Genomic DNA, 45992 nt, shown 5'->3' with positions numbered 1-45992 from the left:
TGGCACCGCTACCGAACTGGGCGACCCCATCGAAGTCGCATCCCTGACCAAAGCATTCGCCAGCCAGACCAACAAGACCGGCTTCTGTGCCATCGGCTCGGTCAAGACCAATCTGGGCCACCTGGATCGCGCCGCCGGGGTCACCGGGTTGATCAAAACCGTGCTGTCTTTAGAGCATGGCCAGCTTCCGGCCAGCCTGCATTTCCAGTCGCCCAATCCAGAGATCGACTTCGCACATAGTCCATTTTATGTCAACACGGCACTCGCTCCCTGGCCTCGTCAGAGCAGCGCACCTCGCCGCGCCGGAATCAACTCTTTGGGGCTGGGCGGAACGAACGTCCACGTGATCGTGGAGGAGGCGCCGACACGAACGCCTTCCGGCCCTTCGCGTCCCTGGCAACTCCTGCTCCTCTCGGCCCGCACAGCCACAGCTCTCGATACAGCAACAGCTAACCTGAAGCAATACCTGCAAGAACACGAAGACAGCGCGCTGGCAGATATCGCCTACACTTTGCAGGTGGGACGCAGCCGTTTCGAGCAGCGACGCATGCTGCTATGCCGCAGCCGCGAGGAAGCTATTGATCTACTGGAGACCAACAAAAATAATGCGCTGATGAGCCATGTGGAGCAGCGCAGTGACCGTCCGGTGGCCTTCCTGTTCGCGGGAGTAGGCGAGCAATATCCTGGACTGACCCAGGAACTCTACGAACAGGAGCCAGTCTTCCGTGAGAGTGTTGATCGCTGCGCCGCCATCCTCAAACCCTTGCTGGAACTGGATATACGCGAACTGCTTTACCCAAAGCCTGAAGGCCACCAGTCCGAACACCAAAACGGGCATGCCAGCGCAGCAGGAATGGATTTGCGAGTTTTGATGGGACGCAATGGACATGCTCCCAGAAATAACTCGCCTGTTCTCGAGCCGTTCAAACAGACCCGCTATGCGCAGCCACTGATGTTTGTGATCGAGTACGCGCTGGCCCAACTCTTAATGCAATGGGGAGTGCATCCCCAGGCCATGCTTGGCTATAGCCAGGGCGAATACGTTGCCGCCTGCATTGCGGGAGTGCTTTCGCTCCAGGATGCCTTACTGCTGGTAGCTCGCCGCGCGCAGATGATTCAGAACCTGCCCGAAGGAGCGATGCTGGCGGTGGCCCTCTCCGAGCAAGACATCCAGCCCTACCTGGATGAACAGGTCTGCCTGGCCGTCATCAATGCCCCCAACACGTGCGTGCTGGCCGGGCCTGCAGAGGCTCTCACCCAGGTCGAGCAGCGTCTCAACCGGCAGGGCATCGCGGCACGCAGAGTGGAGACGAGCCATGCTTTCCATTCCTCGATGCTGGAACCACTTCAGGAAGAGTTGACCCGGCTGGCACGACAGGCACACCTGCACGAGCCACAGATTCCCTATGTGTCCAACGTCACCGGCACCTGGATCACAGCCGAGCAGGCGACCGATCCCGGCTACTGGAGGCAGCACATGTGCCAGACTGTGCGCTTCTCCGACGGCATCGCACATCTCCTCCAACAGCACGAGCTGGTACTGGTCGAAATTGGCGTGGGGGCGGTGCTCGGTTCCTTTGTCAAGCAGCAGGTGGTTGCCGGCAGCAGCGAGCGTATGCCGGTCGTGGTCTCGACTCTGCCAGCCCTCTACGAGCGCCAATCCGAACAGGCGCTGCTGCTCACCACACTGGGCAAGCTCTGGTTAACAGGTGTCACGATTGATTGGAAAGGCTTCTATGCCGGCGAATCGCGCCATCGGCTGGCCCTGCCCACCTATCCCTTTGAGCGACAACGCTACTGGATCGAGCCGCGCAGGCGTTTAGGACAGGCTCGCAATGAGCATATCGATTCAGACGATCCGCGAGCAATGCTCAGTAATTTGAAAATGGAAGAACTGCAGGACTGGTTCTACCTGCCGGGATGGAAATATGCTCCCCCGCCCGAAAGCGCGGACTTGAGCAAGGAAAACAACTGCTGGTTGCTGTTCCTCGATGACCATGGCGCCGGCAGGCGTATTATGCACCAGCTTCAAGAACACGAGCAGCAAGTCATCACGGTTATACCCGGCGAGGGATTCCGCCGGCTGGACGAGCAGGCATATATGGTACACCCGGCGACAAAAGGCGATTACGAGGCGCTGCTGAAAGCCCTGCGCGCCGAAGGGAAATTACCGCGGCGAATCGTGCATCTATGGACTGTCTTCACAGAGACACAAACCGGAGTACCCTCGCAAAAACAGCAAAAGGAAGATGAGCGATTCGCAACCATCCTGGAGCGCGGCTTCTATAGCCTGCTGGCCCTGGCACAGGCCCTGGGAGAACAGGACATAGAGGGTTGCCAGATCAACGTGATCTCCAATGATATGCAGGATGTGACCGGAAACGAACAACTGTGCGAGGAGAAGGCCACAGTAATCGGCCCTTGCAAGGTCATTCCCCAGGAATACCCGCATATCAGCTGCCGCAGTATCGATATTACACTGCCAGAGCCGGGAAGCTGGCAGGAAGAAGAGTTGCTGCAATTATTGACGACAGAACTGCTGGCCGCGCCAGAACAAACGGTCGTTGCGCTACGTGGCAACCGGCGCTGGATACAGAGCTTCGAGCCCGTGCGACTGGCCGAGCAGCAGATACAACCTGGCAGACTGCGGGAGGCCGGCGTGTACCTCATCACGGGTGGGCTGGGCGGCATCGGGCTTGCAATGGCCGAATACCTGGCGCGTACCGTGCGGGCAAGGCTGATTTTAACGGCGCGCAAAGGGCTGCCGCCGCGCAGCGAATGGGCCAGCATCCTTGAAACACGGGGAGACACAGAGGGAGTTGGGCGACAGATACGCAAGGTGCAGGAACTTGAAGCACTCGGGGCCGAGGTGCTGGTCATGCAGGCTGATGTCACAGACGAGGCGCAGATGCAGGCCGTGATCCGGCAGGCAATCAGCTGCTTCGGTGCCATTCATGGCGTCCTGCATGCCGCCGGAGTACCAGGCGTGGGCCTGATGCAGCTCAAGACGGCAGCACAGGCAGCACAGGTGTTGGCTCCCAAAATACAGGGTACAAGAGTATTGGAGCACGTGCTGCAAGGACTCTCGCTTGATTTCCTGGTGCTGTTCTCTTCGATTACCTCAATCACAGGCGGTGGGCCTGGACAGGTGGATTACTGCGCCGCCAATGCCTTCCTCGATACCTACGCGCATCGTCATTTCGCGTGGCATGGTATGACGGTTGCCATCAACTGGGGCGAGTGGCAATGGAATGCCTGGGAAGCCGGCCTGAGTGGCTATGATCCTGAAGCACAGGCGTTCTTCCGTGAGAATCGCAGGCGCTTCGGCATCGATTTCGAGCGCGGAACCGAGGCATTACGACGTGTGCTATCGCGGCGCTTCCCGCAGGTGATCGTCTCAACGCAGGACTTCCGCGCGCTGGTCGAACTGAGTCGTTCGTATACGGCGGCAACGATGTTGCAGAACACGCGCAGGAGCCAGGAAACCCGAGAACTCCATCCACGACCGGCCCTGGCAAGCGAGTACGCGGCGCCAAGGAACGATCTCGAACGGCGCATCGCCAGCGTCTGGATGGAACTGCTGGGAGTCGCCGAGATCGGCATTGATGATAATTTCTTCGAACTGGGTGGCAACTCGCTGGTGGGTATCGACTTGATCGGACGCCTCAGAAAAGCGCTGCAGATCGAATCGCTGCCGTCCTATGTCCTCTACGAGGCGCCCACCGTCGGCGCGATGGCGCAATACGTGGAGCAGAACAAAACAGGCGAGGTCGTTGAAGAGCGTTACGAGCGCGGGGAACGCCGCCGGGAAAACCTCAAGCAGCGTATGATGACCGGCGCAAGAAGAGCAAGGTAAAGGGGGAGTAGATGAGCATACATGAAATGGATACGACAAACAACACGCCAGCATTCGCGGGTATCGCCATCATCGGCATGTCGGGCCGTTTTCCTGGAGCGCGTGATATCGAGCAATTCTGGCACAATGTGGCTTCCGGCGTGAAGTCCATTCGCTCCTTCTCTGATGACGAGCTGCTGGCAGCCGGTGTAGACCCCGAACTGCTCAAGCTGCCGAACTATGTCAAAGCGGGGGCAGTGCTGGAAGACATTGACCTGTTCGACGCAGCCTTTTTCGGCTACGCGCCGCGCGAGGCACAGATCACCGACCCCCAGCAGCGTTTCTTCCTTGAATGCGCCTGGGAAGCCCTGGAACGCGCCGGATACGACCCTGAACGCTATCGTGGATTGGTGGGGGTATTCGCCGGCTCCGGTTTCAGCACCTACATGTTGAACAACCTGTACGGCAACCCCGAATTATTGGATATCATCGACCCCTTGCAGGTAGCGATTGGCAACGATAGGGACGCGCTGGCCTCGACGGTTTCCTACAAATTCAATCTCAAAGGCCCCAGCATCAGCGTGCAAACGTTCTGTTCTACCTCGCTGGTGGCCGTGCATCTAGCCTGCCAGAGCCTGCTGAATTATGAATGCGATATGGCGCTGGCCGGGGGTGTTGCCATCCAGGTGCCGCATGTCAGCGGCTATATCTATAAGGAAGGCGGCATCGTTTCACCCGACGGCGAGTGTCGCACATTCGATGCGAAGGCGCAGGGCAGCGTGATGGGTAACGGAGCCGGTGTCGTCGTACTCAAACGCCTGGATGAGGCGATAGAGGATGGCGACTACATCTATGCCGTGATTCGCGGTTCGGCGGTCAATAATGATGGCAGCGTGCGCGTCAGTTATACGGCGCCGGGACTTGACGGGCAGACCGAGGTTATCGCGGAAGCAATCGGCAATGCAGGCGTACCGGCAGAAACCATCAGCTACATCGAGGCACACGGGACGGCAACCATGCTGGGCGATGCCGTGGAACTGGCGGCCATGCAGAAAGCCTTCGCGCTGAACACGCAGAAAAAAGGCTTCTGCGCCATCGGCTCCGTCAAACCCAACGTTGGACACCTCGACCGCGCTTCCGGCGTTACCGGACTGATCAAAACCAGCCTGGCCCTGCACCATAAGCAGCTCCCACCCAGCCTGAACTTCGAGCGCACCAGTCCCGATATCGACCTGGCAAACAGCCCGTTTTATGTCAATACGCAGCTCGCGCAATGGCCTGCTCATGGCGCTCCCAGGCGTGCCGGAGTCAGTTCCTTTGGACTTGGTGGCACCAACGCGCACGTGGTGCTGGAAGAGGCTCCGGCCCTCGCGCCGGTCAGCCAGTCGCGACCATGGCAACTGCTGCTGCTCTCCGCAAAAACGGCGCCGGCACTCAAAACGGCCGCTGGCAATCTCCAGCACTACTTAGAGCAGCACCCGGAGGCGAATCTGGCGGATATCGCCTACACGCTACAGGTGGGTCGCAGCGCCTTTAATTACCGGCAGATAGCCGTATGCCAGGATTCCGCCGGGGCGATAAAAGCCCTGCAAAGCACTCAATCAACCTATCAGGCATTCAAAGATCGCGGCGTCATGTTCATGTTCGCGGGGTTAGGCGAGCAATACGCAGGCATGGCACACGAACTCTATTTAAACGAAAAAACCTTTCGTGAAGCGGTGGATCGCTGCTCGGATATTCTTAAGCCCTTGATGGGTATTGATTTGCGAGAGGTGATCTACCCGGCAGGATGGGAAGCAGAGCGATCAAATGGCTCACTAGCGCAAAGACAACACGCACCTGATTTGCGGTCGCTGCTGGGGCGCAACGGGCGGCATACTGGATCGGCATCCTCGCAAGCAATGACGGGTAAGCCCCACCCGGGACGCGAGAGGATTGAAAGTTGGCCTCGCCCAGGTCGCGAACAATCTAGCCCCTACACCTCCTATAGCCGGAAGCAGCGGGCCGAAAATGCTGTTGATGCTTCCGAACGGCTCAAGTCAACGGCCCTGGCGCAACCTGCCATATTCGTGATCGAGTACGCGCTGGCCCAGCTATTGATGCAATGGGGCATCCAACCCAGGGCGATGATCGGTTATAGCCTGGGTGAGTACGTGGCGGCGTGCCTCTCAGGCGTCCTTTCGCTTGAGGATGCGCTGCTGCTAGTAGCGCGGCGGGCACAGCTTATCCAGGAAATGCCGGCTGGGGCGATGCTGGCGGTTGCGATGTCAAAGGAGACGGTGCAACTCTTCCTGGATGAGCAGATCTGCCTGGCCGCCATCAACGCCCCCAATACCTGCGTGCTTGCCGGGCCGCTAGAAGCTATCGAGATGTTAACAGAGCGCCTGGAGGAACAGGAAATCGCTTTCCGCCACGTGGAGACGACGCACGCCTTTCATTCCACAATGCTGCAATCGCTCAAGCAGCCCCTGACAGAGATCGCGCGCAGCATACGACTGCACGCGCCTCAGATTCCGTATATCTCCAATGTGACAGGGACATGGATCACGGACGAGCAGGCAACCAGTCCCTTATACTGGGCCGAGCATATGTGTGGCACCGTCCAGTTTGCAGAGGGCATCGCACACTTACTCGAGGAAACAGAACACGCGCTGCTGGAAATCGGCCCCGGTCAATCGCTGGCTTCGTTTGCCAGGCAGCAATGCAACAACGAACGCATAGCCCTGGTGCATGCCACGCTGCCATCGATTTACGAGCGGCAGTCCGACCAGGCATACTTGCTGCACACGCTCGGCAAGCTCTGGATGGCAGGAGTGAACATCGACTGGACGGGCTATTATGCCGGTGAGCGCCGCCAGCGCCTGTCCCTGCCCACCTATCCTTTCGAACGCCAGCGATACTGGATCGAACCAACTCCCAGGCGCGCCTTCGATGTCATTCTGAGTGAAGCGAAGAATCCCGCGCGCTCATCGCCGATTGATCGGCCCTCCGAGCCTGCAAAAGGCAAAAAGCCCGACATCGCTGACTGGTTCTATAAGCCCTATTGGAAACAGGCGCCCTTGTCCGGAACACACACCGGGGAAATACGCGACCCATGGCTGATATTTCTCGACAATACCCGGCTTGCCGAGGAAATAGCCTGGCGGTTAGAACAAGATGGACACACGGTCGTGCGCGTGCAGGCAGGGATGCAATTCCGGCAGCTTGGTAGCGCCCTCTTCTCAATCCGGCCCCAGCACAAGGCCGACTACATCACCCTCTGCAAAACATTGCAGGCCAGCGGGCGCATGCCGAAAACCGTTTTGCATTGCTGGAGCATCACACGCGAAAATCAGGCGTTGGATACACCGCCGGCCTATGCCCGTTCAGAACAGTTTCAGGCCAGGCAGGAGGAGGGCTTTTATAGCCTGATATATCTTGCGCAAGCCCTTTCTGCGCAGGTCTACGACGAATCAATGCAAATCATCGTCCTCTCCAACCATATGCAATCAGTAACGGGCCAGGAGGCTTTGCAGCCGGAAAAGGCCACCATCCTGGGAGCATGCAAGGTCATCCCACAGGAAAACCTGAATATGCTCTGCCGCAGCATCGACCTGGCAGTTACCGATTACCAGCATTTACTAGACTCACAGCTCGTCGATCAGTTGATGGCCGAATGCGCGGCCCCGGCTACCGATCTCATCGTCGCCTATCGCGATGGCGAACGTTGGGTGCAGGCATTTGAGCCGGTACGCCTGGAAGCCGCTGAAGCAGCGTTCTGTAGGGACAGGGACAGGCCGCTGTCCCTGCGAGTGGGGGGAGCGTATCTGATTACCGGCGGTCTGGGCGGCATTGGATTAGTACTGGCGGAATACCTGGCAAAGCAGGTGCAGGCCAGACTGGTGCTGGTGGGGCGTTCCGATTTCCCGGCAAGAGATACGTGGGACGCATGGTTAGCCGGCCATGCAGCAGAGGATATTACCAGTCGCAAGATCCGGCACCTGCAAGCACTAGAAGCTATGGGAGCTGAAATACTGGTACGGCAGGCAGATGTGGCGGATAGCGCGCAGATGCGGGCAGTCATTGATGCCACAATTACGCGCTTTGGGATGCTGCACGGCGTGATTCATGCCGCCGGTATCTCGGCAGAATCGGCCTTCAAGACGGTTTCCGAGATCAGCTCTACCGAGTGCGAGATGCACTTCCGGCCTAAAGTGCATGGTCTTTTCGCCCTTGAGGAGGCGCTTGACGGCCTGGAACTCGACTTCTGCCTGCTCTTCTCCTCGCTTTCGGCAGTGCTGGGTGGCCTGGGCTTCGTAGCATACACGGCAGCAAACATCTTTATGGATGCATTCGTACACAGGCACAACCGCCTATCGACAACGCCATGGATCAGCATGAACTGGGATACGTGGCAGGTCAAGGAAGACGCGCACGGCATGTTAGGCGCTACAGTCGCGCTCTATGCTATGACACCTGAGGAGGGGGTGGAGGCCTTCACGCGCGTCATTGCAAGCGGCATGAGTCACCTGGTCAACTCCACCGGAGACTTGCAGGAGCGCATCCGGCAATGGATACGCATGGAGGGCCAGCACGATGCAAACCAGGCAGGCAGCGCGGGCAGACCATCAGGGGCGGCCAGGCCGCATCTTTCGACAGAATACGTGCCGCCGAACGACGAATTTGAACAGCAGATTCTCGAGGTCTGGCAGCAGGTACTTGGTATCGAGCAGGTCGGCATCCAGGACAATTTCTTTGAGCTAGGGGGGCACTCGTTGATGGGTACGCAATTGATCTCGCGCCTGCGTTCGGCCTTCCAGGTCGATTTACCGCTGGCAATGCTTTTCGAGTCGCCAACCGTTGCCGAACTGGCCCTCGCCATCAAGCTCAAACTCATAGAAGAAATCGAACAGTTGGATGAAAACGAGGTACAGAGCCTTGTATAGTTTCAGTACCCTCGAATGGGTTGTGAAAGGACAAGCTACCTGTTGCCCGTTGATCCGCCCTATGAATTGCCGCGATAGGAGGCAGGAGCAAATGGCTATAAGAAGATGTATAGTAGTTCACTATTGGAAGGAGGTCTGAAGTTGGATATACGCATCGTAGGTGTGGTGGGAAGCGGGGTGATGGGCGTGGGTGTCGCACAGAACCTGGCCCAGTCCGGTTATAAGGTGATTCTCCTGGATGTTTCGGACGAAATCCTGAAACATGCACGCGATGAAATCACCAAGAATGTGCGCTTCTCGCGGCTCTTCAATAAAGGCGCGGGCCAGGAGAGCATCGATACCATCCTTGAGCGCATCACCTATACTCACGATTACGCGCCGTTCGCCGACGCGGATTTCGTGATCGAGAATGTGACGGAAAAATGGGAGATCAAGCAGCAAGTACACCGGCAACTCGACGCGGTATGCCCGGCTCACTGCGTATTTGCCGCTAACACTTCCGCCATCTCCATCACGCGCATCGCCTCTGTAACGCATCGCCCGTCACAGGTCATTGGCATGCACTTCATGAACCCCGTCCCGATGAAGTCGATGGTCGAAGTCATTCGCGGCTACCACACTTCGGAAGAGACGATTGCGACCGCGCGCAATCTGCTGGCAGGCATGGGCAAAGAGTGCGTAATCGTCAATGATATGCCAGGTTTCGTCTCGAACCGCGTGCTGATGCTCACGGTCAACGAAGCCATTTTCCTCGTACAGGACCAGGTGGCCCCGGCAGAGGACGTGGATAAGATTTTCAAATCGTGTTTCGGCCACAAAATGGGGCCGCTGGAAACAGCAGACCTGATCGGCCTCGACACCATCCTCTACTCCATCGAAGTGCTGTACGAAAGCTACAACGATAGCAAATATCGTCCATGCCCCCTGCTCAAAAAGATGGTAGATGCGGGGCTTTATGGTCGCAAAAGCGGCAAGGGCTTTTACAGCTACTCATAGAAAAGAAAGGCAACACAATGGAAGACATTCGCAGCAAAACAAAGGCATTCCTGGCACGCTTTTTTCAAAACATTGACCTGGGAGATGACCAGGACATCTTCGCGATGGGCTTTGTCAACTCCTTGTTCGCCATGCAACTGGTGCTGTTCGTAGAAAACGAGTTCGGCATCAGCGTTGAAAACGAAGACCTGGATATCGAGAATTTCCGCACCATCAACGCTATCGTACACCTGGTTGAGCGCAAGACGACAACACAAATGACGGTATAAGGCCAAACGATCATGAAAATCGAACTCACACCCGAACAGAAGCAGGCACAGGCGACATTTCGCGCCTTCGTGGAAGAAGAGATCATCCCTATTGCCGATCAAAACGACCGGGAGGAATATACTCCGCCTGGCTTGATTGAGAAGATAGCGCAGAAAGGATTTCTGGGGGCGCTCACTCCACCGGAGTATGGTGGCAGCGGCATGGATATGATTACCTTCGGCCTGCTCAATGAAGAACTGGGGCGCGGGTGTTCTTCCATCCGCAGCCTGCTGACCGTGCATAGCATGGTATCACACGCGATACTGCGCTGGGGCAACAAGCAACAGAAAGCACGCTGGCTACCGGACCTGGCCAGTGGCGTAATGCTTGGAGCTTTTGGCCTGAGCGAGCCCAATGCCGGCAGCGATGCCAAAAGTATCGAGACAACAGCGCGGCTCGACGGCGATTACTATGTTCTCAACGGCACAAAGAAATGGACAACCTATGGGCAAATCGCCGACCTCTTCCTGATTTTCGCGCAATGCGATGGCAGAGTTTCCGCGTTTCTGGTAGATAAGAACGCACCGGGATTCTCAAGAAGGCCTATTAAGGGCATGCTGGGTACAAGGGCGTCGATGCTGGCAGAACTTCGCCTGAATGATTGCCGCATACCGCGTGAGAATCTCCTTGGTGGCAAGGGGTTCGGCCTGGCGTCGGTCGCGACCTCGGCCCTTGATATAGGCAGGTATAGTGTGGCGTGGGGATGCGTCGGAATTGCTCAAGCCTGCCTGGAGGCATCGCTCAAGTACACAAGCACTCGCAGGCAGTTCGATGCCTACCTCAAGGAACACCAGCTCATCCAGCAAATGATTACGGATATGATTACGAATGTGAAAGCTGCCCGCCTGCTGTGCTGTAAGGCCGGGTATCTAAAGGAGAGCGGCGACCCGGAAACCATCATGGAGACGTGGATTGCCAAGTACTTCGCCTCTACCATCGCTGCCAGGGCCGCCAACGACGCGGTACAGATTCATGGCGCCAACGGCTGCAGCGAAGAATACTCCGTGCAGAGATACCTGCGCGACTCGCGGGTCATGGAGATTATCGAGGGCAGTACGCAAATCCAGCAGATCACCATCGCCAGATATGGCTACCAGGAAACAGGCCTCACAGGCAACTCAGTCATGCTCAAATTAAATGCATAGCGACTGATCAACTAAGAAAGGAGCGAGAACGATGGCGGGCAACGCGGTTCAGAACCTTGCCGCGGCAGATTCAATCGAGAGCAGCGAGCAAATGCCGGGCAAGGCTTCTAGCCAGGCAAAGAAACAATCGATCAAGTGCGTGGTATGGGACCTCGATAACACGCTCTGGGATGGGACATTGTTAGAGGATGAACAGGTCTTATTGCGAGACGAGGTCATACATGTCATCAAGACCCTGGACGAACGGGGCATTTTGAACTCCATCGCCAGTAAAAACGAATATGACATAGCTATGTGCAAGCTCGAGGGACTTGGCATCCGCGAGTATTTTCTCTACCCGCAAATCCATTGGAATTCCAAGGCCGATTCGCTCAAATCGATTGCGCAGTCGATTAATATCGGCATCGATACGCTCGCATTTGTTGACGATTCGGATTTCGAACTGGCAGAGATAGCTTTTACGCTGCCCCAGGTATTATGCATCAATGCGCGGGACATTGGTACGATACTGGCTATGCCTGAAATGAATCCGCGCTTTATCACTGAAGACTCGCGCAAGCGGCGGTTGATGTACCTGAGCGATATCGAACGGGACAGGGCCGAAAAAGCCTTCAACGGTCCCAACGAGGCGTTCCTTGCCACGCTGGACATGGTTTTTACTCTCGCCGAAGCACGAGAAGAGGACCTGCGGCGCGCGGAAGAACTGACCGTGCGCACGCACCAGTTGAACACGACCGGCTACACCTACTCCTACGAGGAACTGAACGCCTTCCGGCAATCGGACACGCACAAACTGTTCATAGCCGGCCTCGATGACCGATTCGGCACATATGGCAAGATCGGGCTGGCTCTGCTGGAATGCATGCCGGAGGTATGGACCATCAAATTGTTGCTGATGTCGTGCCGCGTCATGTCGCGTGGCGTCGGAACCATCCTGATCAACTACCTGTTGCACCAGGCAAAGGACGCGGGCGTGCGACTGCGCGCCGAATTCGTACCAACCGACCGCAACCGCATGATGTACATCACCTACAAATTTGGTGGGTTCAAAGAGGTAGAGCAGAACGGCAACCTGGTGATTTTCGAAAATGATCTGAGCCATATCCAGCCATTTCCACCCTACGTGCGGGTGATTGTTGAATAGACAAACATCAGTCCACGCTGTCCAGTCGTGTATGGGCCGATTCATCGGCCAGCCAAGGTAGGGGCCGATTCATCGCGCCCATCGCCGATTGATCGGCCAGCGTTTGAAAAGAGAAGAGAGCAGCTATGAATACAGAGGATACCTTCTTGAAACGACGCGCCGAGCTTTCCGCCGCGAAGCAGGCGCTGCTGGAAAAACGCCTGCGCTATATGCGCGTTCCGGCATCTCCCGCAGGCAGGACAGCAACCCTTGAACCGCCTGAAATCGAGCCATCACAGGAAAAAGAGCGCGGCCCGGCACCATTATCGTTCGCGCAGCAGCGACTCTGGTTCTTACAGCGGTTGGAGCCAGAAAGTTCCGCCTACAATGAGCCAATAGCCGTCTATATGCGCGGCAAGTTGAACGTCGAGGCGCTCACGCAGACCGCAAGAGAGATCACGCGCCGGCACGAAATCCTGCGCAGCACCTTTCCGATGATCGATGGGCAGGCCGTGCAGGTCATCGATCCCACCTTTCACCTGAATCTGACATTGCCTTTCATCGACCTGCGCGGCATACCGGCGGCAGAACGCGAGGCCGCTGTACAGAGGAAGGTGAAAGAAGAGCTGGAGCGCCCATTCCATCTCGAAAGAGAGATGCCCTGGCGCACCGTCCTCTTGCAACTCGACGAGCAGGAACACGTCTCGCTCACCATCATGCACCATATCATCACCGATGGCTGGTCGGCAGAGGTCTTCGTCAAAGAAATCGGTGTCCTCTATTCATCGTTTGCTGCCGGGCAGACACCACCCCTGCCAGAGTTGAAGCTGCAATACGCCGACTACGCGCGCTGGCAAAGACGCGAACTGGAATCTGGCCGCCTCGACCGGCAATTGGCCTACTGGAAACGGCAACTGAGTGGCGATCTTCCCATCCTGGAATTGCCCGCCGATCATCCCCGGCCCGCCGTCTCAACCTACCGGGGCAAACGCCTGCCCTTGCGACTGCCTTTATCTTTGAGTCAGGAATTATCGGCCCTGAGCCGGCAGGAAGGCGTCACGCTGTTCATGACGCTGCTGGCTGCCTTCCAGGTATTGCTCTATCGCTATTCGGGCCAGGAAGACCTGCTCATCGGCACGCCTATTGCCGGGCGTACCCGTCCCGAATTTGAGGGATTGCTTGGTTGTTTTGTCAACACACTGGTGCTGCGTACCAGCCTGGCCGGTCATCCCAGCTTCCGTGCGCTGCTCAAACGTGTGCGCCAGGTCACGCTGGGCGCCTACGATTCCCAGGACCTGCCTTTCGAGAAGCTGGTCGAGGATTTGCAGCCTGAACGTAGCTTGAGCCATAATCCCTTATTCCAGGTCATGTTCATCCTGCAAAATATGCCCCTGGCCGACCAGGAACTGGCCGGACTCACCATCAGCCAGGTCGCGCTAGAAAACAACACCGCCAAGTTCGATCTCTCATTGTGTCTGCAAGAAACACCAGAGGGATTGACCGGTTTCATCGAATACAGTACCGACCTGTTTGAAGCGTCCACGATAGAGCGCATGGCCGGGCACTTCCAGCGCGTGCTGGAAATGATAGTCGCCAATCCCGAGCAGAAAATTACTGCCTTTCCACTGCTTTCTGAAAGTGAACTGGAACAACAGCTCAACGAGTGGAACGCAACTGAAAAGGCCTATCCCATCGCGCAATGTTTCCCTGCCCTTTTCGAGGCCCAGGTCGAGCGCACCCCAAACGCTATAGCTGTCGTCTGCCAGCAGGAGGCTCTTACCTACCGGCAATTGAACCGCTGTGCCAACGGGCTTGCTCACGAGTTGCGCGCGCTGGGAGTCGGCCCGGATACGCTCGTTGGCCTGCTTGCCGAGCGCGGCATCGACTTGCTGACTGCTATCCTGGCCGTCTTTAAAGCAGGCGGCGCCTATCTCCCACTTGATCCACATCACCCGCCTGCTCGCATGCGCCACATTATAGAACATAGCCACACGGCCCTTGTGCTTACCTCTCAGTCATTTGTTGCTCAAATCAACGCTACCGTAACGGAACTCGCTGAACGCCCCCAGATACTTACGCTTGAAGATATGCTGGATCGGCATTGGCAAGGTATGGAGAATTTGCAGCCAGTGGCAGAGCCGCACCACCTGGCTTACGTCATCTACACGTCCGGTTCCACCGGCACGCCCAAGGGTGTCATGATCGAGCAGCGCGGCATGCTGAACCACCTGTTTGCCAAAATCGACGCGCTGCAACTGACTGATGCAGACGATGTGGCGCAAACGGCCTCGCAATGCTTCGATATCTCCGTCTGGCAAATGCTGGCCGCCCTGCTGGTCGGTGGGCAGGTACACATCTTGCCTGATGAGATCGCGCATGACCCCGCGCGCCTGCTCTCCGAGGTGGAATCATGGCAGATCAGCATTCTGGAAACCGTCCCCTCGCTGCTGCGCGCTATGCTGGACGCACCGGAAGCTGATGCAACCGGCAAACCCGCGCTCTCGTCCCTGCGCTGGCTCATTCCAACAGGCGAAGCACTGCCGGTAGACCTCTGCCACCGCTGGCTGGAACGCTATCCTCACTGCCCGCTCATGAATGCCTATGGGCCGACCGAGTGTTCCGACGATGTGACGCATCACGCCATCTCCCGGCCACCCGCCGAAACGGAGAGAACGATACCCATCGGACGCGCCATTCCCAATATGCGCACTTATGTGCTGGATGCGATGTTACAGCCGGTGCCGGTCGGAGTCAGCGGGGAGCTGTATGTTGGCGGCGCAGGCGTTGGACGTGGCTACCTGGGAGAGGCAGCGCGCACAGCAGAGGCCTTTATTCCCGATCCATTCAGCAATGAATCAGGCGCGCGCCTGTATAAAACCGGTGACCTGGTTCGTTACCGCAGCGATGGCACACTGGAATTCCTTGGGCGCATCGATCACCAGGTCAAACTGCGCGGCTACCGCATCGAGTTAGGAGAAATCGAGGCCGTGTTGAGTCGGCACGTTGCCATTCGCGAGTGCGCCGTACTGGTACGCGAGGACACTCCTGGCAACCAGCGCCTCATCGCCTACATCGTTCCACAGCCGGGACAGAATCTTCAGAGTGACGAGTTATCTGGCTATATGAAAGATATACTGCCGGAGTATATGGTTCCCTCGGCCTTCGTCATGATGCACGCCCTACCGCTGACGGCGAATGGCAAATTGGATCGCAAGGCACTACCCGCGCCGGATCAGGTCGATGCGCTTTCACAGGCAGCATTTGTAGCGCCGCGCACGCCTACCGAGGAGGAGCTAGCGAAAATATGGCGCGACGTGCTTGAAGTCGAGCGCATCGGCATTCACGATAACTTCTTTGAGGCCGGGGGGCATTCGCTGCTCATCACCCAGGTCGTCGCGCGCATCCGCGATGCCTTCGAGGTAGAATTGCCCTTGCGCGTCCTCTTTAAGACACCCACCATTGCAGGAGTCGCGGAAGCCATCGAAAAGATGAAGACTCGCACTGATGAATTGCGCAAGCCCTCGCTTGTAGCGGTTGCCAGGGAAGCGCATCGTATCCAGCGATCACCTTTAGAAGAAGAGGGCCAGTAAGAGATGAACACGACCATCTGGATGCTGTACTGTCGAAAGGATGAATATGATGGAATCTTTCACTGATACAACAGCCACAAACAGCACCTATAATGGTGACAGCAGGCAGCACGAATCTGAAGTACGGGAAGAGGAACTCTCCTTTTTCCCCGCGTCGTTTGCCCAGAGCAGGCTGTGGTTTCTGAATGAATGGGAACCAGGCGTCTATAACATTCCCATGACGGTACGCCTGACCGGGCAAATGAATGTGGCGGCAATGGAGAACGGACTGCGCGAGATCATCCGCCGCCACGAGGTGCTGCGTACAACATTCAGAGTGGTGGGAGGCATCCTCGTACAGGCCATTGCTCCCCGCATATCCTTCAGCATGCCGCTACTGGACTTGCAGGGATTTTCACAGGACGTGCAGAAGATCAAGCTGCGCCGCCTGATTAAAGAGGAAATTCGCAAGCCTTTTGACCTGCGCCGCGGTCCCTTGCTGCGCGCAACGATGCTGAAGCTGGCTCCAGACGATCACGCCATGATGATCACCATGCACCATATCGTCTCCGATGCCTGGTCGATGGAGATTCTGTTTCACGAACTATGCGAACTCTATACCGCCAATGTCTACGGGCAACCATCGCCGCTGCCGGAATTGCCCATCCAATATGTCGATTATGCCATCTGGCAGCAGAACTGGCTCCAGGGCGAAGTGCTGGAAGAACAGTTGAATTACTGGAAATCGCAACTGACCGGTCTTCCTGTTCTGCAACTTCCCACCGACAGGCCGCGTCCCGCCGTACAAACATTTCGTGGCGCGGCCCAACTGGTCGTTTTGCCGGCAGAATTAACCGAGGCATTGAGAGCGTTCAGCCGCCGCGAGGGAGTCACGCTCTTCATGACCCTGCTCGCCGCCTTCAAAACTCTGCTCTATCGCTACACGGAACAGGAGCGCATCGTCGTTGGCATCCCTATCGCCGGGCGCACCGATAGGAAACTTGAGGGCCTGATCGGCTGCTTTATCAACACCCTGGCACTTTGTACCGACCTCTCCGGCAATCCAACCTTCCGTGAAGTATTGCAACGGGTACGCGAAGTCACCCTCGGCGCCTACGATCACCAGGACCTGCCTTTTGAAAAGCTGGTGGAAGAACTCCAGCCGGAACGCGATTTGAGCCGCAATCCGCTGACGCAGGTGATGTTCGCGCTGCAAAACGTCCCGCGTGGCCAGGTAAGCCTGCCGGGACTGACCTTGAGCGCCTTAAAACTTGATAGCGAAACAGCGGGCTTGAGGAAAGGGGATGCAATCGCAGCGAGCAAGCAGCAGAATTTAGTTCTGGACGACGAGCCTGCAATGTTCGACCTGGACCTGACGATGTGGGAAAGAGGCGATGAGCTTATCGGCGAACTGCGCTACAACACGGACCTGTTCGATACTCCAACCATCCAGCGCATGCAGCAGCATTATCTGACGCTGCTACAAGAAATCATAAGCGATGCCGGAAAGCGCATCACAGACTTCTCCTTCCTGCCACAGCAAGAGCTACAGCAATTGCTGGTCGAGTGGAACGATACCGCGGTCGATTACCCTTCACAGTACTGCTTCGCTGAATTGTTCGAGGCGCAGGTCGAACAAACACCAGGAGCGCTAGCCGTGACGTGCGGGCAAGAGCAGCTGACCTACGCCGAATTGAACCGGCGAGCCAACGCGGTAGCTCATGTCATGCTGAGCGCAGCGAAGAATCTCGGCCTACCCCAACCCAGATTCTTCGCTGCGCTCAGCATGACACGTACTTTTGGGCCGGACACACTTGTCGCTCTACTTGCCCCACGCGGCATCCCTCTGCTGACCGCCATCCTGGCCGTTTTCAAAGCGGGAGGCGCTTACCTGCCACTTGATCCGCATCATCCACCGGCCCGCCTGCGTCACGTCCTCGAACATAGCAGGTGTGGCATCATCCTTTCTACACGCGAATTCGCCCCCACGCTTTCAGAAGTCATAGAGCAGATGGAGCCGGAGACGCGCCCGGAAATCGTCTACCTTGACGATTTCCGCGAAGAAGGGCAGATGACGGAAAACTTGCCGGTTCGCAATACCCCTGGCCACCTGGCCTATGTCATCTACACCTCAGGTTCGACCGGGTCGCCAAAGGGCGTGATGGTCGAGCAGCGCGGCATGATCAATCACCTCTACGCGAAAATCGACGCGCTAGAATTGACCGATACCGACATTGTGGCCCAGACAGCCTCGCAGTGCTTCGATATCTCCGTCTGGCAAATGCTGGCCGCTCTGCTGGTCGGCGGCAGCGTGCGCATTTACCCCGACGAGATCGCGCACGACCCCACGCGGCTGCTCATCGAAGTCGAGCGAGATAGTGTGAGCATTCTGGAAACCGTTCCCTCGCTGCTGCGCGCCATGCTGGAGATCTACGAAGGCAGTGCGGAAACTCGCCCGAATTTGCGTGAATTACGCTGGCTCGTTCCTACCGGCGAGGCGCTGCCCACCGACCTGTGCCGCCGCTGGCTGGCCCTTTATCCCCATTGCCCGCTCATGAATGCCTACGGCCCGACCGAGTGTTCCGACGACGTGACGCACCATTCGATTTATGAAGTTCCTGCTGAGTCCGAGGGCTACATGCCGATTGGACGAGCCGTGAACAATACGCGGCTGTATGTGCTGGATCGCCGCTTGAGGCCGGTGCCAATTGGCGTGGTGGGCGAATTGTATGTTGGCGGCGCGGGAGTCGGTCGCGGCTACCTGGCAGACCCCCGGCGCACGGCTGAAACGTTCATACCCAATCCTTTCGATGCAAACGATTTCACTGCATCCCAATCTCAGGGTGGTACGCGGCTCTATAAGACGGGAGACCTGGCTCGCTACCGGCCTGACGGCACGTTAGAATTCCTGGGTCGCGTCGACCACCAGGTCAAACTGCGTGGCTACCGCATCGAGCTGGGGGAGATCGAAACCGTACTGGGCCAGCATCCAGCGGTGCGCGATGTGGTCGTGGTGGCGCGCGAAGATGTCGAGGGAGATAAGCGCCTGGTAGCCTACGTCGTGCTGCACGCCGAAGAGTCCATCTCCTTTGAGGAATTGCAGCACTTCGTGCGAGAGAAATTGCCCGATTATATGGTGCCATCCGCGGGGGTATTCATGCACTCTCTTCCCCTGACGCCCAATGGCAAGCTGGATCGTAAAGCCCTACCCGTTCCCGATGAATCCAGGCCGGTACTGGCGGTAGCATACGTGGCCCCACGCACACCTATCGAACAGGAACTGGCAGCCATCTGGAGCGAGATACTGGGTGTGGAGCGTATCGGAGTGCATGACGATTTCTTTGACCTCGGCGGTCACTCCCTCTTGACGGTGCGCCTGGTATCTCAGATCGAAAAGCAGTTCGGGAAACGCCTGCCGCTGGCGGCCATCTTCCAGGGCAGGACAATTGAGGCGCTGGCCGAGATGTTGAGCCGCCAACAACATGAAGCCTCTCTCTGGTCGCCGGCAGCGGAGACGCAGTTGCCCACCTTCGATATGCACAGCGAAGCCGCGCTCGATCTCGCGGTCTGCCCTGAAGTCTGGCCGGGCGAACTGACTGCCACTCCCGCGCACATCCTGCTGACGGGCGCCACCGGCTTCCTGGGAGCCTTTTTACTGGCGGAACTTCTGAGCCAGACATCCGCGGATATCTATTGTCTTGTGCGTGCCGCCAATACCGAGGAGGGCATGAAGAAACTGGAACGCAGCCTTACCGGCTTATTGCTCTGGCAACCGGCCTATCGCGAGCGCATCAAACCGATACCCGGCGATCTGGCTCAACCATTGTTGGGCCTTTCGAGGCACGCATTCGAGGAGCTCGCGAATCGGCTGGATGTCATTTATCACAATGGCGCGCTGGTGAACATGCTCTACCCGTACTCGGAGCTAAAGGCGTCAAATGTGCTTGGCACGCAGGAAGTAATACGGCTGGCAGCGCACGGTAAGATCAAGCCGCTGCACTACGTCTCGACCCTCAGCGTCTACTCTCATATGGATTCTCCAACCGTGCGGCGCGTTAAAGAGCAGGAGCCTATCGACGAGCATGGCGCCCATATGCGCGGGGGCTACGCGCAGAGCAAATGGGTGGCCGAAAAGATGGTGACAACGGCGCGTTCGCGTGGATTGCCCGTCGCCATTTACCGTCCCGGTCGTATTACGGGCCACAGCAAGACGGGAGCATGGAGAACGGACGATGTGCTGTGCCGCATGATTATGGGATGTATCCAGCTTGGCAGCGTTCCCATGTTCGTCGCGGACGAAACGCTGGAAATGACCCCGGTGGACTACGTCAGCCAGGCCATCGTCGCACTTTCGAAGCGCAAAGCCTCGCTGGGCCAGGCCTTCCACCTCTTCAATACTTCTACAACCAGGGTCAGCGACCTGATTAAGTGGATCAATGACTCTGGCTACGAAGTTCGGCAGCTTGAATACGAGGCCTGGCTCGCGGAACTGGAACGTGCCACACAAGGTTCGACCGATAACGCGCTGGCTCCCCTGGCCCCACTTTTCCCGAAGCGAGCGCCAACCGAGCAGGCCCCGGTTCCCAAACTGGAATTCGACAACCGCAATACGCAGCTCGGCCTATCTGGCACGTCGATCACCTGCCCGCCCGGCGATGCCAGCCTGATACAGACGTATCTCTCGTTTATGGTGAAGAGGGGATTCTTGCAGGCTGCGGGGGTGAGGAGCGGGGTGTGATTCACCAGGAGCATACAATAGGCTCATCTGAACAGTAGCTTAGATGAGCCTATTGTATGCTCCCCACCATTAACATTGCAAAAGTGAACGTACCCTTTTAGAAAACAAGTACGTACTATCGTTCCAACTCCACGCCCATACCCATTTTCCGCGCCTTCCGGTACACTTCTATGGCCAGAGCGACATCCTCGATGGCGAGTCCGAAGGGATTGACCAGGATGATCTCATTTTCGTTGGTTCTACCTGCTTTCGCACCGGTGACAATCTCGCCTAACTGCGCATCGATGCGACGTCTGCCACTTGCTGTGGCTTCAATGGAATCGTCAGGCCCGATGACCTTCCCTTGCCGGTACATGCGTCCGACCAGGCGACGAGGATCGTTTTTCACCAGGTTCCAGTCATCCACGATTACCTTATCGGCGCGAAGTACCACTTCCGGCAAGGGGTCATCAAGCGAGATGTTGACGAGCAGCGAGCCGGGTTGCAGCCAGTCATATGAGATGTAGCCCTGGGTCGTCGTGGTTACGGGGACGATCAATTGCGCCGGGCGAATGGCCTCTTCAGCAGTTTTCGTTGCCTGCATCTCTACGCCTCTCGATTTCAGTATGAAAGCCACTTGTTGCTGTAGCGTCTCGATTCGCTGCTCTTCCAGGTCGAATAGTCGTATGTGCCGCAAGCCGGGAAGTCGCATGACGAGCAGTTCGATGTGCGCGCGAGCCAGCACGCCTGCTCCAATGATGGCCAGGGTCTGTATCTCCCTGCCTTTCAGCAGGTCTGCTGAGAGAGCAGTGACGCTGGCAGTACGCAGGCTGGAGATATAGGCGCCTTCCATCATACAAACGACGCGCACCGTGACCGGATCGAAAAGCAGCGTCAATCCGCTCGCACGCGGTAGGCCGCGCGCAGGATTGGCGATATTGCCGTTGATGATCTTGGTTCCGGCCATGCCAAATGGGCCGCCTACATAGGCCGGCATGTTCAGGCTTCGGACGCTCTCGCCTTTTGCGTTTGTCCAGCCCAGGTAGGCCTCGTCGGGAAGGATTGTCTGGCCAGAACCATGCAGCTTGAACACCTCGCGTATCACAGCCACGCTATCGATTTCCTTACAGACCTCTTGCACATCTCTGCTTGCCAGGTAGAGAATCCGGTCATCTTGATGCTTTATCATAGCTCGCTCCCTTGAGAATAGCGTCCATACAGTGTGTTTTAAGCGCGAAGTATATCCTGGATGGGCCAGGGGCAATCAGATGAAACATACAATCCATGCGTCCGCAGCCATTCATCGTTAAAAATCGAGGCGGCGTAGTTGTTGCCATCGTCCGCACAGAGGCAGACTACGTCCTGTATTTCTGGATGAAGCTGTAGATAGCGCGCGCAGGCTGCGAGTACCGCCCCACTTGAGCCACCTGCTCGAATGCCTGTTCTGGTAGCTAAGGCGCGACAGCAGGCAAAAGCCTCTTCGTCTCCCACAAGTATATGCACATCATACAGGTCGCGCGTGAGAAAGCTGGAAGGACGCGAGGAACCAATGCCGGTCAGCCTGCGTGGAGCGGGTGGCGTGCCGAAGACGACCGACCCCTTAGCATCCACTCCTACAACTGCGGTCGATGGACTGCATTCACGAAAATAGCGCCCGACACCGGCAAGCGTGCCACCTGTGGAGACAGGTACGAAGACCGCGTCTACTTTTCCGTTCATCTGACGATACATCTCAGGCCCTGTGGTCGTATAGTGAATGAATGGGTTTGCCGGATTGGAGTACTGGTCTGTCCAGACATAATGCGAGAAGCACCGGCATAGAAGACGTATGCGTTCCAGGCGCGAGAGCAGGTAGCCGCCATTCGCATCAGGAGTGCTTACCATATCGATCTGCGCGCCAAGCGACTGCATTTTGGTAATGTTCTCCTGTGTAGTCTTGGGATCGACGACGGCGATGAAATCATAGCCCCTGGCCTTACATTGCATGGACAGCGCCACACCCAGATTACCTGAGGTGGATTCAATCACGACCGAGCCTTTTTTGAGCAGGCCGCGCTCTTCCAGGTCTCTTACCAGGGCAGAGCCTGTCCTATCCTTGACCGAACCGGTTGGATTCGCGCCCTCAAGTTTGAGATAGACCTTGCGCGCTCTGCCCTCGATTACAAGTATTACTGGCTTTAAAGGAGTGCCGCCGATTTGATCTACCAGTTGCCGGAGTTCGACTGTAGTAAGATCGGCAACATCCGAGGGAGCCATCAATATGGGATTCATAGATTGCTCCTCTCATTGACTCTTTGACAGAACATCCTCGAATCCAGGTACAGCGGGTAATTCCATAGACAAACCAATGACTTTGAGTTTTTTCCGCAGCGATTCCAGGCCGTACCGTTGCGTCGTCCAGGGGTCGAGATTCATGGCCAGCATCGATGGAATCACGTCATCGGGTGGTCGCAACGCAGCCAGGGCCGGGGGAGCATATTTTTCGAGAGCGGCGCGTACTACGTGTGCATGTTCAGGGTCGCGTTTGAGCATATCGCGCAGGAACTTCACGCCGAATATGACGTGCCGCGATTCGTCACGCGCGACGGCGGTGAAGCCGCTGCGAAAGGCCGGGAAGAGGTTATCCTGGCGATAGGTCTCCAAAAGGTTACGCTGGCCCGCCAGAGCCATGGTGCCTTCGATAATCACGTGGTACAGGGTAACGCCCTCGATCAATTGATGGAGATTGCCAGGCTGGCAGCGGATACGGTCGGCCATCTCCATAAGCGCGTCGATCAAAATATAGCGCATCTGCACATTCATATATTGGCGCGCGAAGGCCAGGGATTCTTCTAGAAGCCCTTCGTCAATGCCAAGCACCTCGCTGAAAAAACGCGCGAAGAAGATGGTGTGCCGCGATTCGTCAACCAGCTGCGTTGTGACATAGATGCGCATCTCTTCTTCGGGCATGGCGATCACGTAGGGTGCAAGCGCATCTGTGACGCTCGCCTCGCCCTGGAAGAAGGAAGCGATGCTATAGAGGTGTTCCTCTTGCTCCTCATCCGGCATCAGTTCCCACTGAATGCGATCAGGCACAAAGTCGATATCCTGCGCGCGCCACTGCTGGCGTTCCCAGCGATAATATAATTCGCGGTACGAGGGTAGATGCACCAGCCCCTGGTCGATGATGTTCAGCACCGTATCAATCGGAGTGTGCTGCAACTCGGCCAGCGAGGCATTTTCTTCCGCAGATATGTGTATCGACATGGTTTCTCCTTTATCAGGATATCAGGTATGCATTCAGTTCCTGTCGTATGATTTGCAGCAGTGAGGCCCTGGCACTCTGCAAGAAAAAGTGGTCGCCGGGGAGCATGCGCTGCGAGAAACGGCTGCAGGTCTGCTCGCGCCATAAAGCCAGTTCAAAACGACTGACCCTTGTATCCTGCAAGCCGCCGAAGACAGTGATCGGGCAGGCGAGCGGTTCTTGAGGTTCATAATGGTAGGTTTCACACACGGCAAAATCCGCGCGCAGGATGGGCAGCAGGAATTGCCGCAGCTCATCGTTCTCCAGAACCTCGCGGCTCGTGCCATTGAGTTGCAACAATTTTTGAACTAAGGCAGGCTCCGGCAGCGTGTGCAGCAGCGGCCCTACAATCGGTGTTTGCGGGGCGCGATAGGCCGAGGCAAAAAGATGCACCGGAAGGAGACTATACTGCCTGCGCAACCAGCGCGCCAGTTCAAAACTGACCAGCGCCCCCATGCTATGCCCGAAAAACGCAAAAGGAACGGTACAAAATGGATGCAGCGCCTCGACAAGGGCCTCCAGCAAGGACTCAAACCGGTCAAAAGGCGACTCTTTCAGGCGATTCTCACGTCCAGGAAGCTGAACCGGCAGGACTTCGACTTCGGCCTGCAATCCATTCAGCCATGTGCGATAAATCGACGCGCCGCCCCCAGCATAGGGGAAACAGAACAGGCGAAAGCGGGCCTGCGGATTGGGCCTTGCTCCAAAAATCCAGGCGGTTGTAGCTGTTGTCGATAGAGATGGCATGGCGTTACTCCATATTTTTAACCCAAATTATGGGGCAAATGAGTTCTGTTACCTTTCAGAGCCGATGAATCGGCGGTGGGCGCGATCAATCGGCCCCTACAGTTAGCGCAGACTGAGCGGGCGCATATCAGTCCATACCTCTTTGATGTAGTCCAGGCATTCGCTCCTGGAGCCGGTTTTGCCCGCGTCCCGCCAGCCGCGTGGATTCTCACGGTCGGCAGGCCAGATTGAATATTGTTCCTCGGCATTGACGACCACTTTATAGATGGTGGTATCTTCCTTCTCGTCCCTGTTCATGATGCGTAGCTCCTTTTTTTCTCATTCACTCGTAACGCAAGGTCTGGGCGATTTTCACGCGAGCGGCGCTGAATACGGGGCCGATACTCGCAAGCGAGGCGATCAGCAGAATGATGACCAGCATCCATACCAGGTTCAGAAAGTTGAACGAGAATGGTACGGGGGCCAGGTAATGCGCCTGTACCTGCACGAAGCCGTAGGCGGCGGGTATGCCGATAATCAGCGCCAATAGCCAGGAAAGGGTACCTAGCGCCGTCCCTTCTGTCCAGAACACCTGCGCAACCTTCCTGCCGGTCGCTCCCATGGAACGCAAGATGCCGATCTCGCGTCTGCGCTCCAGCACGCTCATCGCCAGCGTATTGGCGAGTCCGATGGCCCCAACAATGGCGACAATGAGCGCCACGAGATCAAGCAAGGTGTAGATAATCTGAAACGTACTCTTGCTCTGCTGCACAAACTGGTTGGATGTAGTGACATTCGGCTGCAGGCCGGCGGCGCTCATGGTGGTATTGACACGATTTGCCAGCGCATCGACGGCAGTTGTCGAGTGATTCGAGGACGCTATCATGGCAAATTCGCTGTAGTCCGACGGCAGGTGCATGAAGTCGTCGATTTGCGCGATGGGAGCGATCACCACGCCAAGATTGCCCGGCCCGATGCCGCTGTAGTCGGTGGCGATGCCGATGATGCGCCAGGTCGCGCTGGCCGAGTTGATACTGATGGTGATCGAATCGCCGACCTTGAGGCCCGATTTAGCGGCAGCATCCTGGCTGATGATGGCGACGTTTTGATCGCTACTGTTAAACCAGCGACCGGCGACCAGTTGCTTTTGATAGAGCCGGGTATCGATTTGCAGACCAGTCAACGCGGCATTGCCCCATTGCGTCGAAACCTGGTCCTGGGTCAACGGTTCAATCTGGGTGATGCCGGGTATGGTACTCAGGACGTGCTGGAACGTGCTGAACGGATGCGGGTCGGCGGTGGCAGCCAGCACATCGAAATGATAGGTGCTGGATATCTGATCCAGGAACGTATTAAAGGAGTAGCTGGCCGTTTGCACGGCGAGAAATGCTGCTGCTGAGATGATCAGGATCAGCAGTGTGAGGACGGTACGAATACGCTTGCGAAAGAGGCCGCGCGCGCCAAACTGCATCGTCTGTGGCAACATGCCCAACGCACGACGTGAGAGAGCCGCCCACCAGCCGCCGGTTTGCCCGGCGCCATTCTCCACTCCGTAACCGCTCAAGGCCTGGCGAACCGAGATGCGCGTACCAATGTAAGCAGGAATAGCTGCTGCCAGTAGCGGAATACCTATACCGATCAATACGCTTTCGATAATCAGCGAAGGAGTAATTTGCAGCGGCCCCATATCCAGGCCGACCAGTCCACCGAGGTAGTTGGCAAGCGCATAGCCACCAAATGTGCCAATGGCCAGGCCGATGAGCGTGCCGATGCCGCTATAGATGGCAACCAGGCTCAGATAATGACGCATCACCTTGCCGCTCGTCGCCCCAATAGCCTTCATGGTGCCGATATACGGAATCTGCTCCGTGACCAGCGTCATGACCGTACCCAGCAGCAGGCAGATGCTGAGCAAGATGGCGATAATCGAGAGGACGTTCATGATGGCAAACAAACCGTCGGCGACACTTGAGACGCTGGTATCGCGGCCAACATAGGTGGCGAATACCAGCACGTGCTGGTCATTCAAGACCTGCGCAAGCTGCTTCGCGGTAGCGTCCCGCTGGTCGTAGTTATTCAGCCGGATGAGAAACGAGGTGACGCCCGGTGTTGAGAAGAGCGTTTCAACGTCACTTTCGTTCATATATCCCTGCGCGCGCTGCACGATGGATGCAGACGCCAGCCCCATTGTGCGGGCAAAGCCGGAAACGGTCAGGTTGCGATACGAACCACCAATCTGCACCGCTATTTGCGAGCCGACGCCGACGTTGCTTAGCGCCTTATCACTATATTCGAGCAAAATCTGATTCGGGCCGGGAAGACTCCCCTCGACCAGCTCGAACTTGTTGATCTGCACATGCTGGAAATCGACCACGCCGATGATGCGCAAAGGCAGTTGCAGTGAGTTGGTATACCAGGAAGTATTGATGTACCCCTGGGCCTGCGCTATTTTGACGTTGGGCTGCTGTTGTAGTGTTTGCGCCAACGACGCGCTGGTCGGAGAGGTATAGAAGATGATATCGGGCTGCGTCGTGATGTTGGTGCTATAGTCGAAGCTGCTGCGAAACTGGTTCGAGGCGATATTGATTGCCGAGAGGCCCAGGATGCCGATGGCAATGCCCAGGATGGTCAGGATGGTGCGCAGCTTGCGATGCCCAATATCCTTAAAGACTTTTTTCGTCAGCGCCGTCATGAGTTTTCCCTCCCAGGCCGATGAACCGGCGATGCCCACGATAAATCGGGGCCTACAGGCGTGACGATGCGGCCGTCGAGCAGGTCGATGCGATGCCGGGCGCGAGCCGCTAAGTCGCGATCATGAGTGACGTAGATGACCGTTTTTTCGCGTTGGGTCATTGATTCAAGGATTTCAAACACCTGCAAGGCAGACTTTGAGTCCAGGTTGCCGGTCGGCTCATCGGCGACCAGTACGGGCGGGTCATTGGCCAGCGCGCGCGCTATGGCAACACGCTGCTGCTGGCCGCCGGAGAGTTCGCCCGGCAGGCGTCGCGCGAACTCTTTCAAACCGACCAGTTCCAGGCATGCTAATGATCGCTCGCTCCATTGACGCCGCGGCAGCAGACCACCGAGTTCCAGCGCCAGCAGGACGTTTTCTTGAGCCGTCAGCGTTGGCAGGAGTTGGAAGAACTGGAAGACAATGCCAACGTTGCGCCCACGCCACTTCGCCAGCTTATTCTCGCTCATATTGCGCAGTTCCTGGCCCGCGAACACGACGCGCCCCGAAGTTGGACGGTCGATGCCGGTCAGGATATTGAGCAGCGTGGACTTACCGCTTCCCGATGGGCCGTTGATGGCAAAGAGGCTGCCAGGCGGAATCGAAAACGAGATCGAGTCCAGAATAACGGCCCGAGCCGCTTTGTTCGCAATCACTTTAGAGATGTTCTCGACGCGCACCTGTGCTTCTGTCTGCGTGCGCGGCGGCGAAATTTCTGAACTGAGCATAGACACGTTCCTTTCTTCCTTATTTAATTTAATACTGACTCAAAGAGCCTTGCCGTTTGGCAATCCGTTCGCACCATTTGAAGATGATCCAGCCGGTACTCAGGTAGATGGCGGAATGCACGATGAGCCAGAGCAGACTGCCGTTGGCCCAGGTGGTGGCCAGGGATTGACCATTCAATTCTATGTTGCGCAATACGATGATGCCCTGCGTGATCGGCAGCGTCTTCGCGATATCCGCCAACCAGTTCGGAAAGTGACTGACGGGAAGCAGCGAGCCGGTCAGGAATAGCAACGCATTTTGCATCAGGTCCGCCAGTGCATCGACCTGTTTGAATACCAGCGCCGCTCCCCCAAGGATGAGCGTGAAACCCAGCAGTCCGGCCAGGGTGAGCAACAGGACGAGCAATCCATCCCAGCGTAAGGGGAAATGGATGCCCAGGATGAAGATCAGGGCGAGGGCGGTGAGCAAAACCATGATCGAGGTCGAAATCAGGGTGGCCAGCATCCTGCCCAGTACGAGGAGTTCGGTTCTGGTAGGGGTCATGTACATCTGCTCGAGCGTGCCGCCCTCTGCTTCGTTTATCAGGTCGGCGCTGGTATTCATGATGACGATGCGGGCGTAGAACCAGACGATATATCCCAGGAATATGGAAGTTACCTGTGATGGATTGAACTGGCCACCACCAATGAAGTAGGTAGCGCCGATGAAGATCAATCCTATGGTGACGAGCTGGGTCAAAACGTTGAACTTGTAATCCCACATAACCAGCAGACGTTTGTACGTCTCATTAAATATGGCTAAGAGCGCGATCCTCACTGGCTTCTCCTTTCGCTCTATCATCTATGAGGCGCAGAAACACATCTTCTAAATTCGGCTCAACCTGCGTTACCGAAAGCAGGGGCAGGCCTAAATCGCGCACGCGAGCCAGGTATGCGTGCAAGGTGGCCTGATCGCTAATAGCGCCTGAAAGAATGGTATCGCCATTTTCCATCTCGCGGGTCAGTCCATCGAACCAGTCGGAATATTCTTCATCCAGCGTACCTTTGAGGCGAATCTGGTAGTATTCTTGCTGGAAGAGGTGCAGCAGTTCGGCGAGTGGCTGGTTAGTGAGCAGGCGCCCCTTGCGCATAATGGCGATTTGATCGCAGAGGTCCTGGGCCATATCTAACTGGTGAGTGGTTAGAATCACGGTCTTGCCCTGTTCGCGCGCCAGTTTTGCTATCCATTCTTTGACTGTGCGCGTAGCCTGGATGTCAAGGCCTAAAGTTGGTTCATCGAGCAGCACGATGGATGGATTGGCAATCAGGGCGCAGGCGATGGCGACTTTTTGCTGCATGCCGCGCGAGTAGAGACGTACAGGGTCGTTGCGGCGCTCCCAAAGATCAAGTTCGCGCAACAGTTGTTCTGCACGCACGCGCATTTCCTTACCGGTATGTCCCTTGAGGTGGCTGAAATAGACCAGGTTCTGCCAGGCGGAGAGTCGCCAGTAGACGTTGCGAGTTCCCTCCAACACCGCACCAATCTGGCGCATCGCCGCACTATGCTCGCGGAACACATCGTATCCATTGACACGGATGCGCCCTGAAGTTGGAGTGACGAGGCCGCAGATCATTTTGATAGTGGTTGTTTTCCCGGCGCCGTTCGCACCAAGAAAGCCGAATACCTGCCCTGCCGGTACGCGCAGATTTACATCCTCTACCGCCTTGATCGCCGTCTTCTTGCGTTTAACGTATGTTTTACTTAAAGAGTCGATCTCAATGGCAGCAGGCTGAGATACACTTCCCATTTCGCGTTACTCCTTCCTCGAGTTCTGCCTTCTCAAGAGAAGAGTACTTGAGAAAGCAGGCGCTGTCATGCGCTCATCACGGTATTTTTTCTACTTTCACCAGGGCAAGCAGCCTATATGCACTTTCGAATGCAAGAAAAATACTGTTTGCCCGGCATGACGAACGAGGGGTTCTTCTGTATGCTTAAAGCGGAGTACTGTATTCAAGTTGCCCATTTCTGTGATTCAATAGCGAAATTGCGCGTAAGGAGGGTGTTCCATGGACGAATTCCGGCACATCTCGCGCATTGTACAGCATCCGGCAGGAAGATGCGGCCTTGTTATAGGATTCTTGATCGGATTTATGACTGTAATAATGAACGGGGTCGGTAAAACGCTTTTCTCTGTTGGCATGCTTGTTTCCTGGCAATATATCTGGCGCTTCTGTGGCTTTTTTTTGAAACACGAGAGATCAGGCCTATGAGCAAAGAATTTTCTCCAATGGTTGAGGAGGAACGTGAGGGCCGATTTATCGCGCACACCGCCGATGTATCGGCCCTGGATGATACTCCTCTACCGGACCATCTCACCGGCCTGATCGATCCTGAATGGGCCTTGTGGCGCTGCGTCTGCCTGCGCGGGGCAGGATTTCCGGTGACGCAGGTACTCGAACTGGCCGCGCCAGGGTGCGCAGCTGCCGCCGATGCGTTGATTTCCGCTGAAGCAGAAGCGGTAAGGGCGAAAAACGAGCTATTGCAGGCGATCAACAGCAAACTGAGCCTGGTCAATGATGCACAACGTATCGCACTCCTCAAGCTCAAGCGAGCGATCAAAAAGAATCAGGTTCCTGATGCCTCGCTCAGTACAGCCCCTGTTTGCGCGGAACTGGAAGCCTATCTTCTAGCCCAGGAGCATGTTCGGAGAATGCAGTCAGACTTTGAACATGCTTATCAATGCGAAGCCTCTCACATATCGCAGGCCATTCGCACAATTGCGCACGATGAACGTTTTCGTGAGGCGATTACCTGGCAAAATCGCCACGCCATGCAAACGGGAATCGCATCATTAATGCAACCGCTGTCAGAAAGCGCGCCACCAACTTCTAACCGGCGCAAGCACGAAGCGCTGGCAGCAAACTATCTACAACGATACTGCACGAAGAATGATACGATTGGTTTTTTTGGTCCTTTTGGTCTGGCCGCGCTTACCTCTACCGGGGAGGCGATGACGGTTCGTGTAGGGAAAGACTTGCTGGCGAAGCGCAGCGTGTATTTTGAAACATGGTGCATCGATGCCTTTGCTGAGAAGCTCATGCAAGAAAAGCAGCTGAGACCATGGGTAGCGCCGCGTCGCCTGCCGCAAATACATGTGGAGGGAACGACGCTTTCGCTGCCATTTTCCAGGCCAGTTCAATTGAGTCGAGATGAGGCGGCTGTGCTTTCGGCTTGCGATGGCACGCGCACAGCAAAGGAACTGGCGCTTGACCTGGTCGGAAAGCCTTCCAACAGTTTGAACAGCGAACAAGAAGTCTACTCTGTTCTTGAGCAACTGCAGGCCATGAAACGAATTGCGTGGTCGCTTGAAATGCCCGCGGATGGAGCGCATCCCGAAAAGGTACTCCGGCAGGTTCTTGAAGGCATAGATGATGCACAGGTACGAGAAGAGTGCCTGGCGATGCTCAATATGCTGGAGGCGGCCAGAGATGGCGTGGCCCATGCAGCTCATAACGCTGAGAAGTTAGATGCAGCGCTGGCCCATTTAGAAGCGACTTTTAGCGAACTGACCGGGAGGGATGCTTCGCGTTCGGCAGGCAAGGCTTACGCGGCCAGGACGCTGGTGTATGAGGATTGCCTGCGTGCTATTGATGTAGAGCTGGGGCCGGATTTTCTGCTGGCTTTTAGCGAACCGCTGACGCTCTTGCTGATCAGCGCGCGCTGGTTTACCTACCAGACGGCCTCAATCTACCGGCAGGCTTTGCGGGATGCCTTTGACGAGATGGTTGAACACACAGGTTCGCGCACGGTGGATTTCGCCAGTTTCTGGCTCTGGGTGCAACCGCTGCTGATCGATGAAGAGGTGATGCCGGTGAAGGCGCTCATTGCCGACTTCCAGCAACGGTGGTTACACATTCTCAATATTTCCGAAGAGCAACATTCCAGGGTATTCACCAGTGACGAGCTACTGCTGGATGTGCTGACGACCTTCGACGCGCCCGGGCCGGGATGGAGAGCTGCCTGCTATCACTCACCAGACGTGTTAATCCAGGCATCAGGACCTGAAGCTATTCGCGCAGGTGACTATCAAATCATCCTGGGCGAACTGCATATCGCCATGAATACACTGCAAGCTTCGGCTTTTTTGGAACAATATCCCGACCGCGATGCTCTTCTACGCGATGCCGCAATTGATATACCTGAGCCGCGCGTGCTACCTGTGATGTCGCGCCGCTCCTTTCCAATCTCGCGCGGGCGGCCCGCGCTCATCACGCCTAAAGATTACCGCCTGATATACGCGCCTGATGCATATAGTGCTTCCGATGCGCGGACATTGCCGATCAGCGCCCTGGTCGTTGAGCAATGGGAAGAGGAACTGGTGGTACGCACACGCGATGGAGCGTTGTGCTTTGATATCATCGAGGTATTTGCGGAATTCCTTTCGTGGATGGTAAGCAGTTGCTTCAAGATTGTTTGTCCGGGCAGGCATACGCCACGTGTCACGATTGATCGCCTGGTGATGATACGTGAAAGCTGGCGCTTTGCGCCGGTCGAGATACCATTCGCCGATGAGAAGGATGCCGCGGAACGTTTCATGGCTGCCCGGCGCTGGATGCAGCTACATCAACTGCCCCGCTTTGTCTTCGTCAAGGTGCCGGACGAACCCAAACCTTGCTTCATTGATTTTGATAGCCCCATCTATGTCGATAGTTTCGCGAAACTGGTACGCCAGACGATGCGCGCGAATCCGTCAGAAGCGACGATCCTGATGTCGGAAATGCTGCCTGCTCCCGGTGAGGTATGGTTGCCTGATGCAGAGAAGCGGCGCTATACAAGCGAATTGCGCTTCGTAGCCGTTGATTTGCTACGACCCGCTCAGGACTAAGCAAACACAAGACTGCTTGTTTGAGGACAGCAAGCTTGTTGTGGTATACTGGCAACGGCGTTGCCTGATTGTGTTGGCCTCCTTTTTAACAGCGGAACAACGCAGCGGGAAAGCCGGGCTGCCTTTCGTTCTTGTTCACAACCGGCAAGAAGTGCTCTAGCTGTCGTTGCACCACCACCGGCATGGATTGGTGGTCCTATCAATTGCATGGCAGGTCTGCCATGGATGAAATTTGTAGCGCTGTCTCCACCTATCGTTCGTTCGCAAACATCCAGAAAAGAGAGGCTACTCATGATCAGTGGACAGAACCTGTCTGGTTTGAAAGTTGACAACGGATTCATTGTACAAGACGGAGATTCACTTTCTGAGGCACTTAACGAGATCATCAATGAGCTCAAGATGCGTCATAAACTGCTGGAGAACCTGGGGCAGAGTAACCAGATCGATCTCGATCTCCTGCTGTTGCAAGGAACAGGAGATGCCAATACCGCCCTGGGAGCAGTTGGTGAACAGCGCCTGAATGAGTTAATTGGCGAGAAACAAGACATGGCACAAGTAGCAGAGCTTGTCAAGAACTTGTTGGGGCAAGGAAACCCGCATATCTGGCTGCAAATTTATCCGCAGGTAGGATGGCCGATGGCCCGTCTGGAGTCGGCCCTGTACCATGAGATTTTCCTGCATGTCCGTCCAATGGTGAACGCGCTCACACAAATACGGACTGGCGCTATCAATTCTCAAAATGTTACGCAGGTACTTGCTAGCCAGGTGCTATTTGGTGAAGCGGCTCAGCATGCTGACCTTGATGCATGGATTTACGCGTTGCAAGCAGCTGCGAATCGTGCTGCATTTCTTCGAAACAATGGACGAGAGCAGGACGCCATGATGCTCATGGTGTACATGGGACAGGACTTTCTCGCCCATTTGGGAAGTTTCCCTGAGAATCTAAGAACTCAGGCAAAGCAGGCCTGCAATGGGGTCTTTCAAAAAGCGGGATTTGGAGAGATTGCCCCGTTTCAAGTCTAAGGGTAACCAGCCGCCAGCAGGTTCTTGTCTTGCATCTCCCACGCATGATCCAGCGTGTGAAAAGCAGTGTGCCGGATCAGATACCGCAGTGGCCAGGTGCGGGCCAGTTTGCCCTGGGCATGGAATGCCCGAATGGCCTGACAATAGGCCTCACGGTGCGCTCTCAGGCCCTCGTCGGTCAGAATCGTAGTGTCAGGGGTGCGCACCCCGAGCTTCGCAGCCCAATCCTGCTCCGCTCTCAATGTATGCAGGACGATGCGGTCCCGATCGCGCCCGCCTCCACGCGGGCCTTTCCGCATCTCTGCCGACACATGCGAACGAACCTCGTCGAAAAACGCCCAGCACGCCTGCAGCAGCGTCAGTTCGCGTTCCAATTCTGCGCTCGACATGACTTGCCGGTCGATGTCCGAGAACGCGAACGAGATACCCCAGAAGTCTGTGGACCCTGTGCCCTGATAGCGCTCGACCTCCTCAATAGTAGCGCAGGCCTCGAACTGCGCACCCATCCCCGCCAGATTCGCCACCGGTGCGTAGCGTGGCAGGTAGGCTTGCAATCGTGCAATCGCAGCCTCCGCGGTCCTGGCGCCACGCTCGAGGCCGGGCCAATCTGGCGCTACCGCCGCCACCTGCTTGCCTTTTGGGCCGATTTCGAGCGTCACCCGAAGTGTGTCAGTCATCGATTCCTCCAGCACTGAATATCTTGTGGTCGCTGATCTCGCGTTGTCATGATTCCATTGTAACATGCAATGTGGACATTTTACGTCCGCATTTGCACATTGTCAGATGTTGGGGCGTGAGCTATCCTTCTTCGCGCTGATCAATGCCATAAGATTGACTGGAGCATGATTCGCCTATCATCCATTCAGCAGCTTCTGCTTTTGTACCTCAAACTCGGTGTCGGTCAGAATCCCTGACTCGCGTAACTGCCCCAGCTGCTTCAACTGGTCAATCTTCTCCTGGGTCATACCACTTGCTGCCGGCGCAGCACTCTGAGGCGGCGCATCAGTCGCTTGCTGGTACACCTGTGCTGGTTGCTGGTAAGCAGGCGGCGTATAAGCCTCTTGCGCTTGCTGTTGCTGCAACGCTTCAAGCTGGGCATTCTGCTGCTCATCCATATATTCCTGCTCGGACGATTTCTTTGCCATATGATGGCCGGCTGCGTAGGCCACTCCGCCTACAGCGGCGGTTCGCACTACCGCCCGGCCCACGGTGCGCCTTGCCACCATGCGTCTTGCTACCATTGTCGTTCCTCTCCTTCTACCAGGCAGCTTTGGCAGCTGCCCGGTTCTTTTCCGTCGCTTGCGCCGCCATTTCCGCTTCTATCGACTGTACCACTTCTGGAGCCAGCATTCCACCAGTACGGGCGACAGCGCCTGCGTTCAAGAGGGCTTCTTTTAAAGGAATCGCCCATGTATCCTCAATCAACAGCAGACCGGCTGCGCTATTGTCTGGCATCTGGTCGGCTATTACCTCGACATCATCTGGCTCGAAAACCTTCAGCAACTTGCCGGCCAGAAAGCCGAATGGACGCCCTTCTTCCTCGGCAAGGTCGGTTAATTCCTGTGCCGTCACATTACCCTGCTGGTCTTTTTTGATCACCAGCAGGTCGATTATCCTGATGATGCTTTTTTCCTGCGCGGCACGCAGTTCAGCAAGAATTTGTCCCGAAAATCGGTTGCCCTCAAAGGCAATCATAATGTATTCTAACGGGCCGATGGCCATAAGCTTTCTCCTTTACCATGCAGTATACCCATTCCATTGAAGTGTAGAATGGAATGCCTGAACATACATCTTCAGAACACGCTATTTTGCGCGACACCTGCGCGATCAGACATAGGTACCAAAGGCGCTCCTGACCCCTGGCAACATACAATAGATCAGAACAGCGGCATTAAAAAGGAAGGAGACGGCAACATCCTCCCATCTCGCTGCGCCAATCATCACCACAAAGTCGAGTATGAGATTGAAGGTGGTGATGATTACCAGGAATAACCAGGCTTCTCGCTCGACTCGCCAGAGCATCCGTACCAGCCAGACATAGACCCAGACCATCAGACCCCACATCAGGGCATACCAGAAGTTGAACGATCGGATGGCAACAGGGCCGATGAAGAAAGGAATGATCCCCAGAAACTGAAGCGTATGGAATGCGGCCAGAACGGCAGCAATACCGGCCAGGATCGCGAGAATAGTGACTCCCAGGGGACGTTCTTTCGCTTGAACAAACCCATTCATTTGCAGTGACTCCTTTCGATATGCTGAAAACGATAAACACAGCGGTGTGTCGTATCCTTCTGGAAAAAATGTCGTTGAAACGATCTCAACAACTGCCACAAGAAACTTCACCACTCCTCTTAAGTCTACAAGCCCAAGGCTACATACACATCGCGAGAACACACTGTTTTTTATCGAATCCCGTAGGGGCCTGGCACGTACTGGATGAATCGGCACTCTACGGTTGCCCGCCTTTCGCCGTTCATATGAACGAAAACAGTGTATTCTAAGCATGTCTTTGTCAGCTTCAGACCTTATACTTGGTTGAGCGATAGGAAGGGCTACGTAACTTATGAAGCGCATTCTCTATCAGCTACTGGTCCAGAGGACATGCCTTCTGGATTTCACCTACTTGTCTAGTAACAACTCGAAAGGAGTGAGTGAGCATGGCAACGTTAACGGTACTGGAGTTTCCAACGGCTGAGGGAGCCACGACGATGCTCTCTACGCTACAAAATCTGCAAAAGCAGCAGTTGATCCAGATTGAAGATGGTGCGATTGTGACCTGGCCCGAGGGAGCCAGGCGACCCAAAACCAAACAACTCAGTCAGGGATTGGCCACCGGAACCGGTGCCCTGGGCGGCGCGTTCTGGGGTCTGCTCTTTGGCCTGCTTTTCTTCGTCCCGTTCTTCGGCATGGCGGTAGGAGCCGCGGCAGGCGCGCTCGCCGGACATTTTGCGCACTATGGCATTGATGAGAACTTCATCAACTCGGTGCGTTCCAAGGTGACGCCTGGCACCTCGGCGCTTTTCCTCTTGACGAGCGGAGCCGTTGTTGACAAGCTGATTGAAGCTGTCAGGGGCCAGAAATTCCAGATCGTGCAGACCAACCTGTCCAAAGAGCAGGAAAATGAGCTGCGCGAAATGTTTGGTGAGGAAGCGGTCGCACAGAGATAGCCGGTTGGCAGCTTCTGGATACCCGGAAGCTGCCTGCTGATATGAATGGAACTATGATGAGTTTTAACAAATTATTCCGTTCATCGTAAGGGCCGATCAATCGGCCCTTACGCCTGGGCCAAGGAGGGCCAGGCGCCGTCGAGGGCTGGATCCAAAGCATGGCAGGCTCGAATCAAAGCAAGATGAGTAAAGGCCTGCGGAATGCGCGCCGGGCGGCTCTGGGTACTCAAGCGATCGCGCATGTGTGCTTCTCCTTTACTCCGATGCAGTGACCCCGCTGACAGGTTAGTGGGCCATCTGGTCGATGCAGGCGGCGACTGCCAGAATGAGGGCATCATTCTGCCCCGGCTCGATCTCCACACCGTAGGTATCGCGCATGCGGAACCACTTTTTGGAGACCTCGGCTACTTTTTCGCGGCCCTCGCCAATGCTGTACTCGTGGTCGACAATATTGCCCTTTACCTCGAGGTCGGGTCCGCCTCTGATCTTGACGGTCCAGCGATCGCGCAGGGGAGTAATTAAGGCCTTCTTGACCGTCGCCATTTGATGGCCGGCAGCATCCTCGATTTCCATACTGTCCTTGACGCGAAGCATACGTTCCTGAATCTTAGCCAGTTCCCGCCCGCTACGATCCTCGAAAATCAGCGTCTGGCGGACGCGCAAGGCTTTGCCGTCCACTTTGAAGACCCGTTCGCCGCGATCGTTCTCGATCCAGTAATCATCGCCCATGGATACCAGCTTCTCCCGCATCTGATAGTGGGCCTTATCCAGGCCACCACCAAACGGTCCATCACGCCTCTCCTGGCGAGCTTCTCGCCGTTGTTCCCTTCTATCACGCATATCTACATCTCCTTTGCTTTTGCATACCGCTTTCGTTCATCGAGTCGTTCATAGTTCTCCAGGGCATCATGGTATTGCAACCATGGTTCTAGTTTACCTGCCTGACCACCGCTATACATCCTTAGAATGCACTGTCTTTAGCTATTGCGTTCACCGCTAGCGCCACATCAATAGCGCCCGGCATTATGGTGTGTTTATCCTGATGGACTCGTTGCCCAAAGAAATCATGCGCAATAAAATAGCGCGTTCTAAGATGTCATCTCGAATGCAAAAAGAGTATGTTAAAAACAGCGGTCGGGGTCTTAAATAATGTGGATAGAGATCGCCTCGACGATCCGATCTTCACAGTAGATAGGCAGGAGGGTGGATTGTGCCTCTGGGAGGATTTCTCAGCATCGTTCTCCACCACCTGCCTACTGGACAGCACTTTTGTAAGGCGGATGCTCCTCGTCAATCCGCTGTTGATACAGCTTCAGCCACATGCGTAGATCCTTCACTTTTCTCAGCTCGATCTCGACTTCGCGCTTTTGCTTCTCCAGCCAGGCGTGCTGCTCCTGGAGCCACTCGTGTTGGGGATCTGGCGCTCGCTCCTTGATCTCCAACCAGACTTGTCTCTCTTCCAGCCACGCTCGCCTCTGCTCCAACCATTCCTGCCGCTGATCCAACCAGCGATGACGGACCGCGATGCGACTCCGTTCCCCTGCCACCAGCTGTTCATAATCGTCCATTATGGCGACATAGCGCTCTGCCGTGCCTGGACTCAGCTGTTCAAAGATGGGATTGGGCATTCCGGCAAAGGTCTCTGTGAGCCGGCCAAGCGCCAGGAAGAAGTGATGCATGGAATGATTCTCTGGCAGCAGCAGCACCTTCTCAAAGGTCAGCCAGGTGCGCAGCTGCCAGCTACCGGCATTGCTGATTAGTAGGATGGGAACAGGCCTGGACCCTTGCAGATGCACCAGCGCTAAGAGTACCGCCGGATCGATGAGCGTCTCCACCTCTGCTGCCCCAACAATCAGTGCATCATAGGCAGAGGAGGGCTCCTGGCGCAGCTCGTCAAGGATAGTCTGCAAGTAGACTGCCAGGGAGTGCTCACCTGGACGATCCAGTAGGCAGTGATGCCCAGCCTGGGAGAGCATGGTCTGGACCAGGGACTGAATATCTGGTTGCTCGATATGAACGCTAATACGTAAGCTAACCGGAGTCTGCATCTTTTTCACCTTCGTTTTTATCCGCCCTGAGATAGAGCTCCTTTCACCCCGACGGCGCCTCTATTGACATAGCCTTTCAATTCGAACTGAGAACGAGAGGGAAACCATTCACAAGTATACCAAATACCGCATCCTTTCTACAATGTCATAGCGTTACCTATGTAAAGATTTGTAAAAGATGTGATCAATTTGTGATATGATCTCGCTTCACCTCATCTAGCTCGCCGTTTCAATATTACCATAGCGCCTGCTTGCAAAATTGATGCAGATGCACGTGACATGAATCGAGTGGAGGAGAGGACTCGCTATACCAGTTGGTACTTCAGCGCATAGCGAGTTACCGCACTGCGCGAATTGACCCCCAACTTGCCATAGATCGATTGCACATGGCCATTCACAGTATGCGGGCTTACCACCAGGCGCTCGGCAATCTCGGCATTCCTGAGCCCCAGCGCCAGCAGGTGCATCACCTCCACTTCACGTGCCGTCAACATTTCATAACAGGGGGGAGCACCTGCATCCTGTGACCTGCTCGCCAACCCGTCGCGCGCCGGTACTGCGCAGATCGGTCGCTGCCCCTCCAGGTTCCCACCGCGCGCGCGCTCTTGAGCTCGACTTTTCAGTCGCAGGGGCGTCCTTGCCTGGGCGGCTCCCTCGACCAGCCCTGGCGCTGGCCTCTCGCCATGCTGCTGATCTTGCAGGCGTTCACGCACCCGCATGGCCCTGGCTTTGAGCGGCGCCGAGATCGGCCCCGCACCTGTCGCCGGGGTCTCCAACGCCTGTACCAGCAAACGGAGCCCCTCGTTCCCCTGGTCTGTTCGCAGCCAGAACTGCTCCAGCGCGACCATCAGTCGCAAGGCCTCCTCACGCTGGCCCCGCTGGAGCAACCACCGCAGCGCCGCCCGCAGATTCCCAGACTGCCACTCCCACTGCTCCAGCCAGCGTTCCGGCTCATCCCCTGACAGCGCGGACTCCGCCTGCTCTGCCAGCGCCAGGTAGTACTGCGCATGCGCATCACGCGCCCCTTCCAGTTCTCCTGCAGCTGCCAGGCGCTCCAACCCATACGCTCGCAGCGGCCCCAACAGGCTCAGCGCGCAGTCACATCTTGCTTGTTCTCCCTGTCTGAGTACGTTCTTATCTATCAGCGAAGTCACTACATCTAAAATGGGCAGCGTTATGCCACCCAGTGCCAGGCCGATGGCCTCTGCCGCACCGAGGCTGAACGGTCCTTCAAAGACCGCCAGTCGCCGGAAAAATTTTTGCTCCTCACTTGAGAGCAAATCATAGCTCCAGGTGATCGAACTGCGCAGGTTTTGCTGGTGCGCCGCGACATTTTGTTGACAACTCGTCAAAACCTCTAAGCCATACTCCAGGCGTGCTAGTAGGGCAGGCAAAGATAGTACTTTGCTGCGTCTCGCTGCCAGTTCAATTGCAAGAGGTAAGCCTTCGAGCCGGTTGCATATCTCAGCAATAATAGCAGCGTTATCCTGAGTCAGCTTAAACTTGTGGTTGCGTGCCTCCGCGCATCGCAGAAAGAGGGCTACAGCTTCAACTTGAGCGAGTTCCTCTACATCCGATAACTGGTGCAGGTCAGGTAAGGCCAGCGGGGGTACGGCAAACTCGAATTCTCCTTGCAGGTGCAGTGTTGCGCGGCTGGTTACAATGATCTTGAGATGCGGGCAGGCGGCGAGTAACGCCAGGAGCTGTGGCGCTGCCGGCAACAGGTGCTCAAAGTTATCCAGCAACAGCAGGAATGGCTTCTCACCGAGAACACTGGTGAGTTGTTCGAAAGGAGAGCTTTTTTTGCTCTCAGACAGACCAAGGGCCTGCAAGATGCTGGGTATGACCAGGTCAGGATCGTTCAGAGGAGCTAGCCATACAGCACAGGCATTTTGCGCAAAGTCCGGCAACATCTCGATACTGAGGGCTGTAGCAAAACGCGTCTTTCCGATTCCTCCTGGACCTGTTAGCGTCAGCAACCGCACCTCAGGACGCAACAGCCAGGCACGCGCCTCCTTAAGCTCCTGTTCGCGTCCGATCATTGGCGTAAGGGAGGCCGGCACATTCTGCATGGACTCATAGAAGCCATGTAAACCTACTCCCACTTCACTTGCTTCAGTCAGGACCACACGTGAGCTGAGAAATTGCGATAACGAGGAGTCAGTCTGGCAGGCTTCTTCAAAAGCCCCAGCAAAGCTGAGTACATCTATGTAGCGCTGCGATGGTTCTTTCGAGAGCGCTTTGGAAAGCACCCATTCCACAGCAAGGGGTATCTCGGGACTCCGCTCGCGTAGAGGAGGTATGGAATCCAGGTGCTGGATGGAGAGATAAGCATGCGATCCCTGGAAAGGAAGCCGACCGGTAAGCCACTTATAGACCATTACGGCAAGCGAATATTGATCGCTTGCGGGACCGGGCCTGCCACCAAGTTGCTCGGGGGCCATGTAAGCCAGGGTACCAACATGTTCTTTGACCTGCAAAATCTCGTTACCTGAAGTGAGCAAGGCCAGACCAAAATCACTCAGGAGAACCTCGTGTTTGGGACCCAACAGCACATTCTCCGGCTTGAGATCTCTATGGATGATGTGCTGGTCATGAGCATGTTGTAATGCTGAGGCGAGCGCCTGGACGTAGGAGACGATGGTCGACAAAGGCACCACGCTGCCGGAGGGATATAGATCTCCCAGGTTCCCATAAGGAGCGTAGTCCATGACCAGGAAAGGAACTTCACCCTCCATATCGAAGTCAAACACACGAATGATATGTGGATGGATCAAGTGACTTATGTGACGCGCTTCGGTAAGAAACTCATTCAACGTGGGGGAATCCACTTGCACGCGCAAAACTTTGATAGCAACCGGAGTACTCAGATAGATATGCTCTCCAAAGTACACATCGGAAAAGGCACCTCTACCCAAAAGTCGAAGCAGACGGTAGTTCCCCAGCCGTTGTTCTGTTCGTTCTATCATACACACCATCTTTGTACACCCCTTTCCTTTTACCGGTGCTCTGATGGCATCGATGCAAATAAAGTAACCGCTCTGTACAAGCATCATACTGGAGCCAGGTCGGCGATCTACTACAAGATCCAACAACCGGCCTGAGAAGCCTGAATTAGCAACAAGCATTACTGTAGCAGATGATACACAAGAAAACAATTTCCCATAGGGTATAGAAAGGGTATAGTTCCGGGTATACTCACGGCTACAAAGTAGCGCGAATAGATTATGCAAGCCATTTCCGCCCGGCGAGGAAACCCATTAAAAAATAGCGTGTTCTAAGGATGTAGCCTCGTTCCCCAGTAAGTACTTTAGAGGCAGATGGAATGAGGACAGGGACCAACTGTCCCTACAGGACGATTGCATATCCAGGGCGGGGACAGGGACAAGCCACTATCCCTACAGGAGCCGGTGAAAGGAAACCAATGGGGGCGAAGGAAAATGGGCCACCGACGAATAAAGATACTCCTCTATCAACACAGGCCCCTGGCGGGAGATTCAAATCCTTGCTGGAATTGTGGACCAAATTTAATAACGATTGGGTCATGAACTTCGCATCGGGGCTTGCATTTAACCTGATTGTCACGCTTATCCCTATTACCATTGCTCTGATTGCGCTCAGCGGGTTCATCTATGGGCGCCTGGACCTCTCAATTCAGCAAGAAATTATTTCCTTTATTCAACATTCCTTCCCACCACCTATACCTTCTACGGAAATCGTGAGGCTTGCCCTGAACACGCTTAACAGCAATGCAGGATTATTAGGAATAATTGCCACCGGCATCGCGATAATTGCAGGCTCCGGACTCTTCCTCGCCATAGAGGACTATTTTGCGATCATCTACCAGACGCGTACACGAGATCTACTACAGCGCTATATCATGGCAATAGGGATGATTTTTCTATTCGTCGTTCTCACGCCACTGGTGTTACTGGCAGATACACTCTCTACACTGATAAGCTCTTTGCTGCAAACAACTCCTATCAGCTCGGGCTTCTTCAATACCCTGTTGGGCATCCTTACCGGCATCGTGGCCGGGTGGGTCTTGTTAGTAATCATTTACATAGTCGTGCCTCACCGCTCTATCCGTTTCCGACACTGCTGGCTCGGAGCGCTCCTGGCGTCCGTAGCCATCCAGGCCTACCTGTTACTCTTCCCTTTCTACGTGACGCGCTTTTTAAGCGATTACACGGGTGTGCTCGGTTTCGCGGTCATTTTCTTATTTTTCTTTTACTACTTTGCGCTGATCCTCCTCATCGGGGCAGAGATCAATGCCTATTTTGGGGAAGGTATTCCGGCTACGACAGACAATCTATCAGTCAGGTTAAAAGATCAAGTCAATCAAGAAAGGTAATCAGGCTTGCTCATTGCAATGCAGCAGCCAGGCGGGCAATATTCTCAAAGAACTTCTCACGAAGCGCGCGGGCTTCCCATTCAGCAGGGTTCACGGACCTGGCTTTGAGCAGATTGTTCGCTTCGACTTGACGCAATGCTGCGACGACACGAGTATCATAGCAGATCAGGGTGACCTCAAGATTGAGCTGAAACGAGCGCATGTCGAGATTGCTCGAACCAATAACGGCGATATCATTATCAACGGTAATATGCTTGGCATGCAGCAAGATTGGCGCCCTGTACTGGTAGATCTTCACGCCTGCATTGAGTAGTTCCTCGTAGTACGACCGCTCGGCATGACTGACAAAAAACTGGTCTGAGGCTTCTGAGTTCATGAGCGTCACTCGCACCCCACGCTGGGCCGCGCTGGTGATGGCCGTGGTCAGCGCGTCATCAGGCACAAAGTAGGGATTGGTAATCACGAGCGTGTGCCGGGCAGCGTGGATAAGCGAGGTAAATAGTTTCAGGTTATTTTCGTTCTGAAAAGCTGATCCACTGGGCAACACCTGACAAAGCATATCGCCGCACGCCATGAGTTCGATAGCAGTTTCTGGCGCACTCTGCCTGTCGAGCAAAACACCGGTTTCGGAATACCAGTCGGTCAGAAAGGCGGCTTCGAGTTCGGCAACGACCGGGCCTCTGACGCGTGCTACCAACTCATCGTAGTAGATGTCATCTTTGCGAAAATAGTTGCGCTGAATCAGATTTTGCGACCCCGTATAGCCCGTCTGTCCATCAATCACCACAATCTTACGGTGGTTGCGCAAGTCCGGGCGTGTATAAGTAGCCCCGGGTAAGCGTAATGGCAGCATCACGTGATGTTCAATTCCGGCATCCGTCAGCCGCCTCCACAACTCCTTGAAGTGGGGATATTCACGCGAACCCAGGTGATCCATCAATATACGTACCTTGACGCCTCGATTCACGGCACGCTCCATCGCAGCAAAGACGCCCTCGGTCTCATCATCCCTACTCACCGTATAGTATTCCATGTGGACAAATTTTTGAGCAGCGTCGATGTCTGCCGCAATGCGCTCAAAGATACGTTGATACACCGGCAGCAATTCGACATCATTGCCGGCAAGCGCAGGCAAATACCCCAGGTTGGTATTGAGTTTTACGAAAGGGTCATAGCGCGCGGGGATAGTGGGATCAACTAGATCGCTCAACTCCGGCCTCGAACTCGCTTCCATGACGGTTTTGCTTATAAAATCATTCATAGTGTGCTGTTCCGCGCGGCGGCGCCTGGAGAGCCTGGGACTACCCAATAGCAGAAAGATGAGTACGCCGATATATGGGAGCAGGAAGGCAAGCATCAGCCAGGCAGTCGCCGAGGAAGGCTTGCGATTCACCGGCACGATGAACAACATGACGAACGGGATGAGCCAGCCAACGATAACAATAATGGTGGTGACAACAGACCAGTTGCTCATACCTAAGCCTCCCTATTAAGGCGAATCCGTTCGTGTCATTCTGAGCGCAGCGAAGAATCTCAGGCTCGCTAGACATGGATTCCGTTCGTGTCATTCTGAGCGCAGCGAAGAATCTCAGGCTCGCTAGACACGGGTTCCGTTTGTGTCATTCTGAGCGCAGCGAAGAATCTGCATCGGGGGATGCCGTGATTCTTCGCTGCGCTCAGAATGACACGGCCAGAGACTGCTTGCCCATTCGGTTGTCAAAATCCATCAAGCATATAGTCAGGTTATCACTATACCGGGTTGGAAATGAATGTATATGCTTAGAACGCGCTATTTTTTATTTGAAATGGGCACATCGTCGTCTTGATTATGGTGCTGAGCCGTCGCCTCCCTGATGCAAGGATACAGGGCGCCAGGCCGAAATTCGATATCATCGGGACGATCCTTGTCATCTCCGTCTACCTGCAAGAAGTACATCACTACAACGCCATTTCGGCTGGCCTGGCGCTCACCCCCACCACCATCGGTATCCTGATCGCAGGTGCTCTCGCGGGCAGGCTTGCGGAAAGACGCACGCAAAAAAGACTCATCTGGGCACGAATTCAATCTTTACGTACACTGCTCTAGTGTGTTTACACTGCTTGACGCGGTGCGTCCGCGACAGAAAGATAGTGTGTTCGAGGGATGTAGTAGCGGCTTACGGCCAGTACACTGAGTGAGTGAGTTCAACGTTGCAGCTGCTCCGCTCGACTTGCCTGAACGCGCGAGCGCGAGCTGCCCATGACTTACGAGGGAAGAGCCATGCTAACACGACCACCGGAAACAACGCCTACAACATCGATCCACTACCCAACGAGCAGCGATAGCCAGCTGGTGCAACAGGCCCTGGCCGGCGATCAAGCCGCCTTCGAAGCGCTGGTGCATCGCTACGAGGCCCCACTCTTACGCCTGATCGCTTTCTATGTCCACCAGTACGACGAAGCCCA

The 45992-nt window shown here is 55.7% G+C and carries 31 protein-coding genes; 14 read left to right on the top strand and 17 right to left on the bottom strand.

All coding sequences use genetic code 11. From position 1 onward, the window contains the following. The 8 genes from VFA09_15030 to VFA09_14995 all read left to right on the top strand — a co-directional run. The coding region (locus VFA09_15030) for an SDR family NAD(P)-dependent oxidoreductase (GenBank protein ID HZU68589.1) at positions 1-3856 on the top strand (3856 nt) is incomplete at its 5' end. An 11-nt stretch (positions 3857-3867) separates the two neighbouring features. Then, positions 3868-8760 carry an SDR family NAD(P)-dependent oxidoreductase gene (locus VFA09_15025; GenBank protein HZU68588.1) on the top strand — a complete coding sequence of 1631 codons (4893 nt, stop codon included), beginning with the start codon at positions 3868-3870 and terminating at the stop codon, positions 8758-8760. A gap of 141 nt (positions 8761-8901) precedes the next feature. Next, complete coding sequence (locus VFA09_15020) at positions 8902-9756, top strand: 3-hydroxyacyl-CoA dehydrogenase NAD-binding domain-containing protein (GenBank protein ID HZU68587.1); 855 nt, start codon at positions 8902-8904, stop codon at positions 9754-9756. A gap of 17 nt (positions 9757-9773) precedes the next feature. Next, positions 9774-10025, top strand: coding sequence for an acyl carrier protein (locus VFA09_15015; protein HZU68586.1), 252 nt, complete (start codon positions 9774-9776; stop codon positions 10023-10025). Between the two features lie 12 nt (positions 10026-10037). After that, the gene (locus VFA09_15010; GenBank protein HZU68585.1) at positions 10038-11210 is read left to right on the top strand and encodes an acyl-CoA dehydrogenase family protein; all 1173 of its coding nucleotides are present in this window, start codon (positions 10038-10040) and stop codon (positions 11208-11210) included. A gap of 31 nt (positions 11211-11241) precedes the next feature. Next, positions 11242-12354, top strand: a complete 1113-nt coding sequence (locus VFA09_15005; protein HZU68584.1) for an HAD-IIIC family phosphatase — start codon at positions 11242-11244, stop codon at positions 12352-12354. A gap of 125 nt (positions 12355-12479) precedes the next feature. Next, positions 12480-15923, top strand: a complete 3444-nt coding sequence (locus VFA09_15000) for an amino acid adenylation domain-containing protein (GenBank protein HZU68583.1) — start codon at positions 12480-12482, stop codon at positions 15921-15923. Positions 15924-15969: 46 nt separating this feature from the next. After that, the gene (locus VFA09_14995) at positions 15970-20640 is read left to right on the top strand and encodes an amino acid adenylation domain-containing protein (GenBank protein ID HZU68582.1); all 4671 of its coding nucleotides are present in this window, start codon (positions 15970-15972) and stop codon (positions 20638-20640) included. A gap of 115 nt (positions 20641-20755) precedes the next feature. Here VFA09_14995 and VFA09_14990 read toward each other — a convergent pair whose 3' ends face one another. The 9 genes from VFA09_14990 to VFA09_14950 form a co-directional block, all read right to left on the bottom strand. Then, positions 20756-21808, bottom strand: a complete 1053-nt coding sequence (locus tag VFA09_14990; GenBank protein ID HZU68581.1) for an ornithine cyclodeaminase family protein — start codon at positions 21806-21808, stop codon at positions 20756-20758. 38 nt (positions 21809-21846) lie between these two features. After that, on the bottom strand, positions 21847-22890 hold the full coding sequence (locus VFA09_14985; protein ID HZU68580.1) for a pyridoxal-phosphate dependent enzyme: 1044 nt from the start codon (positions 22888-22890) through the stop codon (positions 21847-21849). Positions 22891-22902: 12 nt separating this feature from the next. Further along, the gene (locus VFA09_14980; protein ID HZU68579.1) at positions 22903-23865 is read right to left on the bottom strand and encodes a ribonucleotide-diphosphate reductase subunit beta; all 963 of its coding nucleotides are present in this window, start codon (positions 23863-23865) and stop codon (positions 22903-22905) included. Between the two features lie 13 nt (positions 23866-23878). Further along, the gene (locus VFA09_14975; GenBank protein HZU68578.1) at positions 23879-24649 is read right to left on the bottom strand and encodes a thioesterase II family protein; all 771 of its coding nucleotides are present in this window, start codon (positions 24647-24649) and stop codon (positions 23879-23881) included. A gap of 102 nt (positions 24650-24751) precedes the next feature. Next, a complete protein-coding gene (locus VFA09_14970; protein HZU68577.1) occupies positions 24752-24946 on the bottom strand; it encodes an MbtH family protein in 195 nt (64 codons plus the stop codon). Between the two features lie 25 nt (positions 24947-24971). Further along, the gene (locus VFA09_14965; GenBank protein ID HZU68576.1) at positions 24972-27320 is read right to left on the bottom strand and encodes an FtsX-like permease family protein; all 2349 of its coding nucleotides are present in this window, start codon (positions 27318-27320) and stop codon (positions 24972-24974) included. Beyond that, positions 27317-28087: an ABC transporter ATP-binding protein gene (locus VFA09_14960; GenBank protein HZU68575.1), complete on the bottom strand. Its 771-nt coding sequence runs from the start codon at positions 28085-28087 to the stop codon at positions 27317-27319. Before VFA09_14960 ends, VFA09_14965 begins: the two co-directional genes overlap by 4 nt. Positions 28088-28115: 28 nt before the next feature. After that, positions 28116-28904 (bottom strand): ABC transporter permease, encoded by a 789-nt coding sequence (locus VFA09_14955; protein HZU68574.1) that lies wholly within the window; start codon positions 28902-28904, stop codon positions 28116-28118. Next, on the bottom strand, positions 28876-29874 hold the full coding sequence (locus VFA09_14950; GenBank protein ID HZU68573.1) for an ABC transporter ATP-binding protein: 999 nt from the start codon (positions 29872-29874) through the stop codon (positions 28876-28878). Before VFA09_14950 ends, VFA09_14955 begins: the two co-directional genes overlap by 29 nt. Before the next feature lie 459 nt (positions 29875-30333). On the opposite strand from VFA09_14950, the gene VFA09_14945 reads away from it, so the two are divergent. Together VFA09_14945 and VFA09_14940 are read left to right on the top strand one after the other, a co-directional pair. After that, positions 30334-32952: a lantibiotic dehydratase gene (locus VFA09_14945; GenBank protein HZU68572.1), complete on the top strand. Its 2619-nt coding sequence runs from the start codon at positions 30334-30336 to the stop codon at positions 32950-32952. 291 nt (positions 32953-33243) lie between these two features. Continuing rightward, on the top strand, positions 33244-33975 hold the full coding sequence (locus VFA09_14940) for a hypothetical protein (GenBank protein HZU68571.1): 732 nt from the start codon (positions 33244-33246) through the stop codon (positions 33973-33975). Here the strand turns inward: VFA09_14940 and VFA09_14935 are convergent. From VFA09_14935 to VFA09_14920, 4 genes are all read right to left on the bottom strand, one after another. Next, on the bottom strand, positions 33972-34652 hold the full coding sequence (locus tag VFA09_14935) for a hypothetical protein (protein ID HZU68570.1): 681 nt from the start codon (positions 34650-34652) through the stop codon (positions 33972-33974). The genes VFA09_14940 and VFA09_14935 overlap by 4 nt on opposite strands. Before the next feature lie 177 nt (positions 34653-34829). Next, a complete protein-coding gene (locus VFA09_14930) occupies positions 34830-35216 on the bottom strand; it encodes an SHOCT domain-containing protein (protein HZU68569.1) in 387 nt (128 codons plus the stop codon). Between the two features lie 16 nt (positions 35217-35232). Next, the gene (locus VFA09_14925; GenBank protein ID HZU68568.1) at positions 35233-35697 is read right to left on the bottom strand and encodes a DUF6325 family protein; all 465 of its coding nucleotides are present in this window, start codon (positions 35695-35697) and stop codon (positions 35233-35235) included. A 105-nt stretch (positions 35698-35802) separates the two neighbouring features. Then, positions 35803-36210: a hypothetical protein gene (locus tag VFA09_14920; protein ID HZU68567.1), complete on the bottom strand. Its 408-nt coding sequence runs from the start codon at positions 36208-36210 to the stop codon at positions 35803-35805. Between the two features lie 425 nt (positions 36211-36635). Between VFA09_14920 and VFA09_14915 the strand changes: the two genes are divergently transcribed. Beyond that, positions 36636-37145: a DUF1269 domain-containing protein gene (locus VFA09_14915; protein ID HZU68566.1), complete on the top strand. Its 510-nt coding sequence runs from the start codon at positions 36636-36638 to the stop codon at positions 37143-37145. A gap of 285 nt (positions 37146-37430) precedes the next feature. On the opposite strand, the gene VFA09_14910 is transcribed toward VFA09_14915, so the two are convergent. The 3 genes from VFA09_14910 to VFA09_14900 all read right to left on the bottom strand — a co-directional run bounded on the left by VFA09_14910 (position 37431) and on the right by VFA09_14900 (position 42162). Continuing rightward, positions 37431-37985 carry an LURP-one-related family protein gene (locus VFA09_14910; GenBank protein HZU68565.1) on the bottom strand — a complete coding sequence of 185 codons (555 nt, stop codon included), beginning with the start codon at positions 37983-37985 and terminating at the stop codon, positions 37431-37433. A gap of 413 nt (positions 37986-38398) precedes the next feature. Next, positions 38399-39193: a hypothetical protein gene (locus VFA09_14905; GenBank protein ID HZU68564.1), complete on the bottom strand. Its 795-nt coding sequence runs from the start codon at positions 39191-39193 to the stop codon at positions 38399-38401. A gap of 305 nt (positions 39194-39498) precedes the next feature. Next, positions 39499-42162 (bottom strand): protein kinase, encoded by a 2664-nt coding sequence (locus tag VFA09_14900; protein HZU68563.1) that lies wholly within the window; start codon positions 42160-42162, stop codon positions 39499-39501. 455 nt (positions 42163-42617) lie between these two features. On the opposite strand from VFA09_14900, the gene VFA09_14895 reads away from it, so the two are divergent. Beyond that, positions 42618-43547, top strand: coding sequence for a YhjD/YihY/BrkB family envelope integrity protein (locus VFA09_14895; GenBank protein HZU68562.1), 930 nt, complete (start codon positions 42618-42620; stop codon positions 43545-43547). Between the two features lie 10 nt (positions 43548-43557). Here the strand turns inward: VFA09_14895 and cls are convergent, their stop codons facing one another. Continuing rightward, complete coding sequence (gene cls / locus VFA09_14890) at positions 43558-45021, bottom strand: cardiolipin synthase (protein ID HZU68561.1); 1464 nt, start codon at positions 45019-45021, stop codon at positions 43558-43560. Positions 45022-45369: 348 nt separating this feature from the next. Between cls and VFA09_14885 the strand changes: the two genes are divergently transcribed. Next, on the top strand, positions 45370-45633 hold the full coding sequence (locus VFA09_14885) for a hypothetical protein (GenBank protein ID HZU68560.1): 264 nt from the start codon (positions 45370-45372) through the stop codon (positions 45631-45633). Between the two features lie 174 nt (positions 45634-45807). Next, positions 45808-45992: hypothetical protein (locus VFA09_14880; protein ID HZU68559.1), on the top strand; the 185-nt coding region annotated here is incomplete at its 3' end.

It is taken from the genome of Ktedonobacteraceae bacterium (assembly GCA_035653615.1).
Lineage (GTDB): Bacteria > Chloroflexota > Ktedonobacteria > Ktedonobacterales > Ktedonobacteraceae > DASRBN01.
Note: the sequence above shows the minus strand (reverse complement) of the source record. Positions and strands in the feature narration are given on the sequence as shown.

Bases quoted from the DNA above. Each gene is read 5' to 3' on its own strand.
- VFA09_14905 (HZU68564.1), bottom strand. From the start codon at position 39,193: ATGCAGACTCCGGTTAGCTTACGTATTAGCGTTCATATCGAGCAACCA.
- VFA09_14930 (HZU68569.1), bottom strand. From the start codon at position 35,216: ATGGTAGCAAGACGCATGGTGGCAAGGCGCACCGTGGGCCGGGCGGTA.
- VFA09_14960 (HZU68575.1), bottom strand. From the start codon at position 28,087: ATGCTCAGTTCAGAAATTTCGCCGCCGCGCACGCAGACAGAAGCACAG.
- VFA09_14980 (HZU68579.1), bottom strand. From the start codon at position 23,865: ATGTCGATACACATATCTGCGGAAGAAAATGCCTCGCTGGCCGAGTTG.
- VFA09_14935 (HZU68570.1), bottom strand. From the start codon at position 34,652: ATGACTGACACACTTCGGGTGACGCTCGAAATCGGCCCAAAAGGCAAG.
- VFA09_14945 (HZU68572.1), top strand. From the start codon at position 30,334: ATGAGCAAAGAATTTTCTCCAATGGTTGAGGAGGAACGTGAGGGCCGA.
- VFA09_14995 (HZU68582.1), top strand. From the start codon at position 15,970: ATGATGGAATCTTTCACTGATACAACAGCCACAAACAGCACCTATAAT.
- VFA09_15025 (HZU68588.1), top strand. From the start codon at position 3,868: ATGAGCATACATGAAATGGATACGACAAACAACACGCCAGCATTCGCG.
- VFA09_14975 (HZU68578.1), bottom strand. From the start codon at position 24,649: ATGCCATCTCTATCGACAACAGCTACAACCGCCTGGATTTTTGGAGCA.
- VFA09_15005 (HZU68584.1), top strand. From the start codon at position 11,242: ATGGCGGGCAACGCGGTTCAGAACCTTGCCGCGGCAGATTCAATCGAG.
- VFA09_14900 (HZU68563.1), bottom strand. From the start codon at position 42,162: ATGATAGAACGAACAGAACAACGGCTGGGGAACTACCGTCTGCTTCGA.
- VFA09_14990 (HZU68581.1), bottom strand. From the start codon at position 21,808: ATGATAAAGCATCAAGATGACCGGATTCTCTACCTGGCAAGCAGAGAT.
- VFA09_14895 (HZU68562.1), top strand. From the start codon at position 42,618: ATGGGGGCGAAGGAAAATGGGCCACCGACGAATAAAGATACTCCTCTA.
- VFA09_14920 (HZU68567.1), bottom strand. From the start codon at position 36,210: ATGAATGGGTTTGTTCAAGCGAAAGAACGTCCCCTGGGAGTCACTATT.
- VFA09_14915 (HZU68566.1), top strand. From the start codon at position 36,636: ATGGCAACGTTAACGGTACTGGAGTTTCCAACGGCTGAGGGAGCCACG.
- VFA09_14940 (HZU68571.1), top strand. From the start codon at position 33,244: ATGATCAGTGGACAGAACCTGTCTGGTTTGAAAGTTGACAACGGATTC.
- cls (HZU68561.1), bottom strand. From the start codon at position 45,021: ATGAGCAACTGGTCTGTTGTCACCACCATTATTGTTATCGTTGGCTGG.
- VFA09_14970 (HZU68577.1), bottom strand. From the start codon at position 24,946: ATGAACAGGGACGAGAAGGAAGATACCACCATCTATAAAGTGGTCGTC.
- VFA09_14925 (HZU68568.1), bottom strand. From the start codon at position 35,697: ATGGCCATCGGCCCGTTAGAATACATTATGATTGCCTTTGAGGGCAAC.
- VFA09_14985 (HZU68580.1), bottom strand. From the start codon at position 22,890: ATGAATCCCATATTGATGGCTCCCTCGGATGTTGCCGATCTTACTACA.
- VFA09_15010 (HZU68585.1), top strand. From the start codon at position 10,038: ATGAAAATCGAACTCACACCCGAACAGAAGCAGGCACAGGCGACATTT.
- VFA09_15000 (HZU68583.1), top strand. From the start codon at position 12,480: ATGAATACAGAGGATACCTTCTTGAAACGACGCGCCGAGCTTTCCGCC.
- VFA09_14950 (HZU68573.1), bottom strand. From the start codon at position 29,874: ATGGGAAGTGTATCTCAGCCTGCTGCCATTGAGATCGACTCTTTAAGT.
- VFA09_15015 (HZU68586.1), top strand. From the start codon at position 9,774: ATGGAAGACATTCGCAGCAAAACAAAGGCATTCCTGGCACGCTTTTTT.
- VFA09_14910 (HZU68565.1), bottom strand. From the start codon at position 37,985: ATGCGTGATAGAAGGGAACAACGGCGAGAAGCTCGCCAGGAGAGGCGT.
- VFA09_14965 (HZU68576.1), bottom strand. From the start codon at position 27,320: ATGACGGCGCTGACGAAAAAAGTCTTTAAGGATATTGGGCATCGCAAG.